At 50.5% G+C, this 56,015-nt stretch carries 58 protein-coding genes (1 of these 58 running past the window's edge); 43 read left to right on the top strand and 15 right to left on the bottom strand.

The features are described from left to right. On the top strand, window positions 1-678 hold the 3' portion of the coding sequence (locus tag HG1285_RS16780) for a putative DNA-binding domain-containing protein (protein ID WP_008285831.1). 21 nt of this gene lie to the left of the window's left edge; 678 of the gene's 699 nt are visible here — the last part of the coding sequence; its start codon lies beyond the left edge, outside the window; the stop codon is at window positions 676-678. Window positions 679-702: 24 nt separating this feature from the next. Then, entirely contained in the window at window positions 703-1,632 is a 930-nt protein-coding gene (locus tag HG1285_RS17065; protein ID WP_008285830.1) for a hypothetical protein, read from the top strand. Here the strand turns inward: HG1285_RS17065 and queF are convergent. Beyond that, window positions 1,629-2,021, bottom strand: coding sequence for a preQ(1) synthase (gene queF / locus HG1285_RS16785; protein WP_008285829.1), 393 nt, complete (start codon window positions 2,019-2,021; stop codon window positions 1,629-1,631). The genes HG1285_RS17065 and queF overlap by 4 nt on opposite strands. Before the next feature lie 34 nt (window positions 2,022-2,055). Here queF and HG1285_RS16790 point away from each other — a divergent pair, with 34 nt between their 5' ends. From HG1285_RS16790 to HG1285_RS16810, 5 genes are read left to right on the top strand one after another with little or no spacing between them, the layout of a single operon-like run. Then, window positions 2,056-2,376, top strand: a complete 321-nt coding sequence (locus HG1285_RS16790; RefSeq protein WP_008285828.1) for a DsrE family protein — start codon at window positions 2,056-2,058, stop codon at window positions 2,374-2,376. A gap of 45 nt (window positions 2,377-2,421) precedes the next feature. Beyond that, window positions 2,422-2,670, top strand: coding sequence for a thioredoxin family protein (locus tag HG1285_RS16795; protein ID WP_008285827.1), 249 nt, complete (start codon window positions 2,422-2,424; stop codon window positions 2,668-2,670). Continuing rightward, the gene (locus HG1285_RS16800; RefSeq protein ID WP_008285826.1) at window positions 2,667-3,941 is read left to right on the top strand and encodes a cytochrome c biogenesis protein CcdA; all 1,275 of its coding nucleotides are present in this window, start codon (window positions 2,667-2,669) and stop codon (window positions 3,939-3,941) included. Before HG1285_RS16795 ends, HG1285_RS16800 begins: the two co-directional genes overlap by 4 nt. Next, window positions 3,938-4,360: a DsrE family protein gene (locus HG1285_RS16805; RefSeq protein WP_008285825.1), complete on the top strand. Its 423-nt coding sequence runs from the start codon at window positions 3,938-3,940 to the stop codon at window positions 4,358-4,360. The genes HG1285_RS16800 and HG1285_RS16805 overlap by 4 nt, the downstream gene beginning before the upstream one ends. Further along, complete coding sequence (locus HG1285_RS16810; protein WP_008285824.1) at window positions 4,357-4,740, top strand: heavy metal-responsive transcriptional regulator; 384 nt, start codon at window positions 4,357-4,359, stop codon at window positions 4,738-4,740. The genes HG1285_RS16805 and HG1285_RS16810 overlap by 4 nt, the downstream gene beginning before the upstream one ends. Here the strand turns inward: HG1285_RS16810 and HG1285_RS16815 are convergent. Then, complete coding sequence (locus HG1285_RS16815) at window positions 4,730-6,010, bottom strand: YeeE/YedE thiosulfate transporter family protein (RefSeq protein ID WP_008285823.1); 1,281 nt, start codon at window positions 6,008-6,010, stop codon at window positions 4,730-4,732. The two genes, HG1285_RS16810 and HG1285_RS16815, sit on opposite strands and share 11 nt — an antisense overlap. 120 nt (window positions 6,011-6,130) lie before the next feature. Here HG1285_RS16815 and HG1285_RS16820 point away from each other — a divergent pair, with 120 nt between their 5' ends. From HG1285_RS16820 to HG1285_RS16835, 4 genes are all read left to right on the top strand, one after another. Beyond that, the gene (locus HG1285_RS16820; RefSeq protein ID WP_008285822.1) at window positions 6,131-9,232 is read left to right on the top strand and encodes a hypothetical protein; all 3,102 of its coding nucleotides are present in this window, start codon (window positions 6,131-6,133) and stop codon (window positions 9,230-9,232) included. Between the two features lie 177 nt (window positions 9,233-9,409). Beyond that, on the top strand, window positions 9,410-9,721 hold the full coding sequence (gene groES, locus HG1285_RS16825) for a co-chaperone GroES (protein ID WP_008285821.1): 312 nt from the start codon (window positions 9,410-9,412) through the stop codon (window positions 9,719-9,721). Window positions 9,722-9,749: 28 nt separating this feature from the next. Beyond that, window positions 9,750-11,387 carry a chaperonin GroEL gene (gene groL / locus HG1285_RS16830; protein ID WP_008285820.1) on the top strand — a complete coding sequence of 546 codons (1,638 nt, stop codon included), beginning with the start codon at window positions 9,750-9,752 and terminating at the stop codon, window positions 11,385-11,387. Window positions 11,388-11,500: 113 nt separating this feature from the next. Further along, entirely contained in the window at window positions 11,501-13,291 is a 1,791-nt protein-coding gene (locus HG1285_RS16835; RefSeq protein WP_008285819.1) for a SulP family inorganic anion transporter, read from the top strand. A gap of 4 nt (window positions 13,292-13,295) precedes the next feature. On the opposite strand, the gene HG1285_RS16840 is transcribed toward HG1285_RS16835, so the two are convergent. Then, a complete protein-coding gene (locus tag HG1285_RS16840) occupies window positions 13,296-14,240 on the bottom strand; it encodes a UDP-glucuronic acid decarboxylase family protein (protein WP_008285818.1) in 945 nt (314 codons plus the stop codon). Between the two features lie 41 nt (window positions 14,241-14,281). On the opposite strand from HG1285_RS16840, the gene coaE reads away from it, so the two are divergent. The 16 genes from coaE (at window position 14,282) to trxB (ending at window position 30,338) form a co-directional block, all read left to right on the top strand. Further along, window positions 14,282-14,872: a dephospho-CoA kinase gene (gene coaE / locus HG1285_RS16845; RefSeq protein ID WP_008285817.1), complete on the top strand. Its 591-nt coding sequence runs from the start codon at window positions 14,282-14,284 to the stop codon at window positions 14,870-14,872. Beyond that, window positions 14,869-15,390, top strand: coding sequence for an NTPase (locus tag HG1285_RS16850; protein ID WP_008285816.1), 522 nt, complete (start codon window positions 14,869-14,871; stop codon window positions 15,388-15,390). The genes coaE and HG1285_RS16850 overlap by 4 nt, the downstream gene beginning before the upstream one ends. A 46-nt stretch (window positions 15,391-15,436) precedes the next feature. Then, on the top strand, window positions 15,437-17,497 hold the full coding sequence (locus HG1285_RS16855) for a cation-translocating P-type ATPase (protein ID WP_032496247.1): 2,061 nt from the start codon (window positions 15,437-15,439) through the stop codon (window positions 17,495-17,497). A 51-nt stretch (window positions 17,498-17,548) separates the two neighbouring features. Next, entirely contained in the window at window positions 17,549-19,141 is a 1,593-nt protein-coding gene (serA, locus tag HG1285_RS16860; RefSeq protein ID WP_008285814.1) for a phosphoglycerate dehydrogenase, read from the top strand. Window positions 19,142-19,312: 171 nt separating this feature from the next. Next, entirely contained in the window at window positions 19,313-20,491 is a 1,179-nt protein-coding gene (locus HG1285_RS16865) for a hypothetical protein (protein ID WP_008285813.1), read from the top strand. Between the two features lie 36 nt (window positions 20,492-20,527). Further along, window positions 20,528-21,247 (top strand): PD-(D/E)XK nuclease family protein, encoded by a 720-nt coding sequence (locus HG1285_RS16870; protein ID WP_008285812.1) that lies wholly within the window; start codon window positions 20,528-20,530, stop codon window positions 21,245-21,247. Continuing rightward, window positions 21,222-21,827, top strand: coding sequence for a hypothetical protein (locus tag HG1285_RS16875; RefSeq protein ID WP_032496246.1), 606 nt, complete (start codon window positions 21,222-21,224; stop codon window positions 21,825-21,827). The genes HG1285_RS16870 and HG1285_RS16875 overlap by 26 nt, the downstream gene beginning before the upstream one ends. Before the next feature lie 26 nt (window positions 21,828-21,853). Further along, a complete protein-coding gene (locus tag HG1285_RS16880) occupies window positions 21,854-22,567 on the top strand; it encodes a hypothetical protein (protein ID WP_008285810.1) in 714 nt (237 codons plus the stop codon). Next, complete coding sequence (locus HG1285_RS16885) at window positions 22,560-23,507, top strand: cell division protein FtsZ (protein ID WP_008285809.1); 948 nt, start codon at window positions 22,560-22,562, stop codon at window positions 23,505-23,507. The genes HG1285_RS16880 and HG1285_RS16885 overlap by 8 nt, the downstream gene beginning before the upstream one ends. Window positions 23,508-23,557: 50 nt before the next feature. After that, window positions 23,558-24,505 (top strand): DNA polymerase III subunit delta', encoded by a 948-nt coding sequence (locus HG1285_RS16890; RefSeq protein ID WP_008285808.1) that lies wholly within the window; start codon window positions 23,558-23,560, stop codon window positions 24,503-24,505. Between the two features lie 5 nt (window positions 24,506-24,510). After that, complete coding sequence (gene ricT, locus HG1285_RS16895) at window positions 24,511-25,389, top strand: regulatory iron-sulfur-containing complex subunit RicT (protein WP_008285807.1); 879 nt, start codon at window positions 24,511-24,513, stop codon at window positions 25,387-25,389. Then, a complete protein-coding gene (locus tag HG1285_RS16900) occupies window positions 25,367-26,191 on the top strand; it encodes a radical SAM protein (protein ID WP_008285806.1) in 825 nt (274 codons plus the stop codon). Before ricT ends, HG1285_RS16900 begins: the two co-directional genes overlap by 23 nt. After that, window positions 26,188-27,168: a YvcK family protein gene (locus HG1285_RS16905; RefSeq protein WP_008285805.1), complete on the top strand. Its 981-nt coding sequence runs from the start codon at window positions 26,188-26,190 to the stop codon at window positions 27,166-27,168. The genes HG1285_RS16900 and HG1285_RS16905 overlap by 4 nt, the downstream gene beginning before the upstream one ends. Next, window positions 27,146-28,675: an L-aspartate oxidase gene (nadB, locus tag HG1285_RS16910; protein WP_008285804.1), complete on the top strand. Its 1,530-nt coding sequence runs from the start codon at window positions 27,146-27,148 to the stop codon at window positions 28,673-28,675. The genes HG1285_RS16905 and nadB overlap by 23 nt, the downstream gene beginning before the upstream one ends. Window positions 28,676-28,749: 74 nt before the next feature. Then, window positions 28,750-29,346: a redoxin domain-containing protein gene (locus tag HG1285_RS16915; RefSeq protein WP_008285803.1), complete on the top strand. Its 597-nt coding sequence runs from the start codon at window positions 28,750-28,752 to the stop codon at window positions 29,344-29,346. A 14-nt stretch (window positions 29,347-29,360) separates the two neighbouring features. Then, window positions 29,361-30,338 (top strand): thioredoxin-disulfide reductase, encoded by a 978-nt coding sequence (gene trxB, locus HG1285_RS16920; protein ID WP_008285802.1) that lies wholly within the window; start codon window positions 29,361-29,363, stop codon window positions 30,336-30,338. 29 nt (window positions 30,339-30,367) lie between these two features. Here trxB and HG1285_RS16925 read toward each other — a convergent pair whose 3' ends face one another. Genes HG1285_RS16925 through HG1285_RS17060 form a run of 6 tightly spaced genes read right to left on the bottom strand, consistent with a single transcriptional unit; the run spans window position 30,368 to window position 34,522 of the window. Next, entirely contained in the window at window positions 30,368-31,090 is a 723-nt protein-coding gene (locus HG1285_RS16925) for a 2-oxoacid:acceptor oxidoreductase family protein (protein ID WP_008285801.1), read from the bottom strand. Beyond that, entirely contained in the window at window positions 31,087-31,947 is an 861-nt protein-coding gene (locus HG1285_RS16930; protein WP_008285800.1) for a thiamine pyrophosphate-dependent enzyme, read from the bottom strand. The genes HG1285_RS16925 and HG1285_RS16930 overlap by 4 nt, the downstream gene beginning before the upstream one ends. Next, the gene (locus HG1285_RS16935) at window positions 31,937-33,142 is read right to left on the bottom strand and encodes a transketolase C-terminal domain-containing protein (protein ID WP_008285799.1); all 1,206 of its coding nucleotides are present in this window, start codon (window positions 33,140-33,142) and stop codon (window positions 31,937-31,939) included. Before HG1285_RS16935 ends, HG1285_RS16930 begins: the two co-directional genes overlap by 11 nt. A 2-nt stretch (window positions 33,143-33,144) precedes the next feature. Further along, window positions 33,145-33,696: a Uma2 family endonuclease gene (locus HG1285_RS16940; protein ID WP_008285798.1), complete on the bottom strand. Its 552-nt coding sequence runs from the start codon at window positions 33,694-33,696 to the stop codon at window positions 33,145-33,147. Continuing rightward, window positions 33,696-34,265: a carbon monoxide dehydrogenase beta subunit family protein gene (locus HG1285_RS16945; RefSeq protein WP_032496245.1), complete on the bottom strand. Its 570-nt coding sequence runs from the start codon at window positions 34,263-34,265 to the stop codon at window positions 33,696-33,698. The genes HG1285_RS16940 and HG1285_RS16945 overlap by 1 nt, the downstream gene beginning before the upstream one ends. Before the next feature lie 17 nt (window positions 34,266-34,282). Next, window positions 34,283-34,522, bottom strand: coding sequence for a ferredoxin oxidoreductase (locus HG1285_RS17060; RefSeq protein WP_032496243.1), 240 nt, complete (start codon window positions 34,520-34,522; stop codon window positions 34,283-34,285). Between the two features lie 89 nt (window positions 34,523-34,611). On the opposite strand from HG1285_RS17060, the gene dprA reads away from it, so the two are divergent. Genes dprA through HG1285_RS16965 form a run of 4 tightly spaced genes read left to right on the top strand, consistent with a single transcriptional unit; the run spans window position 34,612 to window position 38,823 of the window. Continuing rightward, a complete protein-coding gene (gene dprA, locus HG1285_RS16950; protein ID WP_008285795.1) occupies window positions 34,612-35,622 on the top strand; it encodes a DNA-processing protein DprA in 1,011 nt (336 codons plus the stop codon). Window positions 35,623-35,636: 14 nt separating this feature from the next. Further along, window positions 35,637-37,184: a DHA2 family efflux MFS transporter permease subunit gene (locus HG1285_RS16955; protein WP_008285794.1), complete on the top strand. Its 1,548-nt coding sequence runs from the start codon at window positions 35,637-35,639 to the stop codon at window positions 37,182-37,184. Then, window positions 37,184-38,011 (top strand): peptidylprolyl isomerase, encoded by an 828-nt coding sequence (locus HG1285_RS16960; protein ID WP_008285793.1) that lies wholly within the window; start codon window positions 37,184-37,186, stop codon window positions 38,009-38,011. The genes HG1285_RS16955 and HG1285_RS16960 overlap by 1 nt, the downstream gene beginning before the upstream one ends. Continuing rightward, entirely contained in the window at window positions 37,954-38,823 is an 870-nt protein-coding gene (locus tag HG1285_RS16965) for a hypothetical protein (protein WP_008285792.1), read from the top strand. Before HG1285_RS16960 ends, HG1285_RS16965 begins: the two co-directional genes overlap by 58 nt. On the opposite strand, the gene murI is transcribed toward HG1285_RS16965, so the two are convergent. After that, window positions 38,820-39,587 carry a glutamate racemase gene (gene murI / locus HG1285_RS16970; protein ID WP_008285791.1) on the bottom strand — a complete coding sequence of 256 codons (768 nt, stop codon included), beginning with the start codon at window positions 39,585-39,587 and terminating at the stop codon, window positions 38,820-38,822. The genes HG1285_RS16965 and murI overlap by 4 nt on opposite strands. Before the next feature lie 39 nt (window positions 39,588-39,626). Between murI and HG1285_RS16975 the strand changes: the two genes are divergently transcribed. Next, entirely contained in the window at window positions 39,627-40,427 is an 801-nt protein-coding gene (locus tag HG1285_RS16975) for a polyprenyl synthetase family protein (RefSeq protein WP_008285790.1), read from the top strand. Here the strand turns inward: HG1285_RS16975 and HG1285_RS16980 are convergent. After that, entirely contained in the window at window positions 40,420-41,667 is a 1,248-nt protein-coding gene (locus HG1285_RS16980) for a type II secretion system F family protein (RefSeq protein ID WP_008285789.1), read from the bottom strand. The two genes, HG1285_RS16975 and HG1285_RS16980, sit on opposite strands and share 8 nt — an antisense overlap. A 2-nt stretch (window positions 41,668-41,669) precedes the next feature. After that, window positions 41,670-42,770: a type IV pilus twitching motility protein PilT gene (locus HG1285_RS16985; RefSeq protein ID WP_008285788.1), complete on the bottom strand. Its 1,101-nt coding sequence runs from the start codon at window positions 42,768-42,770 to the stop codon at window positions 41,670-41,672. A 108-nt stretch (window positions 42,771-42,878) separates the two neighbouring features. Here HG1285_RS16985 and HG1285_RS16990 point away from each other — a divergent pair, with 108 nt between their 5' ends. Next, the gene (locus tag HG1285_RS16990) at window positions 42,879-43,301 is read left to right on the top strand and encodes a molybdenum cofactor biosynthesis protein MoaE (protein ID WP_008285787.1); all 423 of its coding nucleotides are present in this window, start codon (window positions 42,879-42,881) and stop codon (window positions 43,299-43,301) included. Then, window positions 43,302-44,300 carry a GTP 3',8-cyclase MoaA gene (gene moaA, locus HG1285_RS16995; protein ID WP_008285786.1) on the top strand — a complete coding sequence of 333 codons (999 nt, stop codon included), beginning with the start codon at window positions 43,302-43,304 and terminating at the stop codon, window positions 44,298-44,300. Here moaA and HG1285_RS17000 read toward each other — a convergent pair. Both HG1285_RS17000 and HG1285_RS17005 read right to left on the bottom strand, forming a co-directional pair. Next, window positions 44,284-44,919: a TetR/AcrR family transcriptional regulator gene (locus HG1285_RS17000; RefSeq protein ID WP_232219432.1), complete on the bottom strand. Its 636-nt coding sequence runs from the start codon at window positions 44,917-44,919 to the stop codon at window positions 44,284-44,286. The genes moaA and HG1285_RS17000 overlap by 17 nt on opposite strands. Further along, complete coding sequence (locus HG1285_RS17005; protein WP_008285784.1) at window positions 44,891-46,183, bottom strand: FAD/NAD(P)-binding oxidoreductase; 1,293 nt, start codon at window positions 46,181-46,183, stop codon at window positions 44,891-44,893. Before HG1285_RS17005 ends, HG1285_RS17000 begins: the two co-directional genes overlap by 29 nt. 349 nt (window positions 46,184-46,532) lie before the next feature. On the opposite strand from HG1285_RS17005, the gene HG1285_RS17010 reads away from it, so the two are divergent. The 7 genes from HG1285_RS17010 to HG1285_RS17040 all read left to right on the top strand — a co-directional run bounded on the left by HG1285_RS17010 (window position 46,533) and on the right by HG1285_RS17040 (window position 53,683). Beyond that, window positions 46,533-47,312 carry a heme-copper oxidase subunit III gene (locus HG1285_RS17010; protein ID WP_008285783.1) on the top strand — a complete coding sequence of 260 codons (780 nt, stop codon included), beginning with the start codon at window positions 46,533-46,535 and terminating at the stop codon, window positions 47,310-47,312. Then, the gene (locus tag HG1285_RS17015) at window positions 47,312-48,112 is read left to right on the top strand and encodes an SCO family protein (RefSeq protein WP_008285782.1); all 801 of its coding nucleotides are present in this window, start codon (window positions 47,312-47,314) and stop codon (window positions 48,110-48,112) included. The genes HG1285_RS17010 and HG1285_RS17015 overlap by 1 nt, the downstream gene beginning before the upstream one ends. Then, entirely contained in the window at window positions 48,112-48,828 is a 717-nt protein-coding gene (gene coxB, locus HG1285_RS17020; protein WP_008285781.1) for a cytochrome c oxidase subunit II, read from the top strand. Before HG1285_RS17015 ends, coxB begins: the two co-directional genes overlap by 1 nt. Beyond that, window positions 48,825-50,438, top strand: coding sequence for a cbb3-type cytochrome c oxidase subunit I (locus HG1285_RS17025; RefSeq protein WP_008285780.1), 1,614 nt, complete (start codon window positions 48,825-48,827; stop codon window positions 50,436-50,438). The genes coxB and HG1285_RS17025 overlap by 4 nt, the downstream gene beginning before the upstream one ends. A gap of 315 nt (window positions 50,439-50,753) precedes the next feature. Next, a complete protein-coding gene (locus HG1285_RS17030; RefSeq protein WP_008285777.1) occupies window positions 50,754-51,203 on the top strand; it encodes a cytochrome c oxidase subunit II in 450 nt (149 codons plus the stop codon). Between the two features lie 13 nt (window positions 51,204-51,216). Beyond that, the gene (locus HG1285_RS17035; RefSeq protein ID WP_008285776.1) at window positions 51,217-52,968 is read left to right on the top strand and encodes a cbb3-type cytochrome c oxidase subunit I; all 1,752 of its coding nucleotides are present in this window, start codon (window positions 51,217-51,219) and stop codon (window positions 52,966-52,968) included. A 1-nt stretch (window position 52,969) separates the two neighbouring features. Then, entirely contained in the window at window positions 52,970-53,683 is a 714-nt protein-coding gene (locus HG1285_RS17040; RefSeq protein WP_008285775.1) for an SCO family protein, read from the top strand. Here HG1285_RS17040 and uppP read toward each other — a convergent pair. Beyond that, a complete protein-coding gene (gene uppP / locus HG1285_RS17045; protein WP_008285774.1) occupies window positions 53,659-54,429 on the bottom strand; it encodes an undecaprenyl-diphosphatase UppP in 771 nt (256 codons plus the stop codon). The two genes, HG1285_RS17040 and uppP, sit on opposite strands and share 25 nt — an antisense overlap. Between uppP and HG1285_RS17050 the strand changes: the two genes are divergently transcribed. Both HG1285_RS17050 and HG1285_RS17055 read left to right on the top strand, forming a co-directional pair. Continuing rightward, complete coding sequence (locus tag HG1285_RS17050; RefSeq protein ID WP_008285773.1) at window positions 54,428-55,591, top strand: geranylgeranyl reductase family protein; 1,164 nt, start codon at window positions 54,428-54,430, stop codon at window positions 55,589-55,591. The two genes, uppP and HG1285_RS17050, sit on opposite strands and share 2 nt — an antisense overlap. A 5-nt stretch (window positions 55,592-55,596) precedes the next feature. Next, window positions 55,597-56,015: rubrerythrin family protein (locus HG1285_RS17055; RefSeq protein ID WP_008285772.1), on the top strand; the 419-nt coding region annotated here is incomplete at its 3' end.

The raw sequence follows: 56,015 nt of genomic DNA, 5'->3' as shown, positions 1-56,015 counted from the left end.
ATGAAGGAGCTCTTCAGGGTTGCTAAGGGCATCCTCCCTTCTGAGGAGGAGAGGATGAGGGTTTACGCAGACCTCGCCTACGGAAGATTTGAGGACTTTGTGAAGACCTCCTTTCCCAACTTCTGCAGGTGCGCGGGTGAGTCAATAAAGCCCATCGTCAGAGAGTTCTTGAGGGAGAAACACAGTGAACCCCTGCTCCTGAAGCTTGGTAGAGATTTTTTTGACTTCTTTAAGGCGGGTGATCTCCCTTTAAAGGAGCGATACCCATTCCTTGAGGAGCTCCTGCTGTACGAGCTGTTGGAGATAGAGCTCTTCAACGCCCCCGATGACCTCTACGGCGGCGAGTTCTCGTGGGAGGGTGCTTATCGGCTCTCGGAGACCGCTCTCCTGAGGAGCTTTTCCTACCCGGTTCACAGGTGCGAGGGTATGACTCGTGAAGAGCTTGCAAAGGGCAGGGGGAGTTTTTACCTTCTGCTCTACAGGGGGAGGGGAGAGGATGTGAGGAGCGTTGAGCTGACCGAGTTCGTCTTTTCCTTCCTTAGGGATATTGCCGGCGGTGCAAGCCCCGAGGAAGCCCTGAAGGCAAGGGGGCTCGGAGAGGAAGAGAAGGGGGCAAAGCCCTACCTGGAGAAGTTTCTGAAGGAGCTGTTAGACCTCGGCGTCCTCGTCAAAAATTAGCTCTGCAGTCCGAAATATAAATCCATGAGGGTAGAGGACTCTCAGGTCTCCCTCGCGGGAAACGTCCAGAGGCTTGAGTTCAAGCTTCAGAGGAGGAGTATAACCTTCTTCAAGGAAAAGTTCCAGAAGGACCCCTTCGGGGTGATTCCACTAAGAGTTAAGACGGAGCCCGTATCAGCTGAGAGTGTAGAAGACGTTAAGGAGCTTGTGGTTAAGAAGCTCGTGGAGCTCCTTACTGGCAGGAAGATAAAGACTCTGTCCGTTCAAGACCTGACAAATACCGAGCTGCCTCCTGTGGAAGAGCCCAGGTTCGGAGCTGTCTACGAGGAGGAAAACCTATCCCTGAAGGCTGACAGGCTGAACTTCTTCGCTTACGGGGAGGTTAGGACTAAGGACGGAAGGGTGTTCAGGTTTGAGGTGAGTTTCAGCCTCTTTAACCTGGAGCTGGACGTAAGCACAAAAAGTGTCCGTTCGGGGAGCGTTGCCCTCGTTGACCCGCTCGTGATTGACCTCAACGGTTCTCCGGAGCTCTTATCTCCTGCAAGGTTTGAGTTTGACCTTGATGGAGACGGCGATAGGGAAGGAGTCCCCCTACTGGCCGAAGGCAAGGGCTTCATATTCTTTGACAGGAACTCCAACAATAGGGCTGACGGGGGAGAGATAGTGGGTGTCAGGAGTGGAGATGCCTTCGCTGAGTTAAGAGCTTACGACGAAGACGGAAACGGCTGGCTGGACGAGGGAGACACTTCCTTCAACAGGTTGAAGGTCTGGCTCAAAAGCCCCGACGAGGACAGAACCGTTAGCCTCTCCCAGCTCGGCGTAGGTGCACTCTACACGGGGAGCTTCAATACCATGTTCGATCTGAAGAGCTCAGGCGTTCTGAGAAACCTCGGACTCTACCTCACTGAATCGGGGGACTCTGGCATACTCGCCAAGGTGGACTTCAAGGTCTAATCGTACCTTCCGTCGCTCCTGACCCTTATGACCGTGTGGACGTTCCCCCTTGGATTGAAGTCGCCCACGACTTCCAGAAACCTTGGCTTTAGGGTCTCTTCAAGGGCTCTGTATATCTCGTTTGTGGCTTCCTCGTGGGAGATGTACCGATTCCTGAACTTGTTCAGCCAGAGCTTTAGGGACTTGAGCTCAACTATGTACCTGTCGGGTATGTAGCGTATTCTTATGGTCGCGTAGTCCGGGTATCCGGAACGGGGACAGAGGCAGGAGAACTCGGGGAACGTTATATCTATCATGTAGTCCCTTTCGGGGGTTGGGTTCTCCCAGGGCTCAAGCTCGGCTTCCTCTATAGCCTTTTCTCCGTATCTCTTTTCCTCAGCTCTTTCCATGGAAATTAATATATATGAAGGGGGAGAGATTCCCATGAAGTTGGGTATAGTTCTCTACAGCAATGACCCTGAAACAGCCTGGAACGCCTTCAGGTTCGGCGTCTTTGCCCTCGCCCAGGGTGATGAGGTGAAGATATTTCTCCTGGGGAAGGGAGTTGAGAGCCTCAACCTGAAGCACGAGAGGTTCAACGTTCAGGAGCAGCTGAGCCTCTTCCTTGAGAACGGCGGTGAGCTTGTAGCCTGCGGAGTTTGTCTTGAGGTTAGGAACTCCAAGGACGGGGCAACCTGCCCCGTGGGTTCCATGAACGACCTCTACGAGCTCGTCATATGGGCTGACCGGGTGGTCAGTTTTTAAAAAGCCCTTCCCTTCCAGTAAGCTGGAAGGTTTATATTCTTACCTATGGTGGTTGAGCTTGTGGAATCAAACTTTTGTCCGAAGTGTGCCGCTGTCAAGGAGAGGGTGGAGAAGGTTGCGAGGGAGATGGGTGTTGAGGTCAGGCTTCTTGACCCGATAGATGATGCAGACAGGATCGTTAAGCTTGGAATTCTCACTTCTCCTGCTGTGGTGGTTAACGGGAAGGTGAAGTTTGCAGGGGTCATACCCACCGAGGAGAAGATAAGACAGGCTATTGAGGAGGAGCTCTCTTGAGTCCCGTTTACGTAGTTCCATTGCTCGGAACCCTCTCCTTCTTTACGCCCTGCATGTGGAACCTGAACCTGCTCCTGAGGGCTTACTCCCGGAACGGAGGTCTGAAACAGGTACTCCTCCTTTTCATATCGCGTCTGGTTCTCTTTAACCTGATAGCTTCTGTAATTTACCTGATTTCTAAGGTCGTAAGCGTTCCCCTTGATGTGCTCCTTGTGGCTCAAGGTGTTATAGCTGCTGTGTTCATAGTGGGCTTTCCCCTAATGAAGAAAGTTGGAATAGCTCCCTTTGACCTATCACCCCAGTTTCTCTTCCCCGAGAGGAAGTTCCCTCCAGGTGTTGCCCTCGGTCTGAGCCTACCCTACTGTTCAGTTCCCTTTGTGGTACTGCTTGCCGTTTACTCCCTGCACTTTAAAAGTGCCTTTCTGATCTTCAACCTCTATGCTGTATTCGTTACCCTGCCGACTCTGTTGTTCCTAATACTGCCCGATAAACCTATCAAGGGTCTTACATCTCTTGTGCCCGCAGTGCCAGCCCTGACGGGTTTCTCCCTGGTGCTTGCCATGGGTCTTTTTCTGGACTTTGGTGAGCTTAACCTGTACGTGTCTTCCCTCCTCCAGGAGAAACCTTCCCTGCTCTTCCTCAGCCTTGTTATGTTCTTTCTCGGTTTCTTCACGAGCCTGGGACCATCAACCCTGCCCTTTCTACCCGTCGTGTTCGGTGTGCTCGTTACGAAACACAGAACCCGTGCTGAAATATTTATGAGCGTTCTGGGATTTTCCGTAGCCTTCCTCATGACCCACGCTGGTGTGGGTGCTATAGCTACGGTTGGGGCTGTGGTTCTATCCCAGATATTCAGAACGGAGCTATTTAACTTGATTCTGTCGGTGCTTCTGTTCTTCGTAGCCTTGAACCTTCTGAAGGTTATCTCTCTCTCCCTTCCAGTGGCGAGGCTGAACCCCTTCTCGGGTGCGGGGACGAGCAGTTTCGTGCTGGGGGTAGCCTACACCTTCTCCCTGTGTCCCTCCTGTACATCGCTTCTCCTCGGCGCCCTCGTTTTGAGTAGTTCTACGGGTAATCCATTGACGGCGGTTTTTCTGATGGCTCTTTACGCCGTTGGTAGGGCTATCCCCGTATTTCTTTCGGGGCTCGTGGTCAGCAACATGTCCGGGTTTATAAGAGAGCACCACACTCAGGTGAACAGAGCTGTAGGGTTTCTCTTCCTTTTACTTGCAGGATATTTCTTCAAAAACTTTCTGGAGGTGGCACTGTGAACAGGAGAGACTTTCTGCTTGGGACGACCGGAGCTTTAGCACTCCTCTTACCTGCTACCGTGAGGTCTGAGGACTCGGTTAAGATACTGTTCCCGGTAACTTTCAAGGACAGGAAGCGCTGGAAGAAGGTGTTCCTCAGGATAAGGGGCTCTATAAACATCTGGGGGGCAGGTGCGGACATAGAGGTCATAGCCTACGACGAAGGGATAGCCTTCCTTGACAGGTTTGAGAACGGAGAGTTCGCTGAGCGTATAGAGAACCTCATGCTCTACGGGGTTAAGTTTAAAGCCTGCAGGGTTGCAATGAAGATGTTTGAGGTCTCTGAGGACTCCCTGTTTGAGGGAGTTGAAACCGTCAGGTCGGGCTTTGAGTACCACGTCTTGAAAGTTAAAGAGGGCTACATACCTATATACCTATGAGGATAGGAGAGCTCGCTAACAGACTCGGGATAAACCCCAAGACCCTGAGGTACTGGGAGGAGATAGGCTTACTGCCCCCTCCCGACAGGGACGCTTCAGGCTACAGAGACTATACCGAAGAGTATGTATTTCTGTGCGAGTTCATTCTGAAGGCTAAGTCTATGGGCTTCAAGCTTGAGGACATAAAGGAGATAATCTCTTTAAAGCTCTCTGGAAGGACACCCTGCGGGTGTGTGGAGGAGAAGATAAGGGAAAAGATCAGGGAGATAGAGAGGCTGATAGAGGAGCTTAAGTCCCAGAGGGAACTCCTTGAGTCTATGTTGAAGGAGAGGCGGGACATGCCCGCCTCCGTGTGTCCAATAATAGAGTCTATAGGGTGAACTTCATCGTTCTCTCGTTCCATGTGGCGAAGAGCAGCCACGCAAGCGCGAAGAAGAGGAATATGGCTACAGCCCACTCTACACCAACGGCGTCGGGGAGAAAGAGCTTCTTACCCGTTGCGTTCGTCGCACCGAGCTTCTCGTAGAGCCCGGAGAATGCGTTGAGTATGGCAGGCTCTATCTTCCTGTATACGAAGGCAAAGACCGAACCACCGAGGGCGTAGAAGAGTATGGCGGTCATGTTCTTAAGAGAACCCTCGCCAGCTCTCCAGAAGCTACCTACAGAGCAACCACCCGCAAGGGTCATTCCAACTCCAAATATGAACCCTCCTATAAGAGAACCTATCGGGAAGGAGGGTGCCACCATCATAGCCTTGACCGAGGGCGGAGCGGTCATCTCTATGGAGAGCATGTCCTGAACGTCGGGTATCTCAATTATTGAGGCTATGGGAGAGAACTTGACCACAACGCCAAAAACGGCCGCTATTATCAGAGCAAGGGCTGCTGCACGGGTCATGTTACCCTCACCGGTCATGAAGGGCTCTCTGAAAGCCCTAACGAAGCAGAACCTCGTCCTCTGGTTAATTATTCCCAGTATCACACCGAAGAATATGAGAGAACCGGCAGCCACCTGAAGGGAACCGAGACCGAGGGCGGGAGAGAAGGTTGAAACCTTCTTGTCAAGGAGAACTATCATTCCGAGGGTCAGTATCACGAGCACCACTCCGAGAGCGACCTGCAGGTTCACGGGGACTTCTATCGCCTTCCCCGGAGCTCCCCAGCCTTTGGTCAAGAGCCACATGTAGAGTCGCAAACCCACGTAGGTGCCAAGCCCCAGACCTATCATCATCGTTATACCTGATGCGGACAGGGCACCGAACCCAACGAGGAAAGCCCCTATGGTACAACCGAAGGCGAGGAAAGCGCCTATCCCCATTAACGTTCCACCGAAGGCTCCCATTATGAACTCTTTAACGCTTGGAATGCTTATCCTGAAATCACCGCCCAGGAGAGCCGATATGAAGGCACCCAGCAGGAAAGCCCAGTTTATCAAGGCGGTAAACTGCCAGATAGGGCTCTGGACGTCGGAATCGGGGTAGAGTATGGGTTTGAGGATGTTATCTCCCCACACGAGTATGCCGTTGGTAACAGCCCATGGCGCACCCCACACGAACATCAGAACCACTATGAAGCCCATAGATATACCACCCACCCACGCAGGCCACTGACGACGGAAGAGGTGTGTGTATAGCTCCTTTATAGTTTCCATATCCGGCTCCTCCTTGGAGATTTGGAGTTATGTTATTTCAATTCCCTCTTATGCAATTAAAAGAAAAACTTATAGGGCTATAAAATATTTTGCCTAAATTCTATAAGGGGGAGGTTTGATATGCTTAAAAAGCTATTGAACCTCTTCTTAATAACCTCCATTACCCTATTAATCCAGGGCTGTGAGATACATTCCGATCATGGCTTGGTGCCTGTGATCGCTCAGGAGACGAGGATATCTGACGATGAAACAGCCAAGGCTATTGAAGTTGTAAACCTTGGCAAGAAGGAGATAACCTTCTCAAAGGAAACTGAGTTCTTAAAGGATGTTAAAGAGGGTAATATCCTTGTCATACCCATAACTCCACAGACTCCAGACGGTATGCTTATAAAAGTTACGGGTATAGAAAGACTTTCAGGTGGAAAAGTTAAGATCTCTTATAAGAGGGCAGCTCTTGCAGAGGCTGTGGTTCAGGGTCAATTGAAGGCTTCAGACATAGAGATAAAACCGAGTGATATAGATGCGGTCATAGTTTACCACGGCTCTGAAGCTTACATATCAACGCTTCAGTCCGCAAACCAGCCTATTACAGCATTGGCACCCGACGGTTCTTACATAGAAGCCCTGGGCTCGGACGAACTGTTCACTTTCAAGATGTCCGGCACTTTAGGGAACGATTATGCCAACGTTAAGGGGACTATAAGCCTGAGCTTGAGCTTTGATTTTGATTTACAGATAGAGGATTTCTCAGTAAAAAGGCTTTATGTGGTAGGTAAAACGAAGAGTTCAAAGGAAGTAGTGGCTATCGCAAAAGCTGGGTTGAAAAGAGAGTACAACAGGCAGTTGGGCGAGGTACTGTTCAAACCCAAGGTCTTTTACATAGGAGTATTGCCTGTATACATAAGGCCTGCGCTTCAGTTCTACGTGGGTACAGGCGGCGAGGTTAAGAGTGAAGTGAGGACTTCTCTCAAGCAGACCAATAAATCTTCCGTAGGTGTGGAATATGATGGAGCTAAGTGGAACCCTATTCGTGAGTCAAGCGAAAGTTTAGCTTTTGAGCAGCCAGTCCTTGAGCCCATAGATGCTGCTCTCAAGGGCTTCATAGGCACAAGGTTGGTGTTTTATGTGTACGGTGTGGTTGGACCCTACGCAAGCGTTGAAGGATTCCTTAAACTGACTGCAAACCCGCTGAAAGACCCGTGGTGCAAACTCTCTGCTGGAATATCCGCGTTGGCGGGCGCAAAGGTAGAAATATTTGATAAGGCTCTTATAGACGCCCATTTCAAACTTTTCACTGATGAAGAGCCTCTGTATGAATGCACAGGCAAAACAGCACCCTTTATGCTGGTTACACCTCTGGATTCTCTCTCTACCTATGGCAGTCCCTATCAAAGCTTCCGTCCACAATATAAGATATTTACGATCAGATCTACAAAAGGACAGATAGGCTTCAGGATAGATGAAAACGCGGACTGGCTGGACGTTGATAGAACCTCCGGAACTGTAGACAGAAACAACCCTGTTACCGTTACCTTTACCGTTAATCAGAACGTTGCCAAGTCGCTGCCTCCTGGAACTAAGACCTATGCGAAGGTTTGTTTTGTTAACACTACCAACGATAGAGGTACACACTGCAGAACATTCTCCCTGACAGTAGCACCTGAAGTCAGTATAGTATACGACAGTACTCCCTTTAATATAAGGGAGGGAGAGTCTCCGAGAAAGTTTCCTAACACAGGTGGTGGATTAATTTTTATGAGCGTAAATGGTAACTGTCCCGTTGAGTTTTCAATTGTTGGACGTCCGAAATGGATCAGAACTTCCACAGATGTCCTGGTCGTGGATCCCGGACAGACGGGAACTATTCAAGTTTCCGCAGACGATTACTTCGTAAAGTCACTACCGGTCGGGCGTCACAGAGGTGATTTTGTTATAGAGTACTCCTGCGTGGGAGACTCAAGTAAAGAGAAAAGGACAGTGTCAATCGGTGCACGGATTCACATGAACATAACAACTAACAAGCCTTCGGAAGGTTCAACCCTCGTCATACCTGTTGGTGGACCCGTAACGCAGGTGCCCTCTTACACGATAACTGTTAATAAGGTGAACAGTGAGTACGATTGGAGTGCGAGCATAAAGGAGTGTAAGCGGGACAGGTGGTTCAGATGTGACTATGAATACCCTGACGTTAGATGGTTAACTATATCCTCCGGCAGTGGTCCAGCAGGCTCGTCAATCACCGTCAGTTACCTGCCCAATGAGCTCACTAAATTAAAGAAGGGATTTCACGGGCTTACGGTGGAATTCTCAACCGATGATGATGCCTTACATGAATGGTACTCAAGCTTCAATAAGGTGTCCTTTGGTGTTGAAGTGGTGGATCACTTCACGATCTCTGGGGGACCTGTGAGCTTCTCCGGAGATCAGGGTGGTCCGTTCTTCCCACAGACAGCCTCCTATACTCTGACCGCTGAGCATACGGGTACAACCTTCTCCGTTCAGACGGACGCCAACTGGCTGGACATAAGCCCGACTTCCGGGACGGTTTCAAAAAACAACCCGGCTCAGGTTTCTTTGTCCGTTAACTCCAACGCTAACAGCCTACAGCCCGGGGAGTACACAGCCAATCTTCTCTTCCAGGCACCCAACGGGGACGTTATAACAAAATCTGTGACTTTGTATGTTAATCAACCAAACTCCAACCTGTGTACACTCCAACCAACTCCTCTATATGCCGGGGATACGAATGCAGGAGAGCCGCCGGGGTATATCTTCTTCAATTACACACCCAACAACACCCCGAGCTGTGAGTTTAACAATTCGGTGGGAGTGCTTTACTTCCCAATGTGGAGCGACCATGCGGATTGTGGTGAGGGAAATCCCTTCTCTGGATATTATGGTGTGTATGCTCAGGGAGGAAATTCAGCGGGAGGGGGTTCATTCTGGATGGTGGAGTCTGTAAATCCGACTGGTAACTGGTGTTCAGGCATTGGTTCATTTGGAGCAAATATTATCCCCCTTAACAAAGATGTCACTATAGAATTCTCAAGGCAAGATTCTCAGGGGAATATATTTGAACGCTACAGAATGATAGTCAGGGTCACAATTGACTCGTCTAAGGTTTCTAATGACCCATACACCGGTGAACCCGTTTTTATTGACCTCAGTACGCCTATCAATGGGGTTCAGGTTGAGGTGAAGGAGCTCCGTAAAATCAGCTGACACCCGAGACACGCCATTTTAAATAGTACGCTCCGGAATATTGCTTTTCCAGGGTTATAACACTCATATTATATGAGTATATAGGGCTCATATTTTTACCGAAACCCCTTGACATCGGACGGAAAAGTTAATATAATTTTCCACTGGAAATAAAAACCAAGCAGGAGGTAGGCACCGATGGCAAAGCTGAAGCCCCTTTACGATAAGATCGTGGTCAGGAGGTTTGAGGAGCAGGAGCAGAAGACTCCTTCCGGGATAATAATACCGGACACCGCCAAGGAAAAGCCCCAGATGGGCGAGGTTGTGGCGGTGGGAGAAGGCAAGCTCCTTAACAACGGAGAACTCAAGCCCCTCAAGGTCAAGGAAGGGGACGTTGTCCTCTTCAACAAGTATGCCGGCACAGAAGTTGAGCTTGACGGTGAACAGTACCTCGTCATGTCCGAGGACGAAGTCCTCGCCATAGTTGAGGATGCAAAAGTTCCTGCCTGATAAAAAACCAAAGAAGGAGGTGTGAGAGATGGCAGCAAAGGGAATTATCTATAGTGAAGAGGCGAGAGCTAAACTCAAGTCTGGTGTTGACAAGCTCGCAAACGCTGTCAAGGTTACCCTCGGTCCCAGAGGTAGGGAGGTAATCCTCGGGAAGAACTGGGGAACTCCCGTCGTGACCAAGGACGGTGTGACCGTTGCCAAAGAGATTGAGCTCAAGGACAACTACGAGAACATAGGAGCCCAGCTCGTCAAGGAGGTTGCCTCCAAGACCGCGGACGTAGCCGGTGACGGAACCACAACCGCCACCATACTCGCTCAGGCTATATTCCACGAGGGTCTCAAGGCTATAGCCAGCGGTGCTAACCCCATGGACGTCAAGAGGGGTATAGACAAGGCTGTCAAGAAGGTCGTTGAGGAGGTTAAGAACCTCTCCGTAGAAGTCAAAGGAAGGACGGAGATAGAGCAGGTTGCCGCCATATCCGCCAACAACGACCCCGAGATAGGAAAGATAATAGCGGACGCCATGGAGGCTGTCGGGAAGGACGGAGTCATAACCGTTGAAGAGTCCAAGTCTGCAGAGACCACCCTTGAGACCGTTCAGGGTATGCAGTTTGACAGAGGATACCTCTCTCCCTACTTCGTAACCGACCCTGACAAGATGCAGTGTGTCCTTGAAGAGCCTTACATACTCATATACGAGAAGAAGATATCCAACATAAAAGACCTGCTACCTGTCCTTGAGCAGGTGGTAAGGGCAGGCAAGCCTCTCCTCGTCATAGCTGAAGACGTTGAGGGTGAAGCACTCGCTACGCTCGTCGTAAACCACATAAAGGGCGTTCTTAAAGCCTGTGCCGTTAAGGCTCCCGGATTCGGTCAGAGGAGGAAGGACTACCTCCAGGACATAGCCGTGCTGACCGGCGGAACCGCGATAATGGAAGACCTCGGAATCAAGCTTGAGTCCGTGACCCTTGACATGCTCGGAAGGGCTGACAAGGTGGTAGTTGACAAGGAGACCACCACCATAGTTGGTGGTAAAGGTAAAGAAGAGGACATAAAGGCAAGGATAGAGCAGATCAAGAAGCAGATACAGGAGACTACCTCTGACTACGACAGGGAGAAGCTCCAGGAAAGGCTCGCCAAGCTCTCCGGCGGTGTTGCCGTCATAAGGGTCGGAGCTGCTACCGAGGCTGAGCTCAAGGAGAAGAAGGCAAGGGTTGAGGACGCAGTCCACGCAACCAAGGCAGCGGTTGAAGAGGGAATAGTTCCCGGTGGTGGGGTCGCTCTCGTGAGAGCTTCAGAAGACCTGGACAGCGTGGATGTGGACAACGAAGACCAGAGGCTCGGCGTTGAGATAATCAAGAAAGCCTGCAGAACACCCCTCAGGCAGATAGCCTACAACGCTGGATTTGAGGGCTTCGTAGTCCTTGAGAAGGTGATAGAGCTCGGCAAGGAGAAGGGCAAGAGCTGGGGATTCAACGCAGCCAACGGTGAGTACGTGGACATGATGGAGGCTGGAGTGATAGACCCCACCAAGGTCGTCAGGACGGCGATAGAGAATGCGGCGTCGGTTGCAGGAACGATGATAACCGCCGAGGCTGTCATAGCTGACCTCCCCGAGGACAAGAAGAAGGACATGACACCTACCGACATGCCCGAGCTTGACTAACCGTTCCCTATTGTTTACAGCTTGGAAGGGGCGCTCAGCGCCCCTTTTTTATTGACAATTAAAAATTTCTTATAACACGAATTTCAAAAGTTGTTTTATAATTTTTAAAACCGATGAAAACTGAGAGTTTACCCGTATATTTCGGTTTTCCCTTTCCCCAGTGGTTTAAGAACTATTCCAAAGATTCCTTCCTGAGAGACCTGATAGCTGGCATAACCGTCGCTGCGGTTTACGTTCCTCAAGCTATGGCTTACGCTCTCCTCGCGGGAATGCCTCCCATAACGGGACTCTACACTGCCTTCATAGCAACCATAGTAGCAGCTCTCTTTGGAAGCTCAAGGTTCCTTGGCACTGGACCCGTTGCAATGACCTGCCTGCTTTCCGCCTCGGTGTTGTATGGGCTTCAGCTTGAGCCCCAGTCAGACCAGTGGGTAGCCTACATGGGTCTACTCGCCCTTATGGTCGGGATAACGAGGCTTGCGGTGGGAATGTTCAGGCTGGGTTTCGTGGTTGACCTGATATCTAACAGCGTGGTCATAGGCTTTACCGCCGCGGGAGCGCTCGTTATAGCCCTGTCCCAGTTCAAGCACATGCTCGGTTATAAGGTGGTTAACAGCACCCACATATTCACAGTGCTTGCCGACATAGTTAAGAAGATTGAGCTTACGAACCCCTACACCGTGGCTATAGGTGTGGGCGCTTACCTCGTGATATGGGGGTCTAAAAAGATAAGCCCTTACCTTCCGGGCGCTCTGATAGCCGTTGCCGCCACCTCAGTTATAACCTACCTGTTCAACCTCACAGAGAAGGGTGTTGCCATAGTGGGTAAGGTTCCCCAGGGACTCCCCGACCCTACCGTTCCCCCGCTGGACCTGCAGATGATGAGCCAGATGTGGGGAGGTGCCCTCGTTGTTGCCTTCTTTGGACTCATAGAGGCTGTTGCCATAGCCAAGACCCTCGCCATAAGGACGGGGGATAAATGGGACCCAAACCAGGAACTCATAGGTCAGGGGCTCGCAAACATAGCGGTGTCCTTCTTTAAAGGTTTTCCGGCGGGCGGTTCCTTCTCAAGGTCTTCCCTGAACTTCGCCCTCGGTGCCAAGTCTCCCCTTGCGAGCATAATAACGGGTTCTCTGGTAGGTGTTACCCTGTTCCTGCTCGCACCAGCCTTTTACTACCTTCCTAAGGCTACCCTTGCCGCCGTGGTGCTCTCCGCTGTCATAAACCTCATAAGACCTCAGGACATTTTGAGGCTGTATAGGATAAACAAGATAGACGGAGCGGTGGCGGGTCTAACCTTCGTATCTGTCTTCTTCATGGATCTGTGGGTCGCCATAACGATGGGCGTTATCCTATCCCTTGGAAGCTTCGTTTACAGAACCATGTATCCGAGGATAGTGATACTCTCCAGAGACCCTGAATCAAGGACGTTCGTCAACGCTGAGAAGAGAGAGCTTCCCGAATGTCCCCAGATGCTTTACATAAGACCCAACATGTCCATCTACTTCGGTAACGCTCAGTACGTTTACGACTATGTTATAGAGAAGGCTCAGGAGAGACTGAGAAGGGGACCTCTCAAGTACGTCCTGATAGACATGGAGGCTGTTAACTATACCGATGCTACGGGCTCCGAGACGATAATAAGACTCATAAAGGCTCTCAGAGAGCTCGGTGTTGAGGCTGCGTTTGCCAACATAGGTTGCGATGTGTTCCCCTTACTTGAGAACGCAGGATTTGACAAGGTGGTCAAGCACGAGCTCGTCTTTGACTCCAAGGGGCAGTCCATAATTGAGCTCTTCAAGAGGCTGGATCACGATTACTGCAGGAAGGAGTGCCCTTACGTCATATTTGAGGAGTGCCGCACCGTTAAGGATGGAGTGGCTGAGGCTAAGAAGACCGCCTGAGGTATCATCCTGCTACGAGTTTTTCTCTGAACCAGTTTACGGTTCTCTTAAGACCTTCCTCTATTGAGGTTTCCGGTTCCCAGCCTATAACCTTCTTTGCCTTTGTTATGTCAGGCTTCCTGCGATCGGGATCGTCCACGGGTCTGTCTGTGAACACTATCTCTGATGGACTGCCGGCTATATCTATGATTAGCTTTGCAAGATCAAGTATGGTGTGTTCCGTGGGGTTGCCGAGGTTGAAAACTTCCCCCGATAGACCTTCCTCTATCGCGAGCCTGTATATACCCTCAACGAGGTCGTCTATGTAGCAGAAACTCCTCGTCTGGGAGCCATCTCCATAAACGGTCAGGGGCTTGCCTGTGATGGCTTGATATATGAAGTTGGGGACAACCCTGCCGTCGTTGACCCTCATTCTGGGACCGTAAGTGTTGAATATCCTCGCTATCCTCGTGTCTATCCCGTGCTCTCTGTGGTACGCCATGGTCAGGGCTTCGGAGAACCTCTTTGCTTCGTCGTAGACGCTACGGGGTCCTATGGGGTTGACTCTGCCCCAGTAGGTCTCGGGCTGGGGGTGAACTTCGGGATTCCCGTAAACTTCAGAGGTTGAGGCGAAGACGTAGCGTGCACCTTTTAACTTTGCAAGTCCAAGGGTGTGCAGGGTTCCCATGGAGTCCACCTTCATGGTGTGAATGGGGTGATTCATGTAGTCCACAGGAGAGGCGGGGCAGGCGAAGTGTAGTATGAGGTCAAGCTCTCCCTCAAGGTATATGAAGTTAGTGACGTCGTACTTGAAGAACCTGAAGTTGGGGTTTCCGAAGAGGTGGGAGACGTTGTCTGGAGAGCCCGTCAGGAAGTTATCAAGCCCTATGACCTCGTGCCCTTCCCTGAGGAACCTGTCACAGAGGTGAGAGCCTATGAATCCGGCCGCACCCGTTATCAGAACACGCACGGAGGACTATTTTAACAGCCTGTGAGAGAATTTATAGAGGAATGAAAAAGGTCGCGCTCACGGGGAACATAGGTTGCGGCAAATCAACGGTGGCGGGTATATTCAGAGAGCTTGGAGCCTATACGGTTGACGCCGATGAACTGATACGCTCCTTTTACAGAAAAGGACACCCCGTTTACGAGCAGGTGCTTAAGGAGTTTGGTGAAGGGGTACTCTCACGGGAAGGGGACATAGACAGAAGGAAACTCGCCGATGTGGTATTCAACGACAGGGAGAAGCTCAGGAGGCTTGAGGAGATAACCCATACAGCTCTGTACAGGGAACTTGAGGAGTTGTTCAAGAGGTTACCGCCTTCGGCAGTGGTCGTGGTAGAGGCGAGCCTGCTGATAGAGAAGGGAACTTACAGGAACTACGACAAGACCGTCGTCGTCTATGCCCCCTACGAGGTCTGCAGAGAGAGGGCACTCAGAAAGGGCTTCTCCGAAGAAGACTTTGAGCGGAGGTGGAGGAACCAGATGGACATTGAGGAGAAGGTGAAGTACGCCGACTACGTCGTGGATAACTCCGACGGGCTTGAGGAAACCAGAAGGCAAGTTGAAGAGATATACAGGGATATAAAGGAGGATCCATGAAAGTTTTTATAACAGGAATGCCCGGGGTTGGAAAGACGACCCTCGTCAGGAGGGTCGTGGAAAAGCTCGGAGACAGGGCAATAGGCTTCTGGACGGAGGAGGTCAGGGACAAAAAGACGAGAAGGAGGGTAGGTTTTAAAGTAGTTACAACCAACGGAAAGGAGACCCTCTTTGCAAGCAAGAGGTTCACCTCAAAGAAGCTCGTGGGCTCTTACGGGGTGAACGTAAAGAGGTTTGAAGAGACGGTGCTGCCCCTCCTCAGGAGGGCTTTGAAGGAGACGGACAAGGTTGTGGTCGTGGACGAAGTCGGTAAGATGGAGCTCTTTTCTAAGGAGTTTAGAGAGCTCGTAAGGGAGCTGGCTCACAACCCGAGGGTTAAGCTTTTAGCAACCCTGCCCGTAAGGGATGTTCACCCCCTCGTCAGGGAGCTCAGGAGACTACCCGGGGCTGTTATCATAGAGTTGAACAGGGAAAACAGGGAGGGAATGGACGAGGAGGTTCTGAAACTTTTAACGTGAAATTAAAGAGTTGTATTAACACTGGGGAGAGCCTAAGCTTTTTTAGATGAGGCGGACTTTAAAAGTTGAGGGCATGACCTGTGTGAACTGTGCCCGCACCATAGAGATAGCTCTGAAGAGGAAGGAGGGAGTCAGGGATGTTGAGGTATCCTTTGAGCTCGGGAGGGTGAAGGTTGACTTTGACGAGAACAAGGTATCCGAGGAAGACATAGCGAGGACTATAGAGGAGCTCGGTTACAGGGTTCTTGAAGAGGAAGGGGGAAAGGCTGAGAGCTACCTCCTCCTATTCTCAGGACTTTCAGCCCTTCTCATAACTGCACTTATGTTCTACCCTGTTCCCTACGGTCTTTACGTCCAGTTCCTTCTATCAACTCTCGTTCAGGTCTTCGGTGGGTGGAAGTTCTATAAGGGAGCCTACAACTCCTTAAGAAACGGCGTGGCAGGGATGGACGTCCTCGTCTCCCTGGGCACCACTGGGGCATACGTGTACAGCCTCCTGACCCTTCTGGGCTTTATCCCCGGCAGTCCCTTCTTTGAGACCAACACCTTCCTTATAACCTTCGTCCGGGGCGGGCGTTTTATAGAGGAAAGGGCTAAGAAGAGGGCGCTCAGGCTACTCAAGAGCATGCTCACAGCCCAGCACTCCGAGGTTTCAGTCCTTGAAGATGGGAACGAGGTAAGGAAGAACGTTCGGGAGCTTATGAGGGGCGAGGTCATAGTTTGCAGACCCGGAGACCTGATACCCATAGATGGCGTCGTTGTTAAGGGCAGAGGGTATGTCTCAGAGGCGGTTCTGACGGGTGAGCCCGAGCCCATACTGAAGGAGCCCGGCGACAGAGTCATAAGTGGTTCAATCCTTGAGGATGGTCTTCTGGAGATCAGGGTAGAGGCAAGCTACGAGAGCTCTTACCTTTCAAAGATAAACAGGATGGTGGAGAGTGCCCTCTCAGAGAAGCCACGCATCCAGCGTATCGCCGACACAGTTTCCCACTACTTCGTTCAGGCTGTCGTGGTTGTGTCGGCGGCGACCTTCTTCCTCTGGGTTAAGCTCACCGGCAGCATGGAGATGGCTGTTCAGTTTTCCCTCGCCGTCCTCGTAATATCCTGCCCCTGTGCTATGGGTATAGCCACACCCCTTGCGGTGGTGGTGGGAATATCAAAGGCGCTGTCCAGAGGCATTCTTATAAAGAAGCCCTCTTCCCTTGAAGTGTTTCCCCTCATAAACGCCATAGTATTTGACAAAACGGGAACCCTTACCGAGGGTAGGTTTCAGGTTGTCAGGTACGAACTGCGTTCCTCGGAAGCCCTGGACATAGCATACAGCATGGAAAGCTTCTCCAACCACCCCATAGCCAAGGCTATAAGGGATTTCGCCAAGAAGAATGGCGCAAGGAAGGTTGAGCTGGTGGGATGCAGGGAGGTTCTCGGAAGAGGGGTGGAGTGCGGAGAGTACTTTATAGGGGAATACGAAGATGAAAACATACCCGAGGACGTATGGAAGGCGGTCGCTCTCAGGAGGAACGGCGAGGTACTCGCCGTCTTTTATCTGAAGGATACCCTCAGGCAGGAGGCGAAGTTCGTAGTCAGCGAGATGAAGAAGCTCGGTCTGACCACCATACTCCTATCCGGAGACAGGACTGAGACGACGAAGTTCGTCGCTAAAGAGCTCGGCTTTGACAGCTTCTTTGCAGAGGTTAAGCCAGAAGAGAAGAAGGAGATGATAAAGGGTCTCCAGGAGGAAGGTTTGCGAGTTGCCATGGTGGGCGACGGGGTTAACGATGCGCCAGCCCTCGCCCAGTCAGACCTCTCCTTCGCGGTTCCCCACGGGGTTGATATAACCAAGCAGGTGGGTGATGTGGTTCTGCTCTCGGGGGTTGCAAAGCTGCCCGAGTCCTTCCGCTTGGGTAAAAAGGTGAACTCAAAGATAAAGCAGAACCTCGTATGGGCTTTCTTGTACAACGTTGTGGGCATACCTGTCGCCGCCGGTCTATTCTATAAGTACGGTGTATACCTGAAGCCGGAGCTGGCGGGTCTTCTGATGGCTCTATCCTCGGTCAGCGTTGTAGCCAACACGATACTTCTGCAGGCGGGCTCGGGTAGAGACTGACAATTGATATATAATAATTTCCTCTAAACAACCCTTTTCGGAGGAAAGAAATTGCACAAGGTGCTTATAACCGACCCGATAGCTTCCAAAGGAATAGAGCTTCTCCAGAAAGAGCCAGATATAGAGGTTTACAACGAGCCGGAGATACCTTACGAAGAGCTCCTTGAGATAGTTGAAGACTTTGATTGCATTATCACCCGTTCAAGGACACCGGTCACAAAGGAGCTCCTTGACAGGGCTCAGCGTCTAAAGGTTGTCGGAAGGGCTGGTGTTGGTGTTGACAACGTTGACATAGAGGAGGCTACCAGAAGGGGTATTCTCGTTGTAAACACCCCGGGTGCGAACACCATAGGTGCGACCGAGCTCACCATGATGCACATGCTTACCATACTGAGGAACGGGCACAGGGCTCACGAGTCCATACTTGAGCACAGGTGGGACAGGAAGAAATTCATGGGAACGGAGCTTTACGGAAAGACCCTCGGGATAATAGGTCTAGGGAACATAGGCTCCCAGGTCGCTATAAGGGCTAAGGCTTTCGGGATGACCGTTCTCGCCTACGATCCCTACATACCCCGTGAGAAGGCTGACAGGCTCGGCGTCAGGCTGATGGACAACCTCCAAGACATGCTCAGAGAGATAGACGTCCTCACCATACACGCACCCCTCACCCACGAAACGAGGAACATGATAGGGGATGCCGAGTTTGAGCTTATGAAGGAAGGCGTGTTCATAGTCAACTGTGCGAGGGGAGGGATAATCAACGAGGAAGCTCTAATAAAGAACCTTGAGAGCGGTAAAGTTAAGGGCGTAGCCCTTGACGTCTTCTCAAAAGAACCTCCCCCACCCGAGCTCGTGGACAGGCTCAGGAAGTTTGAGAACGTGTCCCTATCTCCTCATATAGGTGCCAACACCCATGAGTCCCAGGAGAACGTTGCGGTTATAGTCGCCCAGCAGGTTATAAAGGCTCTCAAGGGTAAGTCTCCCGAGTACGTTGTGAACGCACCCTTCCCAGACCTCTCCGTCCTCACACTCATAAAGCCCCACCTTGACCTTGCGGAGAAGATGGGCAGGTTCATGGTTCAGTGGGCTGAAGAGGGGATAAGGGAGGTTCACATAGAGGTAAGAGGGGACATCTCTGAGCACTTCCACCCCATATCCGCCGCTGTTCTAAAGGGTATTCTTGAGGAGGTCGTTGACTTTCCCGTGAACATAATAAACGCCACCTACGTGGCAAGGGACAGGGGGATAAAGGTTGAAGAGCTTTCCTCCGAAGACACACCCGACTTCAAGCACTACATAAAGGTCGTGGTTAGGGCTGACGGCTCTGAGAAGGTCGTTGCAGGAACAGTCCTTGAAGGTCAGCTCCTGAGGATAGTTCAGATAGACAAGTACAGGGTGGACATAGAGCCTGAGGGAATACTCCTAGTCTTTGAGAACAAGGATGTTCCGGGGGTTATAGGTAAGATAGGCTCTGTCCTGGGCAGTGCCAGCGTGAACATAGCTGGCTTCAGGCTCGGGAGGGAGAAGAAAGGGGGTATAGCCCTTGGGATACTGAACCTTGACGACCAGGTTCCCGAACACGTTATAGAAGACCTGCGCGGAATACCAGAGATACTCTTCGTAAAGCAGGTGGTTATGTGAATTAAGTGAATCTGGAAAGCTTTTTCCGGCGCTGTGTCCAAAAGAGGTTAATAATATCAATTACTTACACTCACACACTTCAACATGTTGATATACAAACATTTAACGAGAAGGCGCAAAGCCGCTTTTCTACGTTATAGACAAAGACGACGTTTAATAGGAGGTGGTGTCATGGCGGTGAAGTTTTATTTTCAGAAGGATAGGTACGGGGTTGAGGAGCTTGAGCTAAAGCGCCTTACTCTGCTCCATGGGGGAACTTTCAGGCAGAGGAGGGAGATTCTAATTTCAATTTACGCACTCTTCAAGGTGCTTGAGTATGTGAGAGAGGGTAGGTTTGCGGATGATCTGTGGGAGGAGATTTTCTTTGAGTACACCAGCATAGGAAAACAGGTTCCTTTCTGTATCTCCATAGAAGCGAATGGGCTTGCAAGGGCTTTAGAGACCCTTTACAGGTGCTTTGCCGAGCAGTTAGTGAAAGAATGGCTTGGATACTCCCCTCTCCTTCCCAAGCTTGAGCTTATTCCCGAACATACCGACAGGGTGTTTGTGGGTCTAAACAAAGGTGAGTCTATACAGATTTCTTTTGAAGGGGAAAACAGAGAACCCTCCGGGCTCGCTTACTTCATAGACGATTGCGGCACCTTCAGCTTCAGAGGAACTCTCGCAGAGTGCATAATGGACATGTTTGATGAGGTTTTTATGAAAACATCTTCAGAGTTCTACTCTGAACACACTGGAGCTGTTTACTTCCCGGTTGAGAGACAGAAGTTGTCCGAGATTGACAAACCCCTGAATGTGCCCGACTGGAAGAAAGTTAAAACCGAAAGTATAGGGTACTTTTGTGACATGATAGGGAAACACTTTATAAAGCAGTTTAAGCCAGAAAGCGAACTTGTAAAAGAGTTTGTGAAAAAGTGTGCTGTCCCGGTAGCCCTTATGTGGACGCTGAGGGGTTTTCCTTTTAAAGAATACGGAGAGTTCGCAAGTGCTCTGCTTGATGACAGGAAGTTTGGCTTTACAGAAGAGTTCGTTCCTGTTCTTATAGACGAGGAAGGAGATATACCGCTCAGCAAGGCAGAGGGTCATGTTAAGGATACAGCTTACCTACTTGCCGCCCTTGACTGTCTGTCTATGAAAAGGCTTTTCGTGGAGGATGTGGACAGGCACAAGGACTATGAACACCAGGACATCATGAAGATGCTCTTTGATGAACTTCTGGGTTTTGATAGCGTATTGGCTCATTCCCTTAAAAGGGGTGTTCAGCTCTTTGCTACCTGCGAGGGAGATTACCTGCCATGGCAGTTTGAAGACTACGATAGGGAGCTAACAGGGATTTACAGGCTTAGCTGATTGGTGTTAGAAATGGCTTTATAGGGAGGTGGAGATATGACAGAAGCTGAATATAAGCAGAAACTGGGTAGGTTCTTCGGTGACCTGCTCTTTAGATACCGCATAGCCAAGAGCGTGAAGGCTCAGATGGACAGATACCTTGCCTCGGACTTCAACCTGGTGAGTCTACTTGCACCGGGAGAGGAAACCATATCAAGGCTTATAGCTCTTTTGCTTGAACCTGATGGTGTTCACGGACAAGGGAAGGTATTTTTGGAGAAGTTTGTGGAGATTTTGAGAAAAAATCTGAAGAAAAGAGGTGTTGAGAATCCTATGGAAGACGTCGGAGAGTTTTGTAATGCCAAGGTTGAAACCGAACACAGCACGGACAAAGGTGGGAGGGTAGACATCTTTATTGACTTGCCGAACTTTGTTATAGGGATAGAGAACAAGATAAGGGCGAGAGATCAAAAAGACCAGCTCAAGAATTACAACGAGTATTTGAAAAATAAGAGAGAGAGTTACCTGCTGATTTTCCTAACCTGCGATGGCAGGGAGCCTTCAGAGTGGAGTATTCCAAAAGGAGAAAGAGCTGAGCTCGAAAAATCAGGAAAGCTCATAACACTAAGTTATGGGGAATTTCTTAAATCATGGCTAAAGGAGTGTTTAAAGGAGTGTGAAGCTGACAAAGTCAGGTGGTTTATAAGGGACTTTATCAGCTGGATAGAAGAAAACTGCAAGGAGGTGAGCGATGATGGACAGAAAGAAGATAATTGAGGAGTATCTGTTTGAAGGAACTCCTGAAGAGAAAAAGGAGAAGTTTGAAATTGCGTGGGATGTGCGGGAAAGCTTTGATAGTATAAGGAGCGGACAATCAAAAACCAAAGTATTTGAACCACTTGCGAGTAGAATAGAGAAAGATCTTCTTGAGGAACCCTTTAAAATTACTTATCTTGACTGGGGCAGTGTTTATGTTGCTAAACGTGAATGGAGACAGGATGAGAAAGACAGAGGAATCTATGCAATATGTGTTGAAAAATGGAATAGAGGCTGGCCTACTATAGGTATAGTCAGGAACAAACCATTTACTACAGACACTGAAAAGCAGATAGGCGATATATTGTCAAGGCAAAACTTTAGACCTACACAGTGGTATTTAGGCTACATACCAATACCAGACTGGAACTATGGTGATTTAAGAGATTATTATCGAATAGTGTTGCTAAATCCATTGGAGATTGTAGATTTCTTCTTCAACTACTTTAAGCAAGTATATGAGATAGTTAGAAAGACTCCAGGTTTAGAGCAGTTACTTGATCGTTCAGTAGAGGAAAGAAAAGCACAGGTTCAAAAGTAAATAAAGGCTGAATGGAGGCAAATGAAATGAAGTTTGATGTAAAAGAGCTAATCGAGGATTACTTGTTAGAAGGAGGTATTCAAGACAGAATAGAAAAATTTGAACTTGCATGGGATATAAGGGATTACTTTGAAGACATAAAGCTTTCCATAAGGGAAAGTATCCTTAAAAAATTGGTCAAGAAGCTCAAGGAAAAGACAAAAAATCCCGGTGATCCGTTCTACGGATACAAACTTGAGGACAACGGCTTTCTTGAGAGGGAGAAGTATGGAAATATAGCCATATACAGGAGGGAGTGGGTTGTGAATGGAAAGCCTATATTGAAATATGGGATTGAGCATGGATTGAAGGATTACTTCAATTTATACTTCGGCATTCAAAAATGTAGTGATCAAATTCCCTTTGTTGGAAATTGGGAGAATATACAGGGTTTGCCTGAGGAGTGGAAGGAAATTTTTAGCCAGATGAAAATTAGATTAAAGGAAGCTTTACCGGGCAATTGGAAACCTTCCGATTGGTGGGTTGTGTGGAAATACTTTGATTTCTACTATGGAGGTATGTGGCAGAAGGAGTTTTATATGGAAATACTTGAGAAGAGTAAGGATAATCTGGAAGAAGGTTATGAAGCTCTTGCTGACTACTACTTTAGTGAGTTTGAAAAACTAAAGAATGCTACGGAGAACCTGGTTGATGAATTTGTAAAGCTGTATAAAGAAGCCAAGGGAGGCAGTCATGTCTAAAAGTATTCTTCCCGAAAGATGGCTCAGCGTTGTAGGGCTCGGTAGAATGGGCCGTGAAGTTCTCAATGAGTTCTGTTCCGAGATTAACCCCAGGGAAACCCAGGCTGAATTCTTTTACTTTGATAAATCTTCAGAAATTGAGAAGATGAGAAAGAATGGAAGCCTCCGTATAAACAATCTCTATTCTCTTGAAGAGCTTGAAAAAATAGAGATTCCCCAACTTAAAAATGCAGTGGGAACCATATTCGTAGCCGGTCTCGGAGGTTTTAAAACAGGTGCAAGTGCACTTGTAAACTTTGGCAGAGATATGACCACTTACTATCGGAGCTACCCTCAGGTATACGGACAGAGTAGCGTTGCTTTGGTCTCTCTGCCCTTTGAGTTTGAGGGAAAGGAGATGAGAGAGAAAGCTCTGGAAGCCCTGGAAGAGGTAAAAAAGTCGGTAGACTTCACTATAATTGTGGACTACAACAAAATTCCTTGGGAAGAACTAACTGTGAGAAAAGCTTTTGAAAGGGCGAACATACTTACATCCAGAATCTTAAAATCTATAATCCTTCCACTTACTTTGGGATGGGAGATTATATGTCTTGACTGGTTAGACTTTGTAGTTCCCTTTAAGTGTTCAACTGGGAGAAAGGTATGTGTTGGAGTGGGTAAGCCAAAGGAGGACGGAATAGAAGCTCTTGAGTCTGCCCTTGACAACCCTCTCTACGATGCAGGAATAGACATGAGGAAAGCGGAGGCTTACTTTTTGTCAGGTATGGTGGGGGAGGACATACCGTTTTCGGAGGTTGAAAGAACTATAGATTACTTTGCCAAGAAGTATGCGTCCAGGGAAAGGGAACCTTTAATCATTTTTGGGTGCTATCTTGGAAATGAACTGGGAAGACTTGCATGGACGGTTTTCGTGCCCGTGGACACTTGCCTTGATATTTAAATCCGTAGGAATATACGCCAAGATATGGAAAACTTTTGTAAATTAAAACTATGCGCCTCAGAAATCAGAGCGCCGTTAGGGAGCTTTTAGAGAGGATACAGAAGGAGAAGCGCTATCCTGGAGGTCTTCTATTTTACGGGCTGTCCGGCGTGGGGAAGACGACCGCTGCACTGGACTTCGCCCGCGGAGCCCTCTGCCTTGAGGAGAAGGAATGGGGTTGTGGTAGTTGTAGCTCCTGTCTCCACTACGATAGGGTAGCGGAGGATATCCTTTCCGGTAAGTGGGAGGGTATATCCCTTTACGATGAGTCAGACGGAAAAAAGATTCTGAAGTATCTATCAGGGGAGCACCCCGACTTCATATACGTGCCACCTTACGGGGGGTCTCTCAGGATAGACCAGATAAGGGCTGTGAAGGACTTCGCCTACATGAGACCCGCCCTTTCCCACAGGAAGGTTGTAGTTCTTGAAGATTCCCATACTATGACCAGAGAAGCTGGGAACGCCCTTCTGAAGGTTCTGGAAGAGCCTCCCTCTGACACGCTGTTTATTCTTATCTCTGAGAGCAAGGATCAACTTCTACCGACAATAGTTTCAAGAACCTATCAGGTTGAGTTCCACCCCTTAGAGGAGGAGGTCTTTTACTCCCTTTTGGGGGAGGAGAATGAAGAACTCTACCGTGTATCGGGGGGGAGCTACAGCCTTGCCAAGCTGATAAAGGATAGGGGAGAAGTTCTCAAGATGGTAGATGACTTCCTGTCTCTGAAGCCGGACACCGTATATCAAGTGGCTATAAAGCTTGACAAATCAGAGCCTGAGGACAGAGAGCTCTTCCTTGAGCTTTTGGAGGACAGATTGAGGAAGACCTTTTTGGATAAAGGACTAAATTATGATAAATTTGAGATGCTCCTTGATAGGATTTCCGAGCTCAGGAACGGGCTCGGCAGAGGCTTAAGGCTTGGACTTGGCTTGCTTTCCCTTTACGCCCTGTGGAGGTAGGTATTATGAATTACATAAAGGTAAAGAGCTTTGACACGAACAAGGTCGGTGTCCTTGAGGACTGCGACGAAGAGCTCTCAAGGGACGAGGTGGTCGTTATAGAGTCTGAGGAAAAGGGTGAGGACGTCGTCAGGGTGCTCGGTGTTTCCAAGGAGGAAGCTAAGACGGGCATAAAGTATCGCTTTCTCAGAAAAGCCACAGAGAGAGACCTTAAGACCCTCAGCAAGAACGAGAAGGAGAGCGGCAGAGCCTTCAAAACCTGCAAGCAGAAGATAAGGGAGCAGGGGCTTGAGATGCACCTCCTTAAAGCTTACATACCTCTGAACTCCCGGAAGATATTCTTTTACTACACTGCCGAGGAGAGGGTTGACTTCAGAAAGCTCGTAAGGGAGCTTGCAAAGATATTCAAGAAGCGCATAGAGATGCGCCAGGTAGGTGTGAGAGATGCCGTTCAGATCCTCGGATGGGTGGGTCTGTGCGGAGAGGTTCCCTGCTGCCTGAAGTTCATGGAGAGGTTTGACTCCATATCCCTCAAAGACATAGAGGAGCAGAACTTACCCCTATCTCCCTCCAAGTTCACGGGACCCTGCGGTCGTCTCGTGTGCTGCATGTCCTTTGAAAAGGACAACTACCTCGTCAAGCACCTACTGCCGGAAAAGGGCTCCGAGCTCTGCGTGGACGGCAAGGTGGCAAGGCTCCTTGAGGTTGATCCTCTCAGGAGTGTTGTGGTTCTTGACTTTGAAGGTAAGGCTAAGGAGCTACCCCTCGGTGAAGTCCTGCCCAAGGACTACGAAAAGGTGCTTAAGAACTGTCAGACCTGCGGTGGGTGTTGCAGGAGGTTTTCCGAAGAAAGCGCAAACTATGAGATTGCTGCACACAATTGAAGGGGAGCTCAACAGGCTCTTTATATTTGAGCTGGAGGACGGCTTTGCCGTAGAGGCGGTTCATTACAGGGGGGATACGCTCTGTGTGTCAACTCAGGTCGGATGCCACGTAAGGTGTGGGTTCTGTGCCTCCGGCAGAAGAGGTCTCATAAGGAACCTGAGCGAGGAGGAGATAGTCTCCCAGTATGAGCTCGTGAGACCTAAATTTGAGGTCAGACGTATAGCCGTGGCGGGTATAGGGGAGCCGTTAGCGAATTGGGACAGCGTCAGGGGAGCCTTCTACCGTTTCAAGGAGCTCAGTTTAAGGGTCTCCTTCTACACAACGGGTTACCCTTTAAAGAACCTCCGTGAGCTCCTGCACATGCCCCACGGCGGTGTAAGCCTCTCCATTCATTCTCTTGACAGGAGTACGAGGAAGGAGCTCATGCCCTATGCGGGAGACCTTGGGCGCCTGATAGACTTCCTGAGGGGGGAGCTTCCTTCCCTTACAGGGAAAAAAAGAAAGAAGGTAAGCCTCGCCTACCTGCTGATAAAGGGCGTGAACGACAGCGAGGATGAACTTATAGAGCTTGGAAAGCTCGCCCGGGAGCTCGGCGTTGGTGTTACGCTCCTCTACTACAACCAGGTATCCTCCTATCCTCAGCTCACCCCTGAAGAGTACGAGAGGGCTTTCCTACTCCTGCGCTCAATGGGTGTGAAGGTTACCCTCTCAAACCGTTTCAGGAAGGATAAAATAGGTGGGTGTGGAACGTTAACGGTGGATAGAAATGCCGATATAAAGAGTCAGGAGGTCGGAGTATGAAGGTTGTTGCCGTGGGCGGGGGAACAGGTCTTTCCACCTTACTCAAGGGTCTGAAAAGAGAAGTCGGAGAGGTTATAAAGGAACTCAGTGCGATAGTTACCGTTGCGGACAGCGGAGGTAGCACCGGTAGGCTCAGGAGGATATACAACATACCCGCACCCGGAGACATAAGGAACTGTATCGTAGCCCTGTCCGAGAGTGAGGAGGTCATGCAGAGCCTATTTCAGTATAGGTTTAAGGGAGACGGATTGGGAGGGCACGCCTTTGGCAACTTGTTCCTTACAGCCCTCACCGAGATAACAGGCAGCTTCCTGGAGGCGGTCAAGCTCACCTCCCAGATACTTAGAACTAAGGGTGACATAATACCCTCCACTGTGGAGGACGTCCATCTTGTAGCTCGCTTCAGCAACGGGGAGGTTGTGCAGGGCGAAGAGGAGATAACGGAGTACGGTAAGAAGAGGGAGGCTAACGTTGAAGATATATGGATAGAGCCCAGAGATGCTAAGGCGCCCATAGAGGCTATAGCCGCAATAGAGAAAGCCAACATAATCCTCTTCGGACCCGGGAGCCTTTACACGAGCATAATACCCAACCTGCTCATAAAGGACATACGGGAGGCTGTGGAGAGGAGTTCAGCCCTAAAGGTATTCATAGTCAACGCGATGACCCAGCCCGGTGAGACAGACGAGTTCACAGCTTACGACCACCTGAGGACGTTCCTTGAGATGACCCGTCTGAGCAGGGTGGACGCAGTTATAGTTAACACCAAGATGCCCTCAGGAGACATACTGAAGAAGTACCTTGAACAGGGACAGGAGCCAGTGACTCCGGACATAGCCAAGATAGCCAAGGAAGGCGTCAGGGTCTTTGCTGAAGACCTCATAGGTGACAGGGATAGCTTCGTGAGGCACGACCCCGATAGGCTCACGGAGCTTATAGTTAAAATTGTTCGTAATGAGATATTTTCTGAACTTTGATACCTCCCTGCTTCCATCAGAAAGAGCAGACGTACTCATCTGCGGTAGCGGTATAGGTGGACTCACCACTGCGATAGTCCTCAGAGAGCTCGGACTGTCCCCAGCCCTGCTGACCAGAGGGATAGGGAACACCTACTACTCCCAGGGTGGAATAGCCGGTGCGGTACATCCTGCGGACAGCCCCTACGTTCACTTCCTTGACACTATACGCGCGGGAAGGTTTCTGAACGATGAGAAGGCTACGGAGATACTCGTTAACGACGGGGTGATGAGGATAGCTGACCTTGAAAGGTGGGGTGTTGGCTTTGACAGGGAGGGAGACACCTACTCCACGACCACCGAGGGAGGGCACTCCTTTCCCAGAGTGCTCAAGGTAAAGGACTACACCGGCAGGGAGATATACACCAAGCTCCTCCAGAGGGTTGAAGAGCTCAAGATCCCTATAATTCATGGCGAGTTGCAGGAGGTTGTGGGCGACCAGAGCGTTCAGGGAGCCCTCTATCACCAGGAGGGGAGTCTGCGCTTCGTGAGGGCGAGAGCTGTAGTCCTGGCTACAGGCGGAGCGGCTTCCATGTTCCGGCACACCTCCAACCCTTCAAAGGTGAGAGGTGACGGCATAGGTATAGCTTTCAGGTCTGGTGCTGTCATAAAGAACCCCGAGTTCGTCCAGTTTCACCCCACCGTTCTAAAGGGGACAAACCTCCTGATATCGGAGGCTGTCAGGGGAGAGGGAGCACACCTCGTGGACGATTCCGGGGAGCGCTTCGTTGACGAGCTGCAGCCCAGGGACGTGGTCGCACGGGCTATATTTAATGTCCTTAAGCACGGGAGAGACGTTTTCCTTGACCTGAGACCCTTGATCGGCAGGGGGATAAACCTTGGTGAGCGCTTTCCCACAATTCTATCCTTTCTGACCGAGAAGGGCATAGACCCTGCCAGAGAGCCGGTTCCCGTTGTGCCCGCCGCCCACTACTACATAGGGGGTATTGAGGTTGACATATCCGGAAGGACTTCGGTGGAGGGTCTCTATGCGGTGGGTGAATGCACCTGCACAGGTGTTCACGGAGCCAACAGGCTCGCCTCCAACTCTCTCCTGGAAGGTGTGGTCTTTGGATACAGGACAGCCTACCGGCTGTACCTTGACATAAAGTTCCTCAGAGAGAGCAGAGCTGACTTCAAGAACTACAGGGAGTGCAGCTCCAAGCTACCCTTCGGGTTTGAGGAGCTCAAAGCCGTTATGTGGGAGAACGTGGGTTTGGAGAGGGAGGAAGAGGGTCTCCTCAAGGCGAGACACACCTTGACGGAGTGGCTCCTGCACGCCGAAAGGGCTGAGCCCTCTGTAGAAAACAGGCAGTTGTTTGACCTTCTCTTGGTTGCACTTGCCACCGTGGAGGGGGCTCTCTTCAGAAAGGAGAGCAGGGGAGTCCACTACCGTTCCGATTACCCTTACGAGAGGGAGGTGTTCCGGAGGGACACAGCCATAAACCCCGGTGATATACTAGGGTGAGCCCAATCATATTGACAAATTATATTAATTGATAATAATTATCATTAACCCAAATCTTAAAGGAGGTAACTGGAATGGAAGCAGTAAAGGTAGGCGGTAAGGTACCCAACTTTGAACTTGAGGTCTACGACCCCAAGACGGGTGGCTTTGGCAAGGTCTCCCTTGAAGACTTCATGAGGGAGAGGAGATGGCTCGTTCTGTTCTTTTACCCTGCGGACTTCACCTTCGTCTGTCCAACGGAACTGGCAGACCTCGGAGAGCACTACAGCGAGCTTGTTGAGATGGGCGTTGAGGTTGTCTCCGTATCAACGGACACCAAGTACGTCCACTTAGCCTGGCAGCGCTCCGAGAAGCTCTTGGAAAATGTCCGCTATCCCATGGGTGCAGACCCCACTGGGAAGGTATCCAGGATGTTCGGCGTTTACGACGAAGATACGGGGCTTGCCCTCAGGGGCACCTTTATAATCAATCCCGATGGAATTCTCGTGGGCTCTGAGATAAACTACTACAACGTGGGAAGGAACGCAGAGGAGCTCGTGAGGAAGATGAAGGCTAACGTTTATCTTATGAGCCACCCGGACGAGGCTTGTCCGGCTAAGTGGGAACCGGGCAAAAAGACCCTAAGACCCTCTGAGGACATAGTGGGAAGAGTCCACGAAGCTCTGGATTGAACGGAGGTGATGGAATGGGTGTAGGCTTTGGACTCAACTACCAGCCCGAAGAGGTGTATGACGTGATAATAATAGGGGCGGGACCCGCCGGGTCTACCGCCGCCCTCTACACCTCCAGAGCGGGACTTAAGACGGTGGTCCTTTACAGAGCCGAGGCCGACGGAGCACTCGGTGTTACCCAGCAGATAGAGAACTACCCAGGGGTTCCGGGACCTATATCCGGCTACGACCTTCTCAAGATAATGAGGGAACAGGCTAAGAGCTTTGGGGCTGAGTTCGTCAGGGGCAAGGTGATAGCGACCGACTTCTCCGAAGAGGTCAAGAAGGTCTTCACCATAGACGGCAGAGAGTTCAGGGGTAAAACCTTGATAGTAGCCTCTGGGGCTATGGAGAGGGCAAACAAGTTCAAGGGCGAGGACGAGTTTCTCGGACGTGGAGTCTCCTACTGCGGCGTGTGCGATGCGGCGTTCTTTAAAGATCAACCCGTGGCGGTGATAGGTGAGGACGACTATGGAGTTGAAGAGGCAGAGTTCATAGCGAGGTTTGCGAGCAAAGTTTACTTTGTAGTTCCAGGGAGCAAGATAAAAGCACCCCCAGACATAATAGAGGAGTTTGAAAAGCTGGATAACGTGGAGGTTCTCTTGAGGCACAGAGTCCTTGAGATAGTCGGAGATCAGCTCGTGAAGGGTCTGAAGCTCAAGGATGTGGCTAATCAGGAGGAGAAGCTCTTGGAGGTGAACGGGGTATTCATATTCCTCGGAGGCACGAAGCCTTCGGTAGACTTCCTCATGGGTCAGGTGGAGATGACCGAGGGAGACTGCATAGTAGTAAATGAGGAGATGATGACCTCAGTGCTGGGTGTGTTCGCCGCAGGTGACGTCCTCTGCACGAACATAAAGCAGGCTGTCATAGCGGCAGCCGATGGGTGTAAGGCAGCCCTTGCCGTGGACAAGTTCGTGAACAAGAAGGCAAAGATAACCTCTCAGTGGTAGTGAATGAAGGGGGCAAAGCCCCCTTGTTTTTAAACCTTCGCGGCTTCCTGGGGGCTTGGTAGCCAAGCCTCTATGCCCTTCTCACGGGCGAAGCCCTGAGCCATTTCGTAAGCAGCCTTGGCGGTGTTTATGTTCTTCTCTATGAGCTCTAACTTCTTCTTGAACTTCCTCTCTATAGCAGAGTCCAGAGACATGGTTCCACCGGAGGCGACGAACTTCTTCAGGAACCTCGCCTTTATACCTTCCTCTATGGCGTCCATACCCACTATCTGAGTGGCTCCGAAGAAGGCTCCCAACATAGCCATGTTGGTGGCGAGCTCCGTTCCGGCTATGTCCATGGCGAACTTGGTGGCTGGGAAGTTAAAGACCCTAACGTTCATGGACTCAAGGTATTCGTGGTCTCTCTCGGTGAGGAGGTCTTCCTCGGTGTTTATGATTATGAGTCCGTTCTTCTTTATACCGGAGTAGAAGGGCATGGTGTAGGACTTACCCATGGTAATGACCTGTGAGTGGAAGACCATTATCACGTCGGGGTAAACCACCTCTCCTCTGTCGTATATGGGGTCTATACCTATCCTCACGTAACTCTCCGCGGGAGCCATCCTCTTCTCGGCTCCGAAGAAAGGGTTAGAGACCGCGTAGTATCCCGCGTAGTCGGCGGCGGTAGCCATTATGTGGGCGGCGGTAACCGCACCCTGACCACCTATGGCGGGCATACGAACGTTGATCCTTCTCCTCTTGGGCTGGCTCATATCAGACCCTCCTCTTTCTTCTTCTGAATGACCTCCTTAGCTTCGTCGGTCATGTATTCAAAGAACTTGAACCTCTCCTTGTCGGTTCTCCTCATCTCCTCAAGACCATCGTCGGAGTTGAGACCTATCTCAAGTATGCAAGGGGTGTACAGGTGTATGTACGTGGGACCCACTTCCCTTGCCACGTATATAGCCTGCTTTATCACCTTCTCCACCTTCTTGGGAGATGAAACGGTCATTCTAACGACATAATGGCACCCGGAGTCTATGGCGAGTTGCCACATGGGAACCTTGTCCCACTGCTTGCCCTTGGGAGCCATCTTAAAGACGTGACCTCTAACGGTCATTCCGCTCTCCTGACCACCCGTGTTGGCGTAAACCTCGTTGTCAAAGCATATGGTCGTTATCTTCTCCTGCCTGAAAAAGGACTGGAGGGTGCAGTCAAGACCTATATCAACGGTAGCTCCGTCACCTGCGAGGACTACAACGTCCTTGACCTTGTCGGGAAACCTCCACTCAAGAACCCTCTTTATACCGGAAGCGACGGCGTTCTGGTTACCGAATAGGGAGTGGACGGTGTGCAGGGCTATGTGAGGGAAGACCAGAGATGTGCAACCCGTGGAGTTCACTATTATGGTGTCCTCGGGGTTGGGGAGTGAAGCTAGTATGTACCTGAAGGCTGCGGATTCGGGACATCCTGCACATAGGGAGTGTTCCTCTATGAGCTCCTTGGAGTAGGGAAGATCCATAACTCCTCTTTTGGGGTTGCCCCAGGTTGCCTTCTCCTCAAGGTCAACTATCTCTGGAGGCATAAACTCTTTCAAATCCTCGTTTATCTTAAAAACCTTATACGACATGCTTCACCTCCTTTCCAAGGAATTGGAGAATTTCCTTAACTATGAACTCGGGAGGCATGGTCATACCACCCGCAACCCTCGGAGAACCTATGACGGGCACATCAAGGTTTCCGTATAGGGCACGCCTTACCTCCCTCTCAAGCCAACCTATCACGTTGAACTCAGGAACGAAAACGTACTTGGCACCCCTGAGAGCTTCTATGAGCTCTTTCGTTGGGAACGGTCTGAGGGTCTTGAGCCTGACGACCCTTGCCTTTACCCCTTCATCGTGGAGGAGCATCAGGGTAGCTTCCTTAGCCTGTGCAGCGGCGGTTCCAGAGGCAACGAAGACTATGTCAGCCTCGGGATCTCCGAACTCCTCTATGAGACCTCTAAGGTAGTGCTTGGCGTAGGGCTTTGCCCTTTCTATAGCAGCCCTGACCTCAAACTGCCAGCTGGTATGTGCCGCGTAGGATATGTAGTTGGACTTCATGACGTAAGGGTCTCTTAGGAACCTTCCGGGAGCCATCTCCATGTCCAGAGGAACCATAGGAGACTTATAGGGGTTGTACGTAGGCAGAGCTATGTCATCGGGCGGGAGCATGACCGCCTCTCTGGTGTGGGATATGAAGAAGCCGTCTATGGCGGTTATGACGGGAACGTGGACATCAGGCTGTTCTGCCACCACGAACCCTGCCAGTATCATGTCAAAGAGCTCCTGTGCGGTCTCTGCGTGCCATATCATACAACCCGTATCCAGCAGGAAGGATATCTCAAGGTTGTCGGGCTGTATGGTCAGCGGAGCGTTCACACCTCTCGCCATGAGAACCAGCTGAATGGGTAGTCTTGAACCAGCCCACATGGGGAAGTTTTCCATCGCCCTGAGTGTTCCCGGTCCCGAGGTGGTGGTTATAGTCCTCGCTCCAGCCATGGAACACCCGGCTACCTCTGACATAACACCGAACTCGGACTCACCTCTGAAGTAAACGCCCACGTATCCTTCAACCCACAGCTCACCTATCAGGTGTGCAGCCTCCGACTGGGGGGTGATGGGGTATGACACTGAAGCATCAACGCTCGCTCTCTTGACCGCTTCCTTAACCACTTCTGAACCTGTCATAAACTGCTTCTCTCTGGGCGCTTCAAAGAGAAGATAGTCGGGAGAGACTATCCTCTGCCCGGCTCTATTGTATTGAACCTGCTCGGTTTTCTCCATGCCTACACCTCCTTAAATAACTCACCTAAATTTAGTTCAAAACCCTTGAGATTACATGACTTGACACTGCCCTCTTCGTAACCGAAGGAGCAGATCTCGTAAGAGCCTCCCTTGAGGGTGAATACTTCAACAGCCCTCTCTCCGGGAAAGACGAGCCAAAGCTCTTTGACTCCATGCTCGGCGTATATCCTTTTCTTGTCTTCCGTGTCCCTCTTTAGAGTTGAAGGTGATATAACTTCAACCACCAGATCTGGGGCTCCGAACACTCCCTTTTCCTTAACTATCTCGGATCTCTCTTTGGACACAAACACGACGTCCGGCTGGACTACATTTGTATCTGAGAGGATCACATCCACAGGTGATACGAAAACCTCTCCGAGGTTTTTCTCCTCAACGAAATTGTCTAAGAGCATGACTATTCTTTTAACAAGTCTTTGATGTGTTGTGCTCGGAGCTGGCATCTCAAGAAGTTCTCCTTCTATGACCTCATACCTCTTGTCGTCATCAAGCCCGAGGTAGTCTTGGTAAGTCCACCTCTTGGTTGCGGTTGCCATTACTTGCCCAGCTCCTTCTTGACCTCTTCAGCCACTCTGATGAACTTCTCAAGCTCCTCGGTGTGCTGATCTCTGAGTGTTATCATGGCGTCCTCGTGACCCGCATTACCGCATAGGGCTATGGTGAAGCAGTCCGTCTCCGCCCTGATTATCTTGAGGGCAACGTTGGCGTAATGGCAGTGAACGCCCACGAATATGCACGCCTTTATGTTGTTGTGCCATATGGTCAGGTTGGGGTGGTTGGGGTTTATCTCCTTCTCGGGGTCAATCTTTGGATACTTCGGTCTGTAGTCGTACATGGGTATTATCTTGGCGTTGAGGGTCTCAGCTATCCTCCTCACGAGCTTTGCCTTCTCCTTAGCTTCTTCGTTCCATGCGTAGAGAACCTGTGGACCCGGAAATATGGTGGCGTTCTCTCGGGTAAGCATAGCCTTTGCGGCTTCCCTCATGGCGACTTCTTCGTCAACTATCTCGTTGAAGAGCAGAGCCTTTCCAGGGGGAGGGGTGAGGATATCCTCATACATAGCTACAGGATAGGGAGAATATCCTGAAGGACCTAATTTAGCCATAACTTACCTCCATAAATTTATCTAACTCCAGCCACGTCCCTGTTCTCTGCGTAAACCATCTCTATGGAATCACGTTTCAGAAGATTTGAACAGACGTAAACGCAGAGCGCACATCCCTTGCATCTCTCGGTAAGAACGTAGGCGTGGTGGTCATCGTCGGTATACATCAAGGTATTGGGTTCTGGGCAAAATAGGGTGCACTGTTTACAGTTGTATTTTGTGCATTCATCACGAATCACCTGAGCGACATAATACATTCTCCTGCCTCCTCACAGACGATTGTGATAAACAATATAAGGGAATCCTTATACGAAAACAAGGGTTTACCTATGATATAGGTTAGGGGATGGGAAGCTTTGAACTTTGGCTCAGGTTGAAGCTCACTAAGGGTGTTGGGGAGATAACCCTGTACAGGCTCTATAAGACCTTCGGTGGAGCGGAGAATATTCTGTCGGCAGACTACAAAGACCTTAAGGGCTGCGTGGGAGAGAGTAGAGCTCGGGCGATCCTGTCGGGAGACTTTGATGAGAAAGTCTATGAGGAGGTTTTAAGGGCGGTTGAGAGTGGTTCTATATATGTTATCACCCTGGAGGACGAGGAGTACCCCTCAGCTTTAAAGCGTATAAAGGACCCTCCGCCCCTCGTGTTCCTGCGTGGTAGTCTGAGGAAACTTCCGCTCGTGGGTATCGTTGGCACGAGAAAGCCCACACCTTACACCCTCAACTTTGTTGAAGAGCTGGTCAGTATGGCTGTTTCAAGAGGATACGGGGTGGTCTCCGGAGGAGCGGCCGGCGTTGATTCCAAAGCTCACCTGAGCGCCGTTGAAAATTCGGGCTACACCCTTTGCATACTCGGCTTTGGAATTTTAAAGGCTCGTGGGAAGGTATTTGAAAGCATAAGTGAATCGGGCGGAGCCCTGCTGAGCGAGTTCCTGCCTCACGAACGTGGAGACAGACATACCTTTCCCAAGAGGAACAGGCTCATAGCGGCTCTATCCGAGTTCATAGTTGTGCCCGAGGCAGGTGGAAGTAGCGGTTCGCTGATAACGGCCGACCACGCTGTCAAACAGGGCAAGAAGGTTTACGCTCATATAGGAATAGGCAGGTCTTCAAGCTGGGACGGGTGTTACAGACTTGTAAGGGAAGGAAAGGCGGAGCTCATAAAGGACGGCAGTCACGTATTCGGGGTTAAAGAGAACTCTGAAAGCGAGCCCTTGCTTGAGTTCCTCAGGATCCCGAGGAGCCTTGATGACGTGAAGACCTTCCTGGGCGTAGACGATAGTGAAGCCCTTAAACTCCTCACTGAACTGGAACTTGAGGGCAAGATAAAGAGGTTGGGCTCCTTCTTCTCCTCCTGATAACATAGTAACTGATGGGTCAGTCAGTAAGTCTCAGCAGGGGAGAGCTCGTAGTCCACACCCTCATAGTTATGACAGGAGCCTTTATGGCTATACTTGACACAACCATAGTTGACATAGCCCTGCCCAAGATGATGGCTCCCTTAAAGACAGACCTTTACGGTATTCAGTGGGTCGTTACCGCCTACATGATAGCTGCTGCGGTTGTTCTACCTTTGCTTGAGTGGCTGGAGAAGGTAGTTGGTCTCAAAAAGATGTACGTTGCAGGCATAGCCCTGTTTGCCCTCTCCAGCTACCTGTGCGGTATATCTACCGAGCTCTACCAGATGGTTGTGTTCCGATCTATCCAAGGGCTTGCAGAGGCTCTGATAATAGTATCCGCTCAGGTGATACTCTTCACAATATACCCACCTGAACAGAAAGGGGTCGCCATGGGGATATTCGGGCTCGGAGCTTCCTTTGCCCCGGCAGTGGGACCCACCTTAGGGGGGTGGCTCACGGAGCACATAAACTGGAACTGGATATTCTTCATAAACGTGCCCGTTGGTATAGTTCTTACCACCGCAGCCCTCTTCTTTTTGAGGGAAGTCTCTACGGAGAGGAAGGTCATGCCCTTTAACTTCGTCTCCTTCACCTTCATATCCATAGCCACCGTGAGCACGCTGATAGTTCTTTCAAAGGGTCAGCAGTTTGGTTGGTTCAGCTCAAACACGATAGCCTTCCTTACGGTCGTTGCACTTCTGTGCTACCTACTCTACCTCGCCTCTGACGTTTTATCTAAGGTAAAGCTCATAGACCTGAGCGTATTCAGGAAGGTCAACTTCGCTGTGTCCTCGGTGGTCTTTCTTCTCGTCTTGGGCTTCTCCATGTACGCCCTCTTTTACGCCATACCTCTTTACTTTGAGTTTCTAAAGGGTCTGAGCACCTTCACCACGGGTATACTCCTACTGCCCTTTGCTCTCTCAATAGCGGTCTTCTCGGTGGTTGCGGGAGCCCTGAGTGACAGGTGGAGTGCTGGAGGCACGCTCTTCATAGCCATACTTGTCTATCTGGGGTCTATCTTCTTCTTCATGAGGCATTACGACCTCTATACTCCAAAGGGTGAGGCGTCCCTTGAATTATCTCTAATGGGAGTGGGTATGGGTCTATTCTTCGCACCCGTCACCGTTATAGCTCTCAGGGGTCTTGAGGATAAGACCATACTCGTTATAAGCCTACTGGATTACATACGCTTCATAGGAGGTTCCTTCGGAACCGCCATAGCCACCAACATCCTTAAGGGCAATTCCTCCTTCCACTACGATGAGATATCCGCCCTCCAGTCCGAGAACTACCACTTCGTGGTGGGAAGGATAGAGTCGCTCGCCCAGTTCTTCGTGAACACCTCCTACACCCTTGAGGAGGCGGTCGTGAAAGCTTACTACTCCGTTGGAGCGCTCCAGATGAGGCTTTCATACTCTTACGCCTTTCAGGACTTGTTCGTGTGGAGCGGGATTTTCGCCATAGTGGGGCTCCTGCCTCTCGTTCTTCTGTTTAGAACGTGGCGATATAATAAAGCCTGATGTTTCTCCTCCTCCTCCTGTTTCTCTTAGCCTCCCTCACCTTTGCCGGACAGGGTATAGTCGCCAAGGTGGGTGACAGGGTCATAACCAAGGGTGAGTTCAACTCCCTCTTCAGCTTCTACTGGAAGGAGATGCTCCACTTTTCACCTAAGAGACCAACCTTTGAGGACAGGAAGAGGTTCCTCTTCAGGTATATAAAGGGCTTGATAGTGGAGGATCTCGCCCCCGATATGGGTATCAGGGTTGATGACGGAGAAGTTCTAAGGAGGCTGAGGTCGTGGGGTAGAAGAAACCCAGACCCCAGGCTGGTTATGTTCGCCCGCATGGAGCTACTCCTTGAGCGTATAGAGAGGAGGCTCGTCAGGGAGACCTCTGTGAGTGACGGGGAGATAGAGGCGTACTACATACTGAACAAGAGGGAGTTTTATTACCCTAACCAGGTAAAGCTGCTCAGGGTGGTGGCTGATTCAAGGGATAAGGCTTACAGAGTATATAAAGCTCTGAGGTCTGGAGGGAACGTTCCAAGGAGAGAAGGTATAGTCGTAGGTAGGGAAAGGTGGTACTCCCTTCAGGCACTACCTAAGAGAGTGAAGAGGAGGCTTTACCCCTACAGGGTTGGGGTGGTTTCCAGACCCATAAAGCTTGAAACTGGATACCTGATACTTAAGATTACAGATAAAAGGAAGTCCGGGGTGATGCCCCTATCCGAGGTTAAGGAAAAGGTGAAGAGGAAGTTATTGAGAATAAAGAGACAGGAGGTTCTTAGAGAATGGTTCAAAGAGGCTTTGAAGAGCTATCGGCTGGAGGTTTACTTAAAAAACTTGTAGTCGTACTGCTCCTGGCGGCTAATTTATCCCTCGCCCAACTCCTGGACAGGGTTGTGGCAAATGTGAACGGGGAACCTATCCTTGAGAGTGAGCTCAAGGTCGCCCAGATGTTCTATGGTGTAAAGGACAGAGACAAACTGATAGAGCTTTTGATCCAAAAGCACCTGATAGCCCAGTTCTTAAGAGACAACGGTCTCAAAGTCCCCGAGGGTTACGTTGATACCCTAATAGAGGATATAGCCAGGTCAAACGGCAAGAGCGTTGACGAACTTTACAGAGAGCTTTACTCAAAAGGGCTTTCCCCTGCAGACCTGAGGAGCTTTCTTGAAGTTGAGGTTGCCTCCACCTTGGGACTAAGGGAATACCTTATGAGCAGAGTTGAGGTATCCGACATAGAGATTGAGATAGAGAGGCTCAGAACGGGCGACGTGGAATACGTTAGGGAAATTGAACTCCTTGCTGTGGGAAAGGAAAAGAAGGAGGAACTCCTGAAACTCATAGGTAAGTACGGCACCGACCTGGACAAGGTAGCTGCGGAGCTCGGCGAGAAGTTGGAAAGGTTGAAGGTGAAGAAGGGGGAACTCGTTGAGAGCCTTGAAGAGGAGCTTTGGAAGGTTAAAAGGGGAGACATAGCCGTGGCTGAAGACGAAGAGAACCTTTACATAGCTAAGGTCTTGAGGGAGCTGAGGATTATATCCGGCAGAAACGAGGACGAGATAAAGGAGGAGCTTATCAGCAGGAAGCTCAAAGAGAAAGAGAAGGAGCTTCTTGAGAAGCTCAAGAAGGGCAGCCTTGTAGAAGTTTACAGTTAGACCCTGTGTGTCCAGTCGCTCAGTATCTCGGGCTTGAGCCTGTCTCCCAGTATGAGTTCTATGAGACCCTCAAGGTTTTGAGACCTGTCCGTGAAGAACAGTTCTATGGCACCCTGCCCTTCGTCCTCCACGAGAGAGGATAGCTCCTCGGCTACCGCGTCCGAAGAGTCCACAACCTCTGTTCCTTTCAGAAAGTTTTTGATCGTGTTTTTCAACAGCGGGTAGTGGGTGCACCCCAGTATCAGGGTGTCTATACCCTTCTCCCTGAACTCCTTTAGGTAAAACTCCACCACCCTCTCGGTTATATCTCCCTCTACCAAGCCTTCCTCAACGAGGGGAACGAACAGAGGACACGCCTTTGAGAAGACCTCAACCCCTGCCTCCCTGAGTCTGTGCTGGTAGGCTTCGCTCCTTATGGTCGCGCTCGTCCCTATCACACCGACCCTTCCCTTCGTCAGTGAGAGGGCTTTCCTGACCCCGGGCTCAACCACGCCCAGAACGGGTATCGTCAGCATGCTTGTGAGGGTTTCAAGGGCATAGGAGCTTGCCGTATTGCATGCTACCACGAGAACGTCCACCGACTTCTCACTCAGGAACTCTGCACACTCCACGCTGTACCTTATGACCGTATCCGGAGATTTGGTGCCGTATGGAACCCTTGCCGTATCCCCGAGGTAGAAGAGGTCTATACGGGGAAACTTTTCCCTTATAGCTTTCAATACAGTGAGACCCCCTACACCCGAGTCAAACACACCAACTCTCAATTCTGAACCCCCTTCAAGTTCTCTATAATTTTAAGTTCAATGGACAGGCTTTCCCTGTGGAAAGATAGGATTGAGGATAGGCTGAGGGAACTGCTAGTTCCTCAGCAACCCCAGGAGCTCTTTGAGGCTATGGCTTACTATCTCTTTCAGCCGGGTAAGAGGGTGAGACCTCTGCTGACCGTAGCCGTGGCGAGCTCCCTCGGTGGTGACGAGGAAGACGCCATAACGGTCGGATGTGCTATAGAGATGATACACAACTACTCCCTCATACACGATGACCTCCCCGCTATGGACAACGACGACTTCAGGAGAGGGCTTCCTTCCTGTCACAGGAAATTCGGCGAGGCTATGGCGGTTCTCGCTGGAGATGCCCTTCTAACCTATGCCTTTGAGCTTATGTCCAAAGAGGGTGTTTTCAGGACGCTTTCTCCCGAGGAGGTAGTCAAGCTCATAAACACAATTGCGGTCAAGTCCGGTATAGGCGGTATGGTCGGCGGTCAGGCTCTTGATATAGGCGGTGAAGAGAACCTTGAAGAGGTAAACCTCAAGAAGACGGCAGCCCTCTTTGAGGCATGCTTTATCTCCGGAGGCATAGTCTCCCACAGGGGCGACCTTTTTAAGGAGCTTGAAGAGGTTGGAAGGGAGTTCGGTCTTCTATTCCAGCTCGTGGACGATATCCTTGATAGGGACGGCTTTTACGACTTGCTCGGGGAGGAGAGGTCTATGCTCAAGGCGGAAGAGCTGTACAGGTCTCTGACCCATAGGGCGGGCGTTCTCTTTGAGGAGCGTTCTCAAGAGATAAAAAACTTGATTGATATGGTTTATAACCGCGTTACTTGATGAGTTCTCCCATTTTGAATATGGGCATATACAGCGCTATTAATATGCCACCTACAATTGAGCCTAGGACTACTATGAGCATGGGCTCTATAAGCGTTATCAGCCCCTCAACGGTTCTGTCAACCTCGTCTTCATAAAACCTCGCTATCGTGTCAAGCATCTCGTCAAGTCTTCCCGTCTCTTCACCTACCTTAACCATTGCTACAACAAGCTTTGGAAACTGTCCCGTCTTCTCCATGGAGGACCACATAGCTTGTCCTTCGGTGACCTCCTTTCTAACCTTCTCTACAGCCTCCTGAATCACCAGATTTCCCGTAACCTTACCCGCGACCTCAAGAGCCCTCTCTATGGATACACCGCTTGAGAAGAGGGTTGCCATCGTCCTTCCGTACTTCGCCATGGCGCTTTTGACTGCGAGGTCTCCAAACTTGGGAAATTTTAGTATGAACTGGTGTACACCTTTTCTGAACCCGTAGCTTTTGCTGTACAGAGTTTTGAACACCACTGAGAAGACCACTATTCCACCTATTATGTACAGTATGTTCTCCCTCAGGGCATTGGACATATTTATAAGAATCTGTGTGGGAGTTGGCAGTGCCGCTCCAAAGCCCGAGTATATTTGGGCAAATGTCGGAACCAAAAAGTATAGTATTCCCGTAACTATTACGGTTGCTATAACAAGAACAAAAACAGGATAAAACGCAGCGCTCTTTATCTTGCTCTTTATCATTGCAAGTTTCTCGTAGTACTCTGAAGCACGCAGAAGGGCTCTGTCCAGCTCTCCCGTTTCTTCTCCAACAGCTACGAGGTTTACAACCAGCTCGGGGAATATGTTCGCCCGTTTGGACATAGCCTCCGACATGGACATACCTTCGCTGACCTCTTTGGCAACCTCAGCAACAGCCTCGGCGAGTTTCTTGTTTGGCATCTGCTCTGCCACTATGTCAAGGGCGTCTATTATTCCAACGCCGGCGTTTACCATGGCTCCGAGCTGCCTACAAAATAGGGCTATGTCCCTGTCCCCTACACCACCGAATAGACTGAAGCCCTTTTTCTTTTTTTCTTCCTTTGCCTTCTTTTCCTCTCCTACCGCCTCTCCCTCTATGAGTTCATCGGCGTTTACGAAGTTCAGTCCTTTTCCCTTGACCTTCTCCATGAGATCGTTGAAGTTTGACGCCTCTATGACCTCTTCAACGAGGCTTCCCTCCTCCGTGTAGGCTTTTACCTTGTACTTTGGCATTCTTACGTCCTCTTACCGCTTATACCCAGCATTCTTTCTAATTCTTTTATATCGGGCGAAGCCCTCAAAGCTTCATCCAGGGTTATGTATCCGGACTTGTGAAGCCTGTAAAGACTCTGGTTCATGGTTTGCATGCCGCTCTCAAGCTGTCCACTCTGCATCAGGGAGTATATCTGCTGTAGCTTATTCTCCCTTATGAGGTTCCTTATACCTGCGTTTGGTATCAGGAGCTCGTAGGCGAGGGCTCTTCCTCCACCTATTCTGGGTAGTAGCCTCTGGGAGAGAACACCCTGGAGGGTAAGCGATAGCTGAACCCTTATCTGTTCCTGCTGTTCTGCCGGGAACACGTCAACTATCCTCGTTATGGTGGATATGGCTGTGTTCGTGTGCAGCGTACCGAATACGAGGTGTCCAGTCTCAGCAGCCCGAAGGGCTATCTCTATAGTCTCCTTATCCCTCATCTCTCCTACAAGTATCACGTCGGGGTCTTCCCTCAGGGCTGCCCTTAGGGCGTCTGCAAAGGAGTAAACGTCCTGATCAAGCTCCCTCTGGTTCACTATGCACTGCTTGTGGTGGAATATGTACTCAACGGGGTCTTCTATGGTTATTATGTGGTGGGGGAAGTTCTCGTTTATGTAGTTTATCATAGCTGCGAGCGTTGTGGACTTACCTGAACCCGTTGGACCTGTAACTAGGACGAGACCCATCTTCCTGTGGCAGAGTTCAAGTATCTTCTCGCTCAGCCCGAGCTCGGTGACCGTCCTTATCTTGTAAGGTAGCCTCCTGAAGACCGCAGCCACCGAACTCCTCTGATAGAACACGTTTGCCCTAAACCTGCCCAGGTCTTTCACCCCGAAGGAGAAGTCAACCTGCCCTCTTTCCTCAAGGGTCTTCCTGTGTTTCTCGGACATGACTGAGTAGGCGAGTTTCTGGGTAACCTCCGGTGTCATAACGGGAAACTCGTTCAGAAAGGTTATCTTGCCGTCAACCCTTATGGCAGGTCTCGCCCCTGAGGTTATGTGTATATCGCTGGCGTCCTGTTGAACAGCCCTCTGGATTACGTCTATGAGACGCACTTCCCTCGTTCTCGTCTGGACTTCCAATTTTCCCCTCCTTATTGAGTTTGAAATTATACAGGAGAAAGAACTTGTCAAAGGGGTTGATGGGTTTAGAATAATATATGACATTTGTGTCATAAAAGGAGGCTGAGGATGGTGCCCAAGGTGTATCTGGGTAAGGAGTGGTTCGGAGTTGATGCAATACTCGCCGACTACACTGTGCCTCCCGAGTGCGGTGCCTCGGCGGTGTTTATAGGGATACCCCGTAGCGCACCCGAGGACGGCGATGTGAAGGAGCTTCACTACGAAGCCTATCCTGAGATGGCTCTGAAGGAGATGGAGAAGATCAGAGAGGAGGCTATAGAGAAGTTCGGTGTGAAGGAAGTTTTTATACACCACAGACTTGGAGTTGTTCCGGTGGGTGAGCATTCCTTCTTAGTGGTTGTATTCGGCGGGCACAGAGATGAGACCTTCAAGGCGTGCAGGTTCGCTGTAGACGAGACCAAGAAGAGGGCACCCATATGGAAAAAAGAGGTGTTCACCTCGGGTAAAGGTGAGTGGGTTCTGGGGGCTTAAATGGTTGGGGATAAACTCGGTAGAACCCTGAGGGATGTGAGGATATCCGTCACGGACAGGTGTAACTTCAGATGCTTCTTCTGCATGCCACCCGACAAGGAGATAGAGTTCCTCCAGAGGAGTGAGCTCTTGTCCTACGAAGAGATAGCGAGACTGGTGGGAGTTCTGGTGTCCTTGGGTGTCAGGAAGGCGAGGATAACAGGAGGAGAACCCCTTATGAGGGCACACCTTGAGAACCTTGTGGAGAAGTTGGCGTCCATTGAGGGTCTGAGGGATATAGCACTTACCACCAACGGCTACACGCTGGACAGAAAACTGGACAGCCTAGTAAGTGCGGGTTTAAAGAGGGTGACGGTGAGTCTGATAACCCTGAACCAGGATAAGTTCACCTCCATGGTGGGAAGGGATGTAAGCCTAAATAGGGTTATAGAGGGTATAAGGTCTGCCCGGCAGATGGGTTTGAATCCCGTGAAGGTCAATATGGTAGTGGTAAGGGGAGTGAATGACGATGAGATCCTTGATATAGCCGAGTTCTGCCGGGAGAACGACCTTCACCTCAGGTTCATAGAGTTCATGGATGTGGGAACCCTCAACGGCTGGAACATGGACAGGGTGGTCACAGCACAGGAGATACTCTCACTGCTGGATAAGAGGTTCGGTGTAGAGGAGCTTGGTAAGAGAGACGGAAGTGAGACTTCTGTGAGGTTCAGATACAGGGACACGGGGCAGGAGTTCGGAATAGTGGCTTCTGTAACGAGACCTTTCTGTAGCGGGTGCACTAGGCTAAGACTCTCCGCAGATGGCAAGCTCTTCACCTGTTTATTCTCTGACAGGGGCTACGATATCAAAAAGCTCTTGCGCTCTGGAGCCAGCGACGACGACCTGAAAGAGTACGTTAAGTCCATCTGGACAGAAAGGGAGGATAGGTACTCCGAGCTAAGGAGTCTTGAGAGAGCCCAGGTTAAAGACAGGGTGGAGATGTTCAGGGTTGGCGGCTGATCAGCCCCTCTAAGATCATTCTCTTCAGCGACTCTCTGTCCTTGACTATTCTGCCCTTCCTTCCCCTTATGAACCACTGAAAAGCCTTCGCCTGCATGAGCCCTATCAGCGAGAAACTGACCTCCTCTATGTCTATATCGTTCCTTATGAGCCCTTCCTGCATGCCCTCCTGGATCACGTTGCCCACCTTCTTGGCGTAGGTGTTTAGAAAGTCGGAGATCATCTTCTTTATCTTCCTCTTGTTGCTCCGTGAAAATTCAAAGCAGAGGACGGGGCTTATGCCCCGTGTCTCCTCCAGAAGGTCTATGTGTCCCTCTATTATCAGCTCTAACTTCTCTACCGCGTTGCTGCCCCTTCCTATTGCCTCGTCCGTCCTCCTCATGCACTCGTTCGTGTAGCGGGATATTATCTCTTCAACTATGCTGTCCATAGTGGGGAAGTGTTTGAATATGGCGGCATCCGATATCCCGAGCTTCTCCCCTATCTTCTTGGCGGTGAACATCCTGAGCCCTTCGTGGGCTATTATCTGGGCTCCCACTTTGATGATCTTCTCCCTTGTGCTCAGCATGGCAAAAAATCTTACCCTAAGCTCAGCACCTTGAGCCCGGAGAACCTTCACACTCCCTGCAGGGTTCCACCGGCTTTATGTGGAGAAACAGCTCAAGCGCCTTCTCCTCAAACCAGGGCGCTATATCCCCTCTCTTGACCTTCCAGAGGAAGTACTTCTCAAAGGCTGTCTTGAGGTAGTGCACCCATCCAGCCTTCTTGGTCTTCACCCAGGCTCTCGGGGGTATCACGGGATTCGCCACGAAGCCGGCCGCCTCCTTGCCCATGTCGGCTATACATATGGCTGCAAGGGTTGGAGCGTACCTGTCCGGTGAGTTGTGTATGTCGTTCACTATGTTCAACGCAACCGCCATAGCCATACCCTCTATCATCTGTCCAGTTTTGGGTGCACCTGTGGGGATCGGGGTCTTCTCTACGGGCGGTATTGCCGTCACTACACCAACGCCGTATATGTTGCCGTAAGTTGGGTTCTGGAAGCACCTGTTGACCAGCACCATCTTATTCATGGGGTTTGCCACCTTATCTCCTGCGGATGCCACCACCTCGGGACCCTGGAACCTGGGCATGAACATGGTCAGCGACGCAGGCTCTTCATAGGTGTTGCCATCAAGGTCTTCGTATATAACCTTGTCCTTCTCTATCTTTGTGACCTTAACGTTGGTTATGTACTTTATGTCCTTCTCTGCGAACAGGTCTTCCATCATCCTCCTTGAGGGACCCACTCCCCCAAGACCGAGGTGACCCACGTAGGGCTCCGAGGTTATGTAGGTTATAGGCACCTTATGTCTTATGTTCCTCTTCACGAGCTCGTAGTTGAGCATGAAGGCAAACTCATAGGCGGGACCAAAGCAGCTCACACCGGGTATGGCTCCGATCACGACGGGTCCGGGATTCCTGTAGAACTCCTCAAGCTTCTTCTGGGTCTCCATAGCGTGTTCAGCCGTGCATATGGAGGTTGAGTTTTCCTCCTGTCCTTCGGCGCCAAAGACGAGCTTGGGACCTGTTGCTATTACGAGGTAGTCGTACTCAAGTTCCGCCCCGGACTTGAGCTTGAGCTTGTTGTTCTCTGGGTCTATCGCCTCTGCAGCTTCGTTCACGAAGTCAATGTTGAACTTAGGAAGTAGAGGGGCAAGGGGTATGGTTATGTCCTCAAACTTCCTCCAACCCATAGCAAGGTGAGGAAAGGCAGGAGTGAAACCGAAGTAGGGTCTGTTTGAAACTATGGTGATCTTCAAGTTCCTGTCAAGTTTCCGGAGGTTGTAGGCGGTCGCTATACCACCTACCCCTCCTCCTATTATTACCACGTGTTTCTGCATCTCCTTTACCTCCTAACCTTGATTAGTAAGCGCTAACTCTAATTATAGACTCAATACTCAGAAAATGCAAACGAGCGGGTTTGGTTTAGCTTTGGTTTGTGAGTAAAAACAATTTGCGGTTTAAAAATTCATGTATTGTAATGACTTCTGTTTGCTTATATTTATATTCGTTAATACATACTAACTAACACCGCATATTAACCTTTGGACAGTTTAGTGCTAAATAATTGATGTATAGGTCGCTTTTTATAATAAAAGCCTTGCATACCCCAAAGCGCTGCTATATGATATTTCTCAGCTGATTCAGGTCATTTTAGTTAAGGAATGTTTACTTTAAGGAGGGACTGAGATGGCACAGGGAGCTGTTCATCATCCCCACCATGAGGTGAGTATCTGGCCCTTCCCAATCGGTATTGGGATACTCCTTATACCCATAGCCTTTACCATGTTCTTCCACTACCAGTGGCAGATGCCCGGTATCCTCGCAGGTGGTGCTGGTCTGGTTCTGCTGCTGATAGGCGCTGCTGGATGGGCTAACGAACACTTCCAGGTTGATAAGGACGAGGGCTACGGCTGGCTCGGTATATTGAGCTTCATACTCTCCGAGCTTGTCATATTCGGAACCATTTTTGCCTACTTCTGGACTGCCAGGGTTGCCCATGCGGAAGAGTGGTCTAAGTGGATACCTGAGGGAATAAGCCTCGGAACCGCTGGTTTCCTAACCCTTATCCTTTGGGCATCAAGCTTTACCATATTCAAGGCTGAGGTCGCCCTTGAGGAGGAGGGCGATAACGGAAAGGCTCTGACCTGGACCTTCTTGACCTTCATCCTTGGGGCTGTGTTCGTAGTCCTTCACATGAGGGAGTGGATGCACCTCTGGCACGAGGGCTTTACCCTCAGCGCTCACGCTTACGGAACTGGATTTTACGCTCTGACGGGACTTCACACCTCCCACGTTCTCGTAGGTCTCATAACCCAGATATACGCCATGTGGCTACTTGCCACCGGCAAGATGAACAAGGACAAGCCTACCCTTATGAGGGCTACCTCCGCATACTGGCATTTCGTTGACGTCATGTGGATGCTCGTTGCGGGAACTGCTTATCTCGTGGGGACGGCTGCGCTGTGATGAGAAGGATACTTCTGATGCTTCTTCTTGGTGCCGGGTTCGCGCTCGCGGAGGCTGTGGGCGCGGGAAACGTCATCAGAGAGGACTTCTTTGACCCAGCTCTGCTCAAGATTGACGAGAGGAAGTATCTCGGCACCTTCGTTCCCAACACGGACGTTATACTGGAAGATGGTAAGAGCGTGAAGCTCTATGACCTTCTGTCCGATAAGCCCACCATAATCTTATTCTCCTACTACACATGTGAGGGTTCCTGCCCTATACGGATAGACAACCTAAACAGGCTCATAAAGAGCGTTGATTCTCTCAAGAACAGAGACTTCAACGTTATAGTGCTCTCCTTTGACGAGAAGGACACTCTGCAGACCCTCAGGAAGTTCAAGGAGACCCACGGACCCTTCACGGAGCAGTGGATATTCGGACTCCTCCCAAAGGAGAACATAGAGAGCTTCACGGGCAGCCTCGGATTCAAGTTCTTTTTCTCTGAAAGGGACAAGACCTTCGTACACTCAAACGTTTACATATTCGTTGCTCCCGACGGGAGGGTAACGAGGTACCTGTTCGGTATAAACCCGAAGGAGAGGGACATAAGGATTTCCCTTGCTGAAGCCGAAGGTGGCAAGATCACGGCTAACTCCGTTATAGACCTCGCCCTCCTCGTATGCTACACCTACGACCCTTCAAGGAGCACCTTTGTGGTCAATCCAGCTCTGATATTCGGTGGTATAGGTCTTGCCTCCTTGGGAGGTGTTGTGCTGTTTGCCTTTATGACCAGCAAGTTACTTAAAAGGGAGGTGCAGTAATGGAGCAGGTGTTTGCTCTACCAGCTAAGTGGTGGTTTGAGGCTGTAAGCGTATGGCTTACGGTCGCTGTGGTCATCTACTTCCTGGTCTCCATACCGGGTATATACTTCGTGATGAAGTACCGCTTTAAGCCCGGTGAGAGGGAGATAGGCGACCACGAGAAGCATGGACACTGGGGGCTTGAGGCTCTCTTCGTTATAGTTCCTACGATAATAGTTCTCGTCCTCGCTACGTACTCATTCGTTATATTCAAGAAGCAGAGGAACGCCCCGCCGGACGCAATGACCATAAAGGTGACGAGCTTCATGTGGGGCTGGCAGACCGAGTACCTTGATGAGAAGGGCAACCCCGTGAAGGTGGTGGTTACCTCCTTTAACCCCAACAGCTACGAGGTGCCTGAGGATCAGAAGATAGTGGTACCTGCCGGTAAGCCTGTGAAGGCTCTTCTCACGTCTCTGGACGTTATACACTCCTTCTACGTTATGCCCGCCAGGATCACCGAGGACATGGTGCCTGGAAGGATAACCCACCTGTGGTTCCAGATAAACAAGCCCGGAGAGTACTGGATCTTCTGCAGGGAGTTCTGTGGAACGGGGCACTCCCACATGTTCACCAAGCTCAAGGTGGTTCCTCCCGAGCAGTTCGCCCTCTGGTTGAAGGGGGAGACCAACTTAGCTAAGAAAGAGGTTGAAATAAAAGAGGAGGTCGTGAGATGAGAGAAGCCATCTCGGTGCCCTATCTTAAGGCTGGTTTCAAGGAGTGGGTCTTTACAACAGACCATAAAAAGATAGGTCTTATGTACCTGACCACCTCTTACATCTTCTTCCTGGTGGCAGGTTTCTTTGGACTCGTGATAAGGTTTGAGCAGACCGTTCCCGGACAGCAGGTAGTCCCCAACGACTTCTACAACTACCTTCTTACGGGGCACGGGGCTGTCCTTCTTCTGTGGTGGGCGATAGCCTCCCACATAGGTGGTTTCGGTAACTTCCTCCTGCCCCTCATGATAGGAGCTAAGGATGTTGCATTCCCCCGACTGAACGCCCTGAGCTGGTGGGCTTTCTTCGGGGCGAGCGTCCTAGTTCTCCTTACCCTTATACCCGGCAACCACATAAAGATGATGTGGACGGGTTACCCTCCCTACTCTGCTACCGGTGACGCTGGTGTCACAGCCCTTTACGTCTTTATAATTCACCTGGTAGGTATATCCTCCATAGCGACCGCGGTGAACTTCATAACCACCTACATAAAGATGAGGGCTCCCGGCATACACTTCTGGAACACCAACATGTTCGTCCACACCCTCATAGCCGCTAACGTGATACAGCTCGTTGGAGTTCCCTCTCTCGCGGGTGCCGTTACGATGCTCCTCCTGGACAAGTACTTGGGCACCAACTTCTACAACCCCGCCAAGGGTGGAGACCCACTTCTGTACCAGAACGTCTTCTGGTTCTACTCACACCCGGTTGTTTACGTCCAGATACTTCCCGTCTTCGGTTTCTTCTCTGAGATAGTTCCCACCTTCGCGAGGAGACCGCTCTTCGGATACAAGACGATGATATTTGCAGTTTGGGGAATAGTCCTCCTGAGCTTCATGGTCTGGATACACCACATGTTCGTCTCCGGTGTGCCCGACTGGATAAGGGTGATAATGTCCTACACCACCATACTCATAGCCGTTCCTACGGGTATAAAGATATTCAACTGGATCGGAACGCTCCATGGTGGCGCGATAATTCTCAGAACGCCTATGCTTTACGCCCTCGGAGGGATATTCATGTTCCTCATAGGGGGTCTTACCGGAATACCCAACGCCATGGTAGCGATAGACCTCGGAATATCCGACTCCCTCTTCATAGTGGGACACTTCCACTACGTTCTCGGTATGGCTGTCACCCTCGGGGTGCTCGGTGCGATAGTTTACTGGTTCCCCAAGATGACTGGCAAGATGTACCCCGACGGCATAGGTAAGCTGAGCTTCTGGCTCACCTTCATAGGGGCTAACCTCTTCTACTTCTTCCAGATGGTCGTTGGAATGCTTGGAAACCCCAGAAGGTATCCTGACTATCCCCCCATACCCGAGTGGATAACCCTCCACCAGATACAGACCGCTGGAGCTATAATCCTCGGTCTCGGCATACTCGTGTTCACCATAGGTGCCATAAAGGGACTGCTCAGCGGTGAGAAGGCTCCCGACAACCCTTGGCAGTCTCAGTCCCTTGAGTGGCAGATACCTTCACCTGCTCCCGTTGATAACTTTGGTGAGGAGCATCCCAAGGTAGAACCCGATTACCACCCCTATAAATACGGTGCACCTCCCGTATTTTAGAACTTGAGCAACCTCCTGAGCCGTTCTCTTTGAGGGGCTGTTAGCCCCTCGCCTTTCTTTTTTAAAAAAGTTAAAAACCGATTTAAAAACCTTCTTATCATGTTTAAAAGTCTTGATTTATTCCCGCGAGCGGATATAATTTATCTTCAAGTTAGGTATTACTAACTAACAGGAGGTTGTGCCATGGGTGAGAGAGAGGACTTCTTCCCATCGGGAGCTATAAGTTTCTTCGGCTTTCTGGTGGGTTTTTACCTTTTCCTGTGGGGACTCGTTTACCTATTACTTCTTTCCTTTGCCGACTGAGGAGGTGTAGACATGGACAGGGCTGAGAGGAATGCCTTAACCGTAGCTATCGTGTTACTTCTTTTCTTCTTTGTTCTCATAGTTTACGCTGCCAAGGGTCTCAAGATAGACCTCCCTACATGCGTGACCGATGTTCAGCCCTTCAAGGAGGGCAAACTCATACAGCATGCTCCTGACAGGTATGAGCTGCACGTGGTAGCCAAGATGTGGCTCTTTGACTTCAATCAGGGGAACACGGAGATAGAGATACCCGCAGGCTCAACAGTGGATATATACCTGACGTCTTCCGACGTGGTTCACGGAATGCACATAAACGGAACCACGGTGAACCTGATGGCTATTCCCGGCACCGTCAACTACATGAGGTACAAGTTTGATGAGCCGGGAGTTTATCACGTGGTATGTCACGAGTTCTGCGGAGTTGGACACCACGCTATGCAGGGAAAGATAGTAGTCAAGTGAGGAGGTCTGAAGTATGAAGGTTGAAGGAGGCATAAGGTTCATAATCCTGAGCGAGGTAGTTATACCCCTTCTGCTCCTTATATTTGGTGTTTACCACGGTGTTATGCAGGTTCTTTACCGGGCTGGTGTGTTGAAGACCGACTCTTTCCTGGGAATAGATTACTACCAGGGACTTACCCTTCACGGCGTCATAAACGCTATAGTCTTCACCACCTTCTTCGCGGTAGCCTTCGGTAATGCTGTTGTCCTATACCTGCTGAAAAAACCCCTCAGATCGGCTGTCCAGTGGGTAGCCTGGTTCATGATGGTGGGCGGTACCCTGATGGCTGCCTGGGCTATGTTCACCAAGAGGGCTACGGTTCTCTACACCTTTTACCCTCCCCTTATAGGACACTGGACTTTTTACATAGGCGCCGTCCTGCTTGTGGTCGGTTCACTTTTGCCCTTCTTCCTTGACTGGATACCCAACGCGATCGCCTGGAAGAGGGAGAATCCGGATAAGAAGATACCCCTCGCCGTCTTCGGCGTTTTCGTGAACCATATCCTCTGGACGATAATGATAATTCCCGTTGCGGTAGAGATACTCTTTCAGCTCTTTCCCCTCTCTGTCGGTTGGGTGGATGAGATAAACCCACTTCTGGCGAGAACCCTCTTCTGGTTCTTCGGACACCCTGTAGTGTACTTCTGGCTCCTCCCAGCCTACGTGATGCTGTACACTATGCTTCCCAAGATAGCCTCTGAGAAGGGGAAACTATACTCTGACCCTGCCGGTAGGCTCGCCTTCATACTCTTCCTTCTCTTCTCCCTCCCGGTTGGGTTGCACCACCAGTTCACAGAACCAGGCATAACCAACGCCTGGAAGTTGATTCACGCCATGTTTACCTTCTGCGTTGCCCTCCCGAGCCTGATAACAGCCTTTACCGTTGCGGCTTCCCTTGAGTACTCTGCAAAGGCTGAAGACCCTTCCGTAAAGAACTCCAAGTTCTACTGGTGGACACGCCTTCCTTACCTTAGGTTGGAGGGAGACAAGTGGCTCTTCTCCTACCTGTTTGCCGGGCTCATACTCTTCTTCTTCGGAGGTGTGACCGGGATAGTGAACGCCTCCTACAACCTCAACCTCACCGTCCACAACACCGCCTACGTTCCCGGACACTTCCATACCACCGTAGGTGGTCTCGTTCTGCTCGCCTTCCTTGGAATGTCCCTATACATGGTAGCCAAGTTGAGGGGAACTGACGTTAGGTTTAAGGGGCTGGCTGCACTCGCTCCCTACATCTGGATGCAGGGGATGTTCATGTTCTCTTACGCTATGATGGTCGGTGGCGCTCTTGAGGGATTCCCACGCAGAACTAACGCGGGGCTTACCTACCTCAATCCCGACTCCCCCCTCTACAGACCTGAGTGGGTTGGATACGCCCAGCTCTCTGTCGTTGGAGGTATACTCCTCGGGATAGCCTTCGTGTTCTTCCTGGTTTCCTTCTTCGGAACCCTGTTCGCTCCTAAGGTGAGAGAGTCTGTGGTGGAGTTTCCTATAGCTGAAGCTTACCACGATGCACCAACACCTGTTCTGAACAACCTCAAGGGATGGACTGTGGCTGCCGTCCTGCTGGCGGTTCTCTCATACATACCTCCCCTGTACGATGTCACCCAGAGGGGCGTTTTCCACAACTCTCCCGCTTACAACGAACAGTATCCCATACCTCTAAAACAGCTTCAGCAGACTGAAGCCAAAACCAAAGAACTCTCCATGAAGGAGGATAGGTGAGATGCGTTTTCCGGCTCCCCTCGTCCCCCTTTTTCTTTTTTTCTTTTTATCCATTATATTCGCTCAGACCGGAGGGACCGGGATACCGCCCAATGAGAGCAGAACCCTAGGCAATAAAGTTCCAGATGTTATTTTCGTGGATTCGGAGGGTAAGGAGTTCAACCTCTATCAGCTTAAGGGAAAGCCCGTTATACTGAGCCCCATCTATACACACTGCACCTCAGCCTGTCCCATAATCACCGAGAGCCTGAAGAAGACGGTCAAGCTCTTTGGAGAGCCGGGAAGGGACTTCTACGTCCTGACCTTCACCTTTGACCCTCAGGACACCGTATCTGACCTGAAAAAGTTCAAGCGGGAGCACGGTATAGACTCCGAAGGGTGGAAGGTAGCCCTCGTAAAGGACAGGTCTGAGCTATTCAAGCTTCTGGACGCTATAGACTTCAGGTTCGCCACGCTTCCAGATAGAGAGTTTGTTCATCCAAACCTCATTGTATTTCTGGACAAAGACATGGTCATACGTAAATACATGTACGGCGTAACCTTTGATAGACTTGAGTTTGCCAACGCCCTCAGGATCGCGAGAGGTGAGCTCGCTCTCCCCGAGAAGTTCAGGGGCTACCTCTTTCTGGTCGGTATGCTCGGCTTCGTGGGAACGCTCGTGTTTACCATAGTAAAGCTCTCCAGCTCACGCTACAGGAGAAAGGCGGCCGCATAAAGGATAGCCACAATCATCCTGTAAACGCCGAATATGGTGAACCCGTGGGAGTTGAGGAACTTCAAAAAGAGCTTCACGCTGACCATAGCGGTAAAGAAGGCGGTTATAAAGCCAACACCCAACAGCTCCCACTGAGAACTCTCAAACTGACCACCTGTCTTGAAGAGGTCGTAGGCGGTAGCCATCAGCATTGTGGGAACCGCAAGTATGAAGGAAAACTCCGCCGCGCTCCTTCTGGAGAGTCCCATCAGCATACCGCCTATTATGGTCGCACCAGACCTTGAAACCCCCGGAACCACCGCAAGAGCCTGAAAGAGCCCTATGATCGGTGCCTTCTTGACGGGCAGTTCGTCTATGTCCTTCAAATAACAGAACCTCTCGCAGAACCTATCCGCAAGTATGAGAACTATCCCGCCCAGAAATAGGTTTATCACCACCACGAGGTCGTTGCCTATGAGGTAGCCTTTTATGAGCTTGTAGAGGGCAAACCCTATCAGCCCTGTGGGTATGAAGGCGAGTATCACCCTCTTCCATGTCTCGTAGTCCTTTATAAACCTCTCAAAGTAGATGAAAACCACCGCCAAGATGGAACCCAGCTGAATAGCTATCTCAAAGCTCTTGGTAAACTCATCGTGAGGCAGCCCGAGAACGTGGGCGGTTAGGATCAGATGCCCCGTTGAGGAGACAGGAAGAAACTCTGTCAGTCCCTCCACCACTCCGAGTATGAAGGCGTCCTTGATCTCCATGGTGGATAATTATAAGGCTGTGAGATACGATGCCGTGGTCGTCGGAGGCGGTCCCGCAGGCGCAAGCTCTGCGAGGTTCCTCTCCGAAAAAGGTCTAAAGGTTCTGCTCCTTGAGAAGAGAAAGCTCCCCCGCTTCAAACTCTGTGCAGGTTGCCTCTCCGTGAGGATAACCCCCCTACTGCCTACCGGTTGGGAATCTGAGGTTCTGAACACCATCAGAGGCGGGTATTTGGGCTTCAGAGGAGAGAAGTTCCACCACAAGACCTCTGGCGAACCCGTCGCCTACATAATAGACCGGGCGAGCTTTGACCACTTCCTCGTTAAGAGCGCTGTGGAGAGCGGTGCCGATCTGTGGGAGGAAACGGAGTTTTTGAGTTTTGAAGGTGATAGGACGCTTCGCGTGAGAACGGATAAGGGAGCGGTTGAGACGGATCTCCTTATCGGTGCGGACGGCTTCTATACCAAGGTGGGCAAACAGCTGGGCTACCAAAAGAGAAAGTTCTTCCGATCCGTAGAGTTCTGGACTGAAGGCGACCTCGGTGAGGAGGTGGTAATAGACATAGGCATAGTCAAGCGTGGCTACGGCTGGATATTCCCCAAGGGAGACAAAGTGAGCGTGGGTCTCGCCACCACGGGCAGGGAGAACACCCTTGATGTTCTGAAGGATTACGTGAAGAGGCATGAGCTCTTAAAAAGCAAAGAAGTTAAAGGAGTCAAGGGCTGGATGATACCCTACCTGACCTCCCCTTCGGAGGCGCAGTTGGGCAAGGGCAGGGTTATGCTGGTGGGCGATTCTGCCAACCTCGTTGACCCCCTTCTGGGAGAGGGCATTTACTACGGCGTTCTCGGTGGGAAGCTACTCGCAGAGTCCATAACTCAAAACCCAGGCTCACCCCTGCAAACCTACACCGACCTCGTCCGCAGGGAGATAATTCCGGAGCTGGTCTATGCGGGTAAGATAGCCCGTCTCGCCTACAACTTCCAGAGACCAGCTTTTATCATGGGCGGTGGCTTTACCATGGACAGGTTCTTAAAACTCCTCAGAGGAGAGACAGATTATAAGGAGCTTTATATAAAAGGTATGCCGGATTTTGTAAGGTCTCTCTTGTCCTTTGAAAATTTTTCGCATATAATAATAGATAAAATCCTAAGGAGGAGGTGACAGCCATGAGCAAAAGCCTACAGGGAACTAAGACCCTTGAGAACCTAAAGGCAGCCTTTGCCGGAGAGTCTCAGGCTAACAGAAGGTATCTCTACTTTGCAAGGGAGGCTGACATACAGGGTTATCCCGATGTCGCCAACATCTTCAGGGAGACCGCCGAGGGTGAGACCGGACACGCCTTCGGACACTTGGACATGCTCAGGAAGTACGGCGGTGTTGACCCCGCTACCGAGAAGTCCATAAACACCCTTGAGGAGATGCTTGAGTCCGCGATAGCCGGTGAGACCTACGAGTACACAGAGATGTACCCCGGCTTCGCCAAAGTGGCAAGGGAAGAAGGCTTTGACGAGATAGCCGAGTGGATGGAGACCCTCGCAAGGGCTGAGAAATCCCACGCCGGAAGGTTCCAGAAGGCTCTGGATCA

The sequence above is a fragment of the Hydrogenivirga sp. 128-5-R1-1 genome, from assembly GCF_000171895.1.
This window is presented reverse-complemented; position numbering and strand designations above follow the sequence as displayed.

Excerpts from the sequence above, each read along its gene's own strand:
- groL (WP_008285820.1), top strand. The coding sequence starts at position 9,750 with ATGGCAGCAAAGGGAATTATCTATAGTGAAGAGGCGAGAGCTAAACTC.
- HG1285_RS17005 (WP_008285784.1), bottom strand. The coding sequence starts at position 46,183 with ATGCAGAAACACGTGGTAATAATAGGAGGAGGGGTAGGTGGTATAGCG.
- HG1285_RS16930 (WP_008285800.1), bottom strand. The coding sequence starts at position 31,947 with ATGTCGTATAAGGTTTTTAAGATAAACGAGGATTTGAAAGAGTTTATG.
- coxB (WP_008285781.1), top strand. The coding sequence starts at position 48,112 with ATGGAGCAGGTGTTTGCTCTACCAGCTAAGTGGTGGTTTGAGGCTGTA.
- HG1285_RS17035 (WP_008285776.1), top strand. The coding sequence starts at position 51,217 with ATGAAGGTTGAAGGAGGCATAAGGTTCATAATCCTGAGCGAGGTAGTT.
- HG1285_RS16890 (WP_008285808.1), top strand. The coding sequence starts at position 23,558 with ATGCGCCTCAGAAATCAGAGCGCCGTTAGGGAGCTTTTAGAGAGGATA.
- HG1285_RS16820 (WP_008285822.1), top strand. The coding sequence starts at position 6,131 with ATGCTTAAAAAGCTATTGAACCTCTTCTTAATAACCTCCATTACCCTA.
- HG1285_RS16875 (WP_032496246.1), top strand. The coding sequence starts at position 21,222 with ATGATGGACAGAAAGAAGATAATTGAGGAGTATCTGTTTGAAGGAACT.
- HG1285_RS16990 (WP_008285787.1), top strand. The coding sequence starts at position 42,879 with ATGGTGCCCAAGGTGTATCTGGGTAAGGAGTGGTTCGGAGTTGATGCA.
- HG1285_RS16965 (WP_008285792.1), top strand. The coding sequence starts at position 37,954 with ATGGTTCAAAGAGGCTTTGAAGAGCTATCGGCTGGAGGTTTACTTAAA.
- HG1285_RS16865 (WP_008285813.1), top strand. The coding sequence starts at position 19,313 with ATGGCGGTGAAGTTTTATTTTCAGAAGGATAGGTACGGGGTTGAGGAG.
- groES (WP_008285821.1), top strand. The coding sequence starts at position 9,410 with ATGGCAAAGCTGAAGCCCCTTTACGATAAGATCGTGGTCAGGAGGTTT.
- trxB (WP_008285802.1), top strand. The coding sequence starts at position 29,361 with ATGGGTGTAGGCTTTGGACTCAACTACCAGCCCGAAGAGGTGTATGAC.
- HG1285_RS16960 (WP_008285793.1), top strand. The coding sequence starts at position 37,184 with ATGTTTCTCCTCCTCCTCCTGTTTCTCTTAGCCTCCCTCACCTTTGCC.
- HG1285_RS16905 (WP_008285805.1), top strand. The coding sequence starts at position 26,188 with ATGAAGGTTGTTGCCGTGGGCGGGGGAACAGGTCTTTCCACCTTACTC.
- HG1285_RS16955 (WP_008285794.1), top strand. The coding sequence starts at position 35,637 with ATGGGTCAGTCAGTAAGTCTCAGCAGGGGAGAGCTCGTAGTCCACACC.
- HG1285_RS16850 (WP_008285816.1), top strand. The coding sequence starts at position 14,869 with ATGAAAGTTTTTATAACAGGAATGCCCGGGGTTGGAAAGACGACCCTC.
- nadB (WP_008285804.1), top strand. The coding sequence starts at position 27,146 with ATGAGATATTTTCTGAACTTTGATACCTCCCTGCTTCCATCAGAAAGA.
- HG1285_RS17060 (WP_032496243.1), bottom strand. The coding sequence starts at position 34,522 with ATGTATTATGTCGCTCAGGTGATTCGTGATGAATGCACAAAATACAAC.
- HG1285_RS16975 (WP_008285790.1), top strand. The coding sequence starts at position 39,627 with ATGGACAGGCTTTCCCTGTGGAAAGATAGGATTGAGGATAGGCTGAGG.
- HG1285_RS16900 (WP_008285806.1), top strand. The coding sequence starts at position 25,367 with ATGAGATTGCTGCACACAATTGAAGGGGAGCTCAACAGGCTCTTTATA.
- HG1285_RS17015 (WP_008285782.1), top strand. The coding sequence starts at position 47,312 with ATGAGAAGGATACTTCTGATGCTTCTTCTTGGTGCCGGGTTCGCGCTC.
- HG1285_RS17065 (WP_008285830.1), top strand. The coding sequence starts at position 703 with ATGAGGGTAGAGGACTCTCAGGTCTCCCTCGCGGGAAACGTCCAGAGG.
- HG1285_RS16880 (WP_008285810.1), top strand. The coding sequence starts at position 21,854 with ATGAAGTTTGATGTAAAAGAGCTAATCGAGGATTACTTGTTAGAAGGA.
- coaE (WP_008285817.1), top strand. The coding sequence starts at position 14,282 with ATGAAAAAGGTCGCGCTCACGGGGAACATAGGTTGCGGCAAATCAACG.
- HG1285_RS16980 (WP_008285789.1), bottom strand. The coding sequence starts at position 41,667 with ATGCCAAAGTACAAGGTAAAAGCCTACACGGAGGAGGGAAGCCTCGTT.
- HG1285_RS16870 (WP_008285812.1), top strand. The coding sequence starts at position 20,528 with ATGACAGAAGCTGAATATAAGCAGAAACTGGGTAGGTTCTTCGGTGAC.
- HG1285_RS16915 (WP_008285803.1), top strand. The coding sequence starts at position 28,750 with ATGGAAGCAGTAAAGGTAGGCGGTAAGGTACCCAACTTTGAACTTGAG.
- dprA (WP_008285795.1), top strand. The coding sequence starts at position 34,612 with ATGGGAAGCTTTGAACTTTGGCTCAGGTTGAAGCTCACTAAGGGTGTT.
- HG1285_RS17025 (WP_008285780.1), top strand. The coding sequence starts at position 48,825 with ATGAGAGAAGCCATCTCGGTGCCCTATCTTAAGGCTGGTTTCAAGGAG.
- HG1285_RS16835 (WP_008285819.1), top strand. The coding sequence starts at position 11,501 with ATGAAAACTGAGAGTTTACCCGTATATTTCGGTTTTCCCTTTCCCCAG.
- HG1285_RS16810 (WP_008285824.1), top strand. The coding sequence starts at position 4,357 with ATGAGGATAGGAGAGCTCGCTAACAGACTCGGGATAAACCCCAAGACC.
- HG1285_RS16855 (WP_032496247.1), top strand. The coding sequence starts at position 15,437 with ATGAGGCGGACTTTAAAAGTTGAGGGCATGACCTGTGTGAACTGTGCC.
- moaA (WP_008285786.1), top strand. The coding sequence starts at position 43,302 with ATGGTTGGGGATAAACTCGGTAGAACCCTGAGGGATGTGAGGATATCC.
- HG1285_RS16885 (WP_008285809.1), top strand. The coding sequence starts at position 22,560 with ATGTCTAAAAGTATTCTTCCCGAAAGATGGCTCAGCGTTGTAGGGCTC.
- HG1285_RS16925 (WP_008285801.1), bottom strand. The coding sequence starts at position 31,090 with ATGAGCCAGCCCAAGAGGAGAAGGATCAACGTTCGTATGCCCGCCATA.
- HG1285_RS16795 (WP_008285827.1), top strand. The coding sequence starts at position 2,422 with ATGGTGGTTGAGCTTGTGGAATCAAACTTTTGTCCGAAGTGTGCCGCT.
- HG1285_RS16815 (WP_008285823.1), bottom strand. The coding sequence starts at position 6,010 with ATGGAAACTATAAAGGAGCTATACACACACCTCTTCCGTCGTCAGTGG.
- HG1285_RS16945 (WP_032496245.1), bottom strand. The coding sequence starts at position 34,265 with ATGGCTAAATTAGGTCCTTCAGGATATTCTCCCTATCCTGTAGCTATG.
- HG1285_RS17040 (WP_008285775.1), top strand. The coding sequence starts at position 52,970 with ATGCGTTTTCCGGCTCCCCTCGTCCCCCTTTTTCTTTTTTTCTTTTTA.
- ricT (WP_008285807.1), top strand. The coding sequence starts at position 24,511 with ATGAATTACATAAAGGTAAAGAGCTTTGACACGAACAAGGTCGGTGTC.
- HG1285_RS16940 (WP_008285798.1), bottom strand. The coding sequence starts at position 33,696 with ATGGCAACCGCAACCAAGAGGTGGACTTACCAAGACTACCTCGGGCTT.
- queF (WP_008285829.1), bottom strand. The coding sequence starts at position 2,021 with ATGGAAAGAGCTGAGGAAAAGAGATACGGAGAAAAGGCTATAGAGGAA.
- uppP (WP_008285774.1), bottom strand. The coding sequence starts at position 54,429 with ATGGAGATCAAGGACGCCTTCATACTCGGAGTGGTGGAGGGACTGACA.
- HG1285_RS17010 (WP_008285783.1), top strand. The coding sequence starts at position 46,533 with ATGGCACAGGGAGCTGTTCATCATCCCCACCATGAGGTGAGTATCTGG.
- HG1285_RS16790 (WP_008285828.1), top strand. The coding sequence starts at position 2,056 with ATGAAGTTGGGTATAGTTCTCTACAGCAATGACCCTGAAACAGCCTGG.
- HG1285_RS17050 (WP_008285773.1), top strand. The coding sequence starts at position 54,428 with ATGGTGGATAATTATAAGGCTGTGAGATACGATGCCGTGGTCGTCGGA.
- HG1285_RS16935 (WP_008285799.1), bottom strand. The coding sequence starts at position 33,142 with ATGGAGAAAACCGAGCAGGTTCAATACAATAGAGCCGGGCAGAGGATA.
- HG1285_RS17030 (WP_008285777.1), top strand. The coding sequence starts at position 50,754 with ATGGACAGGGCTGAGAGGAATGCCTTAACCGTAGCTATCGTGTTACTT.